A 57,671-nucleotide genomic window follows, 5' to 3' on the forward strand; every position below is an offset into this window, starting at 1 on the left:
TCCACACCATCAAGAAAACGGGTAATTAAAGGTTTCTTAGGTGCGTTTTGATTTATTGAAGCAGATGAACTCATCTGTTCCCTCCTTGTCATGATTCCTATGCATTTGTGACAGAAATGTCAAAAGCGCGCGCAGAGTACTCGACAAAAAAGGTAAATTAAAAAGCAAAAATGTTACAAAATTTATCCAAACTAATAACTTCTAACCTAAAAATAAAAAATAACCAGATGATCATGAGCATGAATAACCATCTGGTTAGATAAAAATCTTGCTATTAGCGCTGAACAGCTTTAAAGCGAGGATTTGATTTGCAGATCACATACAAACGGCCACGGCGTTTGACGATTTGACAATCTGGGTGACGATTTTTAGCGCTTTTTAGCGAGCTGAGCACTTTCATTTGGACTCCTTAGCAAACTGACCGAAACGACGAGTGAAGTTCGCAACGCGACCTTCTTTTTGTACCACACGTTGTTTACCGGTATAGAACGGGTGAGATTCTGACGAAACCTCGATGGTAATGTAGGGGTAAGTTTTGCCTTCCCACTCAATGGTGCGATCGGTTTGCAAAGTAGAACCAACCACAAAATAGTGATCAACCGTGGTATCGTGGAACACCACTTTACGGTAATCGGGATGAATGCCTGCTTTCATCTTAAACTCAAAACCTCAAATTGTTATGTTATAACATTTTAATTAATAATTATTCTCAAGGTGATTTGCAAGCGATTTTTACGTCTAGCTATGCTATTTTTTTCCTCAACATCGCGTGAATATCGATAAAAAACATGTATCCCATTGAACCTATTGCAATAATTGAAAGCCCATACCAAGAAAAATTTGCCGTACCTCGTCAACCACGTTTGGTGCCAAGCGCGACCGCAAGAGTCAAATTGCTCGGTGAGTGCAACTGCGCTGAATCCATTCGTGGCATAGAGCAATTTAGTCATGTGTGGCTGCTGTTTCTGTTCGACCAAAACCTCGCCGCAGGTTGGAAACCGACCGTACGTCCACCTCGTCTTGGTGGTAATGAACGAGTGGGTGTTTTCGCGTCACGAGCAACTTTTCGCCCTAATGGGATTGGCATGTCAGCGGTCGAGTTAAAAGGGGTAAGCAAAGAAGGAGATCAATATTATTTAGAGCTCGGAAGCGTCGACTTGGTCAATGGCACACCGATCATTGATATCAAACCTTATATCCCCTACTCCGACTCCATTACCGACGCGCAAGGTGGTTATGCCGAGCAAGAGCCACAACGCATGGCGGTTACCTTCAGTGATGCAGCGCGGCAAATGCTCCAGGCACATCCTGAAGGTAAGATTCGCCAAGCGGTACTCTGTGAAGTGTTAGCGCAAGATCCGCGCCCGGCTTACAAAAAACATCGCGCTGACGATAAGTTATATGCGGTGAATTTGTACGATTGGAACGTGAAATTTACGGTTAACACTGAAGCAATCGTTGTCAACGCAATTGAACCCTTTTGACAAAACCATTTGGCTGATATTATTAGCGCCCAAATTCGCTTTAGATCCCCAAACCACTTCAAGTGGCAGATAGATGACAAGTGAGTGAATCACCATAAGCATAGAGAGACTGTGTGATTGGGCTGCACCCACTTAGCCAACACGCCTGCCGCTTGCAGTAAGAAGGGAATGACGTCACTCCTGTTAAAGCGATCCTTTAAACTTTGATGAAACGGATACCATAGAATGCGTACCAGTAACTATCTTCTTTCCACTCTGAAGGAGACTCCAAACGACGCAGAAGTTGTGAGCCATAAGCTCATGCTCCGTGCAGGTATGATCCGTAAGCTGGCTTCAGGTCTCTATACTTGGCTGCCTACTGGTCTGCGTGTACTGCGTAAAGTCGAAAACATCGTTCGCCAAGAGATCGATAATGCCGGTGCAATCGAAACCTTGATGCCGGTGGTGCAGCCGTTTGAATTGTGGGAAGAGACTGGTCGCTCTGAAAAAATGGGCCCAGAGCTACTGCGCTTTACTGACCGCCATGAGCGTCCGTTTGTTTTAAGCCCAACTGCAGAAGAAGTGATCACGGCGCTGGTGCGTAATGAGGTGAGCTCTTACAAGCAGTTGCCACTGAACTTGTATCAAATTCAAACCAAATTCCGTGATGAACGCCGTCCACGTTTTGGTGTGATGCGTGCCCGTGAATTCTGCATGATGGATGCGTACAGCTTTGATATCGACAAAGCGGGCCTAGAAAAATCCTACGAAGCCATGCACGTTGCGTATTGCAAAGCGTTTGACCGTATGGGCCTCGATTACCGCCCAGTGCTAGCCGATACTGGTGCTATCGGTGGTAACGGCTCACACGAATTCCACGTACTGGCGGAAAGTGGCGAAGATCTGATCGCCTTCTCAACTGAATCGGATTACGCAGCCAACATCGAAAAAGCGGAAGCGGTTGCACCGGCGATTGAGCGCCCAGCGCCGACGCAAGCGATGACCTTGGTTGATACCCCTAACGCAAAAACCATCGCAGAATTGGTTGAGCAGCACGGTCTGCCTATCGAAAAAACGGTGAAAACCTTATTTGTCAAAGCCTCAGATGAAATTGATGCGCCTATCGTTGCGCTGATCATCCGTGGTGACCATGAACTGAACGAAATCAAAGCCGAGAAACTGGCCGAAGTCGCTTCGCCGCTGGAAATGGCCAGTGAAGAAGAGATTCGCGCGCTGATCGGTGCAGGCCCTGGCTCATTAGGCCCTGTCGGCCTGAAACTGCCATTTATTGTTGACCGCACCGTTGCTGTGATGAACGATTTCGGCGCTGGCGCGAACATCGATGGCAAACACTACTTCGGTATCAACTGGGGTCGTGATGTTGAACTGGGTAAAGTCGAAGATCTGCGTAATGTGGTTGAAGGCGATCCAAGCCCATGTGGCAAAGGCACACTGATGCTCAAGCGCGGGATCGAAGTAGGTCACATCTTCCAATTGGGTACCAACTACTCTGAAAAGATGAACTGTGGCGTACTCGATTCAAACGGTAAAAACGTCATTCTTGAGATGGGTTGCTACGGTATCGGCGTCTCTCGCGTCGTCGCGGCAGCCATCGAACAAAACCATGACGATTACGGCATTATCTGGCCTGATGCGATTGCACCTTTCCAAGTGGCTATTGTGCCGATGAACATGCACAAATCTGAGCGTGTTCAGCAAGCCGCTGAAAAATTGTATGCAGAATTGACAGCTGCAGGCATCGAAGTGCTGTTTGATGATCGTAAAGAGCGTCCGGGCGTCATGTTCTCAGATATGGAACTGATCGGCGTGCCACACACCATCATCATTGGTGATCGCAGCATGGATGAAGGTCACTTCGAATACAAAAATCGTCGTAGTGGTGAAAAAGAAGCGGTGGCGATGGCATCCATCATCGACTTTATCCAAGCCAAACTGGCCTAATTTTCGGTCACATTCACTTACAAAGGCTGCCATCGAGCAGCCTTTTTATTACCAGTTTTCCCCAAACGACTTGGATTTGCAGGTAGGCGGCAAGTGAGTTCATCCCATGAGCATAGAGAGGCTATGTGATTGGGGTGAACGAACGCGGCCAACACCGCTGCAACTTCAAGAAGGAAGGGGATATTAATATTAGATTCATTTTTCATCATCTACACTGAGTCAAAACCAGAGGAGATAGCCCATGGATCTAAAATCATTACTTAACCAAGCACTAAGTTCCGATCTAGTGAAAAAAGGCAGTGAACAGCTTAAAAACCTAGGTCAAGATAAAAGCCAGCTCGGTGCTTTGGGGGCTGGCGCGTTAGGTGGCGGCTTATTGGGCATGCTGCTTGGCTCAAAGAAAAGTGCCAAATGGGGCAAAAGCGCGCTAAAAGTCGGCGGTGCTGCTGCACTTAGCGCACTGGCGTATAAGGTCTACAACGATTGGAACGCCAAACAAAATGGTCAATCCGCACCGACTCCGTTTGATGAAAGCAATCCTCGTCATGAGCTGATCATTTTAAAAGCCATGATTGCCGCCGCGAAAGCCGATGGGCATGTGGATGAGCAAGAGATGGCGCGTATCCAACAAGCGATTGAAGAGCTAGGCGCAGATAATCAAGTGCAACAATTGGTAGAACAAGAGCTGCGCAAACCATTGGATCCTGCTGAAATCGCTCGCTTTGCGCAGAACCCAGCTCAAGCCTCTGAGCTGTATCTGGCGTCATTGCTGATTGCCGATGAACAGAACTTTATGGAAAAAGCTTATCTCAATGAACTGGCTAAACAACTAGGCTTGGATGCTCAATTGGTCGCGCAACTGAACTTACAAGTCTCTGGTCAATAATTCACCACTCATGAGGCTTCATTGAGCCAGCGCAAGTAGTAGGTTTGGTATTTCTCTGCTCTCAAGGTATATTGAGAGCAGTTATCATTTGAGGACACCCTGATGAAAGTTTATGACTGTTGCGAACTGGTACGCGAGCTTTACGCGCAAATTGGTAGTGGTGATCAAGGCTATATTCCGCAAGCCATCAGCTGCGCTGTACGTGCATTAAACGAGATTGCGGCTGATACCGCCCTGCCACTGGCGGCACGAGAAAAAGCGGCGTTTGCGGCAGCGAATTTACTGATTTCCGATTTTGAGGATTAATCACCATGAATCTCGCGAATTTTGCCACTATGGATCCGATCATGCTGATGAGCATCATTAACATGAAACTGCGTGACGACTTTGGTGGCGATTTGGATAAATTGGTTAACTATTTCGATATTGATCGCAGCGCGTTAGAAGCTAAGCTAGCGAGCGCTGGTTTTGAATTTTTACCGCAAGTCGGCCAATTCCGCTAAATCAACGGTTATCGCAAAGCGCCCTTTCAAATCGGGGCTGACAAAACGAAAAAAGCGCAGAAGTTCTCTGCGCTTTTTGTTGTGCTTAAGCTTAAATCAATTAGCCAAAATATTTACGAGCATTCTGGAACATACGCATCCAAGCGCCGTTCTCACCCCAGTTATCAGGGTGCCACGAGTTGGCGACGGTACGGAATACACGCTCAGGGTGCGGCATCATAATCGTCACACGGCCATCTTGAGTGGTTAAGCCAGTAATCGCATTCGGTGAACCGTTCGGGTTGCTTGGGTAAGCTTGGGTTGGCTGACCAAAGTTATCCACGAAACGAATCGCTACGGTGCCAGATTGCTCAATTGCCGCCAAATGCAGAGCATCACGCACTTCGACACGACCTTCACCATGAGAAACTGCAATCGGCATTCTTGAGCCCGCCATCTCGCTAAAGAACAGCGATGGCGATTTTTGCACTTCGACTAAGCTAAAGCGCGCTTCAAAACGATCCGACTCGTTACGCACAAAACGTGGCCACAGCTCTGCGCCCGGGATCAAATCACGCAGGTTAGACAGCATTTGACAGCCGTTACACACCCCAAGTGAGAAAGTATCTTTACGTTGGAAGAACTGTTCAAACTGCTCACGTGCTTGGGCGTTAAACAGAATCGATTTCGCCCAACCTTCTCCCGCCCCCAGAACGTCACCGTAAGAGAAGCCGCCGCAAGCCACCAGACCTTGGTAAGCATCGAGCACGGTTTGTCCGGTCAGAATGTCGCTCATATGCACATCAATCGCCTCAAAACCAGCACGGTCAAACGCTGCCGCCATCTCAACATGTGAGTTAACGCCTTGCTCACGCAAAATCGCCATTTTCGGACGCACACCTTTGGCGATGTACGGCGCAGCAACGTCGGCTTGCACATCGTAAGTTAACTTCGCATTCAAGCCCGGGTCGCGGTTATCTTGTTTGGCCGCAAACTCTTGATCGGCACACGCCGAGTTATCGCGTAGCGCTTGCATCTTATGGGTCATTTCCGCCCAGATGGTGCGCAGTTCAGTACGAGAGCGCTCAATCAAGACTTCCTCACCACAAGTGATCAGCAAGCGATCCGACGCTTCTACTTCACCAATCACTTGAGCACACGCTTCTAAGCCATGGGCGGCAAGCGTTGCCAGAACAGCATTCAGCTCATCATTTTTCACCTGAACCACAGCGCCAAGCTCTTCATTGAACAGTGCCGCCAGTGCATCATCACCCAAGGTTTCAATATTGGCTTTAATACCACAGTGACCCGCGAAAGCCATTTCTGCCAACGTCACCAATAAACCGCCGTCACCTTTGTCGTGGTAAGCCACCAGCTTGTCGTTACGCACCAGCGTTTGTACTGCATCAAAAAAGCCTTTGAGCTGCGCCGCGTTATCCACATCAGCCGGCTTATCACCCAACTGTTTGTACACTTGCGCTAATGCGGTTGCGCCAAGACGATTTTGACCATTACCCAAGTCAATCAAAATTAAGCTTGTCTCACCAAGGTCAGTACGCAGTTGTGGAGTCACAGTCTTGCGAATGTCTTCCACACGTGCGAAAGCAGTGATGATGAGTGACAGCGGCGAAGTCACTTCTTTCTGCTCGCCATTTTCCTGCCACTTGGTTTTCATCGACATCGAGTCTTTACCGACTGGGATAGTGATACCCAGTGCTGGACAAAGCTCTTCACCGACCGCTTTCACCGCTTCATACAGACCTGCATCTTCACCCGGATGACCCGCTGGAGACATCCAGTTCGCCGAAAGTTTGATGCGTTTCAGCTCGCCAATATCGGTTGCGGCTATGTTGGTAATAGCTTCACCGACCGCTAAACGTGCAGAGGCACCGAAGTCCAGCAGCGCAACTGGGGTACGCTCCCCCATCGACATGACTTCGCCGTGGTAAGAATCAAAACTCGCGGCCGTTACCGCGCAGTTTGCGACGGGAACTTGCCATGGACCGACCATTTGATCCCGCGCGACTAAGCCAGTCACTGAGCGGTCACCAATGGTGATCAGGAACGTTTTTTCTGCGACTGCCGGTAAACGCAGTACGCGATCCACCGCTTCATTAAGCTCAATGCCTGAACGCTCCAAGGCTGGGCTAACCACTTTCAGCGTGCTCGCTTCACGATGCATTTTCGGCGGCTTACCCAACAGAATATCCATTGGCATATCAATCGGCGTGTTAGCAAAGTGGCTGTCTTCCAGCGTCAAATGGCGCTCTTCGGTCGCTTCACCTACCACAGCATAAGGTGCGCGTTCACGCTGACAGATGGCATCAAACAGCGGCATATCTTCCGCAGCAACCGCCAGCACATAACGCTCTTGTGATTCATTACACCAGATTTCCAATGGGCTCATGCCCGGCTCATCATTCGGCACGTTGCGCAACTGGAATTTACCACCGCGATCGCCGTCATTCACCAGCTCAGGCAGAGCGTTAGAGATACCACCCGCGCCCACATCGTGGATAAAGGCGATTGGGTTTTTGTCACCGAGCTGCCAACAACGGTCAATCACTTCCTGACAGCGGCGCTCCATCTCAGGGTTTTCACGCTGCACAGAAGCAAAATCCAGATCTTCAGCAGACTGACCAGAAGCCATCGAAGAGGCTGCGCCGCCACCGAGGCCAATGTTCATCGCAGGGCCACCGAGCACGATCAGTTTGGCCCCCACAGGGATCTCTTTTTTCTGAATATGTTCGGCACGAATGTTGCCCATACCGCCGGCAATCATGATCGGCTTGTGATAACCACGCACCTCTTCACCGGCATGTGACGTCACTTTTTCTTCATAAGTGCGGAAATACCCAAGTAGGTTCGGGCGACCAAATTCGTTGTTGAACGCCGCGCCGCCAAGTGGCCCTTCCAGCATGATATCCAGCGCATTCACAATACGGCTTGGCTTACCAAAATCGCTTTCCCATGGCTGTTCAAAACCGGGAATACGCAAGTTCGAGGTAGTAAAGCCCACCAATCCCGCTTTAGGCTTGCCGCCAATACCGGTTGCGCCCTCATCACGAATTTCACCGCCAGAGCCAGTCGAAGCCCCCGGCCAAGGCGAAATCGCCGTTGGGTGGTTATGCGTTTCCACTTTCATCAGAATATGGGCATCTTCATGGTGATAAGTGTACTGACGGCTCTCGGGGTCGGGGAAGAAACGGCCAACGGTCGAGCCCGTCATTACTGCGGCATTATCTTTATAAGCCGAAAGCACATAATCCGGCGTCTGTTCAAAGGTGTTTTTGATCATTTTGAACAGCGATTTATCTTGTTTAATCCCATCAATGGTCCAATCGGCGTTGAAAATCTTGTGGCGGCAGTGCTCTGAGTTCGCCTGTGCAAACATCATCAGTTCAATGTCGTTAGGATTACGACCCAGTTTAGTGAAGCTCTCAACCAGATAATCAATTTCATCTTCAGCCAATGCCAAACCAAGGGAAACGTTTGCCTCTTCAAGCGCACGACGACCGCCTGCTAACACATCAACCTGACTCATAGGCGCCGGCTCTGCTACGCTGAACAGTTGCTGGGCATCGGTGAGTTCTGCGAACACGACTTCCATCATGCGATCGTGCAGCAGCGTCTTAAGTGTTGCGATTTGTGCTGCGGTCAGTGCCGTTTCTGCTTCAACATAATAAGCCGTACCGCGCTCAAGACGTTTGATACCATGCAGGCCACAGTTGTGTGCAATATCGGTGGCTTTTGAGGACCAAGGTGAGATGGTTCCGGGGCGCGGCGTCACCAACAGCAGTAAACCTTGCGGTTCATGCTCTTGAATGGTTGGACCATAAGTGAGCAGTTTTTCGAGCTTTTCCAACTCTTGCGGATTGAGCTCTGCCTTGAGATCGGCAAAGTGCATAAACTCGGCGTAAATACCAGTTACAGGCAGTTGCTGTTCACGACACGCGGTCAGGAGCTTGTTAACACGAAACTCTGAAAGAGCTGGGGAGCCACGCAAAATTCTCATGTGCTTAGGTCTCTATGTCCAATTGATTGAGGTGTAATTGGCATAAACTCTTTCGAATACAGCACATTAAACTCTATTTGTTGAATGTATGCCGATTTCACCTCTACTGATGGCTGCGCATTATAGAGGAATTCTTTTTGTGACGTAACACCAAAAGCAACCGTTTGCGTCATTTTTTTCGTTAATTTTGAGTTACGACCCATTTGCACAAATCTTCGAGCAAAATGACAGCTTACTCAGTGAGGACTTTGCCAAAACCAGCGCCTTTGATATAAAGGCATCTGTCTTGATGAGAGAAAACCCAAATTGATGACTCCTTTTGCCTATAAACTCCCCATTCGCGCACTCTGGCTAGGCTTATTAAGCCTGCTCTTAGTCGGTTGCCAAATCGATTCTGAGCCAAAAAGCGAGCTAGAAAAAATTCGTGAACGTGGTGTTTTACGCGTTGGTACGCTCAACAATCCCCTCTCCTACTACATCGGCCCTGATGGCCCAACGGGATTGGATTACGAGTTAGCCCGCGAATTTGCCAAAGAGCTTGGCGTAAAGCTGGAAATGAAGCCAGCATACCGCCTATCTAGCCTGTTTCCTGCCTTAAAAAACGGTGAAGTGGACATCATTGCCGCAGGCTTAAGCCAATCCGAAGAGCGACTCAAAGATTTTCGCGCAGGTCCTGCTTATTATTACGTATCGCAGCAAGTGGTCTATAAAAAAGGTGACTGGCGACCACGCAGCTTCAAACAGTTGGTCGAACGCCAGCAAACCTTATTAAAGGACAATCCTGAGCTCGCCTTTTTCAGCGTGGTGGATGACTCCCATTTTGAGCACACCTTACTAGCCAAACAGCAGAAATACCCCGATTTTCAATTTCATGTCGACAGCAATTCCGATGTGAATGACTTACTGAAAAAAGTCTCACAAGGAGAGTTACTGTTTACGATGGCCGACTCTGTTGAAGTGTCGCTTTCTCAACGCATCTATCCTGAACTGGCAGCGGCATTTGAATTAACCGAAGATCAGCCGATCTCATGGTTTATCCGCCGTTCCGACGATGAAAGTCTGTATGCCTTAATGATTGAATTTTTTGGTAATCTCAAGCAATCGGGCTATTTGGCGTCTTTGGAAGAAAAATACATCGGTCATATTGGTGCCTTTGATTATGTCGATACCCGCGCCTTTATTCGTGCGCTGGATACACGATTACCTCGATGGACGCCTCTCTTTCAAAAGTACTCGGCAGAGTTTGATTGGCGTTTAGTCGCCGCACTTGCGTATCAGGAGTCGCACTGGAATCCGTATGCCAAATCGCCCACGGGTGTCCGTGGTTTGATGATGTTGACACTACCAACCGCGCGCAGTGTGGGGGTAAGTGATCGCCTCGATCCAGAGCAGTCGATTCGTGGTGGGGTGGAATACTTGCGACGTATGATGGAGCGTGTTCCTGACTCAATTTCCGAACATGAAAAAATTTGGTTTGCCTTAGCCTCTTACAACATTGGCTACGGGCATATGATGGATGCGCGACGCTTAACCAAAAGCCAAGGCGCAGATCCTGACTCATGGGCGGATGTCAAAGATCGCCTGCCACAGCTGCAGCAGAAAAAATACTTCACCCAGACCCGCTATGGCTATGCACGTGGCGACGAAGCACGTAATTATGTGGAAAATATTCGCCGTTACTACCAAAGCATCATCGGCCATCTTGAGCAGCGTCAATTGGCGACAGGCGATGAAAGTATTGAAGATCTCACCGTGATTGCGCTTGATGAAGAATTTTTCAATGAAGAAGCAAACCGTGAAATCTTGGATGAAGAAGCGGAAGCACTCGAATCAGAGTCACTCGAAAACAGTGAATCGAGCGCCGAGCCATCTGCCAAACCATCCACTGAGAGCAAAAATTAGCCACTTGATTTTTGGGAAGAAAACACGTAAATCAATGTGTGAATTAAATCGCTTTCCTGTTGTCAGAAACAGGTAACATTCCAATGCAATAATAAAGCAGATCGATAAGCGATTTATTAGGTTCCCTGACGTTAAGTAGTCAGGGTTTTTATGTCAGTCAGTCGTAGGAGGGTGTTTTATGTTGAGACGTAAACGTCAATCAAAACTCCTGAACAAAACCGTATCCGCTAACCGCAGACGCCGTATGCTGGCCAATAGCAAGAAAAAAGTCTTGGCTCGTCACCGTGCGTTTGTTCAGTTAAGCAGCTAGATACCTCTCGAATGGCAAACATCTGTATCGATGTTTGCCAAAAAATCACAGTTTATTCTTTCTCTCAGCATCCTTTCGCTCTGCATCGCGTTTGGCTTTGATCTCTTTTCTTCGTCGCTGAAAAAACGCTTGTAACTGAGCTCGACATTCCTCTTCCAACAACCCTTTTTCAACCGTCGCGTAGTGATAAGCCGCTTGACTGCTAAATAGATCCATCACCGTTCCTGCCGCCCCCGCTTTCAAATCTGGCGCGCCATACACAATACGTTTTACTCGACTATGCAACAGGGCTCCTGCACACATTGGGCAAGGTTCCAGTGTCACATACAAGGTGGTATCGAGTAGTCGATAATTACTCAGTGCTTTGCCAGCTTTTCGAATCACTTCAATTTCTGCATGCGCAGTCGCATCATGGTTCGTAATCGAACCATTCCAGCCTTCCGCAATGATTTCGCCATCTCGAACTAATACCGCTCCAACAGGGACTTCTCCCTGCGCTTCGGCTTGGGCTGCTAACGCGATGGCTCGGCGCATAAATTGTTCATCTTGAGCAGAAAATAGCGACGCTGACAAAATCACACTCCACGGATTCTTGAAAACGGTGATTCTAGCGGAGATCGCGGACAAAACAAAAGCCAGCCTAAGAAAAAGCCCACTCGAAGGAGTGGGCTGACGATGTTTATCGGTTTAATCACTTACATGGTGTAAGTGTACGGAGCTTGAATACCCAGCGGGATACCCAGTGCCCAGTAAACCAGCAGGAACAGTGACCAACCAATCAGCATCGCGATTGAGTACGGCATCATCATCGAAGCCAAAGTGCCGATACCGGTTGATTTCACATAGCGTTGGCAATACACCACCACCAGTGGGAAGAACACCATCAATGGAGAAATAATGTTAGACACCGAATCCCCCACACGATATGCCGCTTGAGACAGTTCAGGAGAAATACCCACTGCCATCAACATTGGCACCAAAATAGGACCAATCAACGCCCACTTAGCTGATGCTGAACCGACTAATAAGTTGACCATCGCAGTGAGTAGAATCATGCCCACAATCGTGGCTTGACCCGGCAAATTCATCGCTTTTAGACCTTCTGCACCATACAGAGCCAACATAGTACCAATGTTAGATTGGCCAAAAGCAGACAAGAATTGCGCACAGAAAAACGACATCACAATGTACGCGCCCATGGTAGACATGGTGGCCGACATCGCTTTGATCACATCGTTACTGTTTTTGAAGGTTCCTGCGACACGGCCGTAGACAATCCCCGGGATAATAAACAGGATAAAAATCAGTGGCACAATTGATTTCATGATCGGCGCAGTGAAGGCGGTAATTTCACCGTCAGGCGAACGCAGCGCGGAATTTTCCGGCCACACAGCAGCCACTAATAGTGCGATACCCGCAACCATAGCCCAGCCTGCGTAACGGAAAGCTTTGGATTCAATCGCAGTGAAAGAGCCCAGATCGGGTGCTGATTCTGCATCCTCATCCACTTTCGTCGCCGCCAAACGTGGCTCAATCACTTTATCTGTCACATACCAACCAATCGCTACGATGATGATTGAGGAAAGGCCCGTGAAGTAAATGTTGGCTAATGGGTTAACTTGATAAGACTGATCCAACACTTGCGCTGCCGTTTGCGTAAAGCCCGCCAACAGCGGATCGATACCTGACGGAATAAAGTTTGCCGAGAAACCACCAGATACGCCAGCAAACGCGGCAGCAATACCTGCGAGCGGATGACGACCTGCTGCGTGGAAAATGATACCGCCCAGAGGAATCACCAACACATAACCAGCATCGGCTGCGGTGTGCGAAATAATCGCCACCAAAATCAGCATAGGTGTCAGCAGTTTCGCTGGCGTGACATTAAGCATTTTCTTTAGGCCAGTGGTGATAAAGCCTGAAGAGTCAGCCACGCCAACCCCGAGCATAGCGACAAGAACAATGCCCAATGGTGCAAAACTGGTAAATGTGGTCACCATATTGGCCAGAAAATGAGCCAGTGATTCGCCAGTCAGTAAGTTTTTGATTTCTAATGCTTCATTAGTACGAGGGTTAGGCAAATCAAAACTGACGTTAGAGAGTAGAGCGGAAGAAATCCAAACGATCACTAATGCCCAAAAGAAAAGAATCGCGGGATCTGGGATTTTATTCCCTGCCCGTTCAATAAAGTTGAGAAAGCGATCCATCCCACTTGGTTTGGCCGATGGCGCTTGATTAATAGCTTGGTTACTCATAGTAAATTCCGTAATGTGATGTTGCTGCGTGAGGCCTTGTTAGTGTGGCCTTCTGTGTCCGTTTCGAGTTTCCCTGTGAACCATTGAAATTGGTCACAATGAAACGGCGATTTGTCGTTTGGCATTGTATAGAAACGCCTAAACCAAAGCACAGCGTTCGTCCTTTTTTTACATATTTAGAGACATATTTTGCAAAAATAGAAAACCAAAGACACACACTCGAAACATTATCAATAACGAAGCATATACATTTAAGAAACCAATTTGCAAAACATGAGTTTGCACTTATCAGCGCCGACAAAAACAAAAGTGAAGAAAATGGATGGGAAAAGAGTAAAAGAAGTGAAAATCACAGCACAATAAAGCGAGAAAAATCGCGTGGCAAGAAGGACTCGTTCAATCAAATTCACTGTATTTAGAGATCATGGTTTTCAACTCTACCGACTGAGTTTCACCATGGCGATCCTTCCATGACGCTTGGATATGAATGGTTTTGAGAGCCCCCGACAAGGTTGCAGCGGGTACAGACCAAGACAAAGTATAGAAAGGATGTGAAACATCATTCCCAGAGACAATATCGGTCGCGAAATTTGCAGTTGGTATGGCAGGGTTAGCTGAAGAAGCGCCACGCGTACGAAACCATTCCAATTTTTGCTCAGCAAGATTTAACGCTTCAATACTGTGCATCGCGTAATCAGCGCGTTGCTCGATATAAGCTTGTAATTTCACCAAACCAAGCGCACCAACGCCAATCAGTACAAACGAGATCATCACTTCGATTAAGCTAAAACCACATTGCTTATTGCGCATTCCAGCTTCCTTCTTGCCATTGAATATTATTTAAATTAGAGGTTGGCCTCTTTCTTGAGTCAAATGTCAAATTCATTGAACCCGCAATAGAAACACCTAAGCCATCACTATCGAATCCATATCCACCAACTGCGTAAAAAGAGCCAGCATCGACATAGACTGTTTCACCTCTCGTGATGTACTGTTCTGCGGCTTGTAATGTTGTGGGTACTTTTGAGGAGTGAGTACCCTGCACGACAGTATTATAAAACAAACTATCCCAGTAATTATTTATACTATCAGAATTAAATTTTGTTTTACTTTTATCAACCAAATGAAATATAGCACCTTGGAAGGTAGTTGAGCCAAAATTGGCAAATATTCCATCTTGAATCACTAATATATAATTTACTTCGTTACCTGATGAGTCTTTCGATGGTAAAGATAACACACCATCGATGACGCAATCTCCTGTTAACCAAAGCTTGTCGACATTTTTAAATGCATTTTCAATAATTGTTTTGCAATTCTTAGCATTAGTAATATCTATCCTTCCCGCATCAGGAAAGGATGCTTTTACTTTTGCAATATTCTCTGGTGTTTTTTTGTAACCAAAAAATGAATTAAAAGGATCAACTTCCGAATCGTAAACAAAATCATCTTTAAATTCTGAATTAGATGTTTCAGCCTTATCCGTTTTTGTAATTGATGTACCTTTTGCTACCGTAATATCTGTTATTGTATTACTTGTGCAATCTCCAGCTGGCGAACCTGAGTATAAAGTATTAGCAGGGATTGATTGTGTTTTATATTTACTATCAGATGATGGTGCATCAATGGTATAGCTATACTTGTACGTCATTGACACGCACTCATATTTGCCGTTTGTATCAGGTCCACCATTCGCATCTGGACTGACAGTAAGTTGTCCAAAAGTAGTGAGTCTTGATGTGGTCTGTATCGCGCCTTTTCCGCCATTTGCAAGCATAGTTAAATTTTTATTCAGCTTCGTCCATCCTGTTTCAGAATGGATGCGATAAATTCTACCGCCTAAATCAGATAAATTTAGTCGATTAAGGTTGAGCGTATTCTTGCACAGTGTATTTAGGCTAGTATGGTTAACAGGTGTAACCAGAGCTATTCTCGACGCATCTTCTTTCACATAAGCAAATAAACACTCCAAGCCCCCCTCAGCTAACCAATGCTCTTGCCTCGCTTTAACCTCATTCTGCGCCCGCTTAATTTGGTAAAACAGATTTTTATAGGAACCTAAAGTCACTACCAGAGCGACAGAGAGTAATATCGACGTGATTAATAAAGTTACTACTCCTTGTTGATATTGTCGCATCATTGCCAATTCCTTTGTTGAACCTGTAATGACATGGCATGAGAAATCGAGGGATCATTTTTTAACTTAGCCATCATTGATATAGAAATAAATGCACTTTCAACTGAAGCACCAAACAATTGCGATTGTGCAATACCAAACTGAGTCACTTCAATTTGACTAGGGTCAAAAAGATCGAAACATCCACTAGCAGCTGAAATAACAGTTTGAGGTGATGTAGAATCTTTTTGGCAGTATTTCAGCATGCCATCATCAAATTTATATACTGTACTACTTGCTGATGCAGCGGCTGATTGTCGATAGACGTAACCTAACCTATCCGGTTGTTGATAAATGATGCCTGTAGCACCAGATAGCCTCAGTGATTTGGTTCCCATATCATCAAACCCCGCACGCTGAATATCCTCTTTCATCTGTTGCATCACACTGCTCATTTGTTGCAAAAGCATAATTTCTTTACTGCGTTGCGCTGCCGCTTTTTGGTTCGACAGAAATACCGTGCCAACAATGGCTAAAGCCATCGCCCCCACTAGGGCAGCAATCATAAACTCAATCAGGGTATTACCTTGCTGGTTAGCACTCTTCAAAGCCATATTTTGCCTCGCTTACAGTGCATAGCTTGATACGACCTGCTCGATTATGAACGATAACTTTGATAGGACTCTTATCAGATTCGAATTGCTTAATCACTATGCTACCCGCTTCTTGTGGATTGCCCATCACATGATCGAATTTCAAACTGGTCAATGTGTTCGTACTCGACAACAACAAATTTCGATATCGGTTACCTTGCAACTCAGCGATTGTATTGTTTGACGTAATTGTCGAAACATCAGACACACTCGCGAGGATGAGCTTCCAATTTCCTGTCGATGAAGGAAAACCTTGAATATGAACCCATAAACTTTGATTGCGTAACACCGCCTCTGATTTGGCTTGAATCAAGAATCCTTGCAATTCATTGGCTAAATTCACCATTTTTGTTTGTTGGCTGACTTTGGAAAAATTGGGGGCAGCAAAAAGCAGTAGCGCAGTTAAAACAGCGACCGTGATAAGAAGCTCCAGCAAAGTAAAGCCGCGATGCATTTCCCAAAATCCTTTGCAAACCGTGAGAGGATGATGAATCAACTTGCATAGATGCTAACAGCTATCAAAAATGGCGTTGTTTTATAAAGAGAACTAATGGAAATGATTCGAAAAATTTTCTGCAAGCCAAGTGTGAGTCAGCAACAAGGTATGACATTGATCGAATTAATGATCGCGGTCGTGATCGTGGGAATTTTAGCGAGCATCGCTTACCCAGCCTATACCAACTATGTCAAAGAAGGTCATCGTAAACAGGCGATGGCTGATATGGCCAAAATTCAGCTCTATTTAGAAGAAAAGTACAACAACGGCTATACGGCTACAGGTATCGTCGATGCTCAAAAGGTATGTAATTCTTTTTGTAGCGTAGACAGTGATCGTTACAAGATTGTGGTCGAAACCGCAGCCACTAGCTATGCGATTACAGCCACTCCGCAATCTAGTAAAGGACAAAATAGTGATCAATGCGGCGGTAACACCTACACCTCTCTCACGTTGAATGAGAAAGGAGTGACATCACCAAGTGCTTGCTGGAAATGAAAAATCCGAATATCAAAGTAATAAATCATCATTGAATGATTTACCGAAATAAGAAAAGACCAGCAAGCTGGTCTTTTCTTATTGTTACTGATTAAATTTTGATTAACTGGTTAGGTCATCAAAAAACTTCTTCACACCATTAAAGAAGCCTTCGGCTTTCGGCTTGTGTTTCGTCGCCGCTTCGCCGCCACAAGACTCTTCAAACTCTTTCAGCAGCTCTTTCTGACGAGCACTCAAATTGACTGGGGTTTCGACCACAAGTTTAACAATCAGATCGCCTAATGCTGCAGAGCGAACGCCTTTCACACCTTTACCGCGCATGCGGAACATGCGACCCGTTTGGGTTTCCGCAGGCACTTTCAAGCTCACGCGACCATCGAGTGTCGGTACTTCCACTTCACCGCCCAGAGCCGCCATCGCGAAGCTCACTGGCACTTCACAATACAAGTTATTGCCATCACGCTCGAAAATGTGGTGCTCTTTGACATGTACTTGTACGTACAAATCCCCTGCTGGCGCGCCCATTTCTCCGGCTTCACCTTCACCGGCAAGACGAATGCGATCGCCGGTATCCACACCCGCTGGAATTTTCACATTGAGTGTTTTGGTCTTTTGCTTACGACCTTGGCCATGACAGACGTTACAAGGATCTTTGATGATCTTGCCTTTACCATGACAGGTTGGACAGGTTTGCTGCACCGCAAAGAAGCCCTGACGCATCTGAACTTGGCCATGGCCGTGACAGGTTCCACAAGTTTGTGCCGAAGTGCCTTTTTTCGCACCCGAGCCATCGCAAGCGTCACAGTGTACTAATGTCGGTACTTCAATCTCTTTCGAGCAGCCACGAACCGCCTCTTCAAGGCTCAGTTCCATGTTGTAACGTAGATCGGAGCCACGCTGTGCTCTTGGACCGCCGCCACGGCGACCACCACCGAAAATGTCACCAAACACGTCACCGAAAATATCGCCAAAATCAGCACCGCCACCGCCGAAGCCACCGCCACCAAAACCACCCGCGCCTTGCTCAAATGCCGCATGGCCGTATTGGTCATAAGCAGCTTTCTTCTGCGCATCGGTCAGAATTTCATACGCTTCTTTGACTTCTTTAAACTTTTCCGCCGCACCAGCATCTCCCGAGTTGCGGTCCGGGTGGTATTTCATCGCAAGGCGTTTGTATGCCTTTTTAATATCACGCTCGGAGGCGTCACGGCCTACGCCTAATACTTCGTAAAAATCACGTTTTGACATGTTCTCAGTCACCAATTTATTACTGCCAACGGCTATGCCGCTCGGTGGGTATCGATATAGATAAGGGGGATCCCGTTGCCTTTATCTGTAGCGACACGCTTCAAACAGACGGGCGTAAGAGTTTCCTCAAACGCCCGCTGCTTCAAAGTTCAATAAGAACTCAGCAAACCGCACGCATCATATCGTGCGGAATGACTTCATTACTTCTTATCGTCGTTAACTTCTTCAAACTCAGCGTCCACTACGTCATCTTCTTTAGCTGAAGATTGACCCGCGTTTGCACCTTGTGCTTGAGCTTGTTGCTGTGCGATTTCCATCAGCTTCTGTGCCGCCGCCATCAGTGCTTGCACTTTGTCATCGATTTCCGCTTTGTCTTCGCCTTTTTTCGCTGTTTCTAGCTCGTTGATCGCCGTTTCGATCTTCGCTTTCTCATCCGCTGGCAGTGCTTCGCCTGCTTCTGTGATTTGTTTGCGAGTTGCGTGGATCATCTGGTCTGCTTGGTTACGTGCCGTCGCTAACTCTTCGAACTTTTTGTCCGCTTCTTTGTTCGCTTCTGCTTCTTGAACCATTTTTTCGATTTCAGCATCGCTCAGACCGCCAGAAGCTTGGATAGTGATCTTCTGCTCTTTACCAGTCTGTTTGTCTTTTGCTGAAACGTGCAGGATACCGTCCGCATCCAAGTCGAAGATAACTTCGATTTGTGGCATACCACGTGGCGCAGGGTTGATGCCCTCTAGGTTAAATTGACCCAGAGATTTGTTGTACATCGCTTGCTTACGCTCACCTTGTAGTACGTGGATGGTTACTGCGCTTTGGTTATCTTCCGCCGTAGAGAACACTTGGTTCGCTTTGGTTGGGATAGTGGTGTTTTTCTCGATGAGTTTGGTCATCACACCGCCCATGGTTTCGATACCCAGAGACAGAGGCGTTACGTCTAGCAGCAGAACATCTTTTACTTCACCCGCCAGAACACCACCTTGAACCGCAGCACCTACCGCTACCGCTTCATCTGGGTTCACGTCTTTACGTGGCTCTTTACCAAAGAATTCAGCTACTTTCTTCTGAACCATTGGCATACGAGTTTGACCACCGACTAGGATAACGTCAGTAATGTCGTTCACAGACAGATCAGCATCCGCCAGAGCAACTTTCAGTGGTTCCAGAGAACGTTGAACCAGATCTTCAACCAGCGCTTCCAGTTTCGCACGAGTCACTTTGATGTTCATGTGCTTAGGACCAGTCGCATCTGCCGTGATGTATGGCAGGTTAACGTCAGTTTGCTGCGCAGAAGAAAGTTCGATTTTCGCTTTCTCAGCCGCTTCTTTCAGACGTTGCATTGCCAGCGGGTCGTTACGCAGGTCGATGCCTTGGTCTTTTTTGAACTCGTCAACCAAGTAGTTGATCATGCGGTTGTCAAAGTCTTCACCACCTAGGTGAGTGTCACCGTTGGTAGACAGAACTTCGAAGGTTTTCTCGCCTTCAACTTCATCGATCTCAATGATAGAGATATCGAATGTACCACCACCAAGGTCATACACCGCGATAGTGCGATCGCCGCCTTGCTTGTCTAGGCCGTAAGCCAGAGCTGCTGCGGTTGGTTCGTTGATGATACGTTTCACTTCTAAACCTGCGATACGGCCAGCATCTTTGGTTGCTTGACGCTGAGCATCGTTAAAGTAAGCAGGTACAGTGATAACTGCTGCAGTAACGGGTTCACCGAGGAAATCTTCCGCGGTTTTCTTCATTTTCTTCAGCACTTCAGCAGACACTTGAGGAGCCGCCATTTTTTGGCCTTTCGCTTCAACCCAAGCATCACCGTTGTCAGCCTTAACGATTTTGTAAGGCATGATTTTGATATCGCGCTGAACTTCTTCGTCTTCAAAACGACGACCGATCAGACGCTTGATTGCAAATAGCGTGTTTTGTGGGTTAGTGACTGCTTGACGTTTCGCAGGTTGACCCACCAGAGTTTCACCGTCTGTGTATGCAATTACAGAAGGAGTAGTACGCTCACCCTCTGCGTTTTCAATTACGCGAGGCTTGTCGCCGTCCAGCACAGCAACACATGAGTTTGTAGTACCTAAGTCAATACCAATGATTTTACCCATCAGGCTATCTCCAAAAAAATTCTATGTTCGAGTTTGTATCCCCCTAATGTGGGGATGGAGAATCGGGTTTCAACCCCTACTCACAAACCAAAACGGGCTTGTTTGCTTCTCGTATGCCCCTTAAATAAGGTCTTCAAAAACCATTTCAAGGGTAAAAGTGAAAAAAATTCAGATTTATTGTGTTTTTGCGCATAAATCGGTTTTAGAACATAAAAAAGCGAAGCCAATCGGCTTCGCTTCTTCTGTCGCTCAGGGTCTAGGAATTACTTAGACACCATCACCATAGCAGGGCGTAATACACGACCATTCAGTTCATAGCCTTTTTGCATCACAAACATCACCGTGTTTGGCTCATGCTCAGCGCTTTCTTGAATCGACATGGCTTGGTGGAATTCAGGGTTAAACACTTCACCGTGCGGGTTAATCTCTTTCAAGCCGAACTTCGCAATCGTATCAACGAAAGTTTTGTGCGTCAGTTCTACACCTTCCAGCAGAGGTTTGATCGCTTCAACTTCACCATCGGCGGCTTGAATCGCACGCTCAAGGTTATCAATCACTGGCAGTAGCTCTTCAGCAAAGCGGCTCAGCGCAAATTTACGTGCTTTATCCACTTCCTGCTCGCTACGGCGACGCATGTTTTCGACTTCCGCACGGGCACGCAGTACGCTGTCTTGCTGCTCTTTCACGCGCTCTTCGCTCACAAGCAGCGCCGCTTCTAACTGAGCAATTTTCGCTTCTTTCTCATCGATTTCGTCAGCGGCTTGGTTCCAGTCGATATCGGCATCTGTTCCTACAACTTCAGCTTCAGTCTCAACCGCGTCTTGTTGCAGCTGCTCGTCTTTGTTCTTGATCTCTTCGTTGCTCATGATATCTCCAAAATTCACTTCATACTGGTCAGGAGAAATCGTCTAATCGTCGATTTCCCAACACAAAAATTCGCATAAAAGCACAACTTGCCCTTATTATGGGGACGATGAATTCTGATTCAAGCCTAAATCGGTTGGAAACCTTATGAAAAAGCCGTTCAACGTTCTTGCCATCATTGGAAAACCGCGCGATCAACAAGCCATTCAAACTCATAAAGAGATTTACCACTGGCTAAGATCGCTCGGATATACCGTGTTTATCGATGATCGTTTACGGGAAATTCTGACCGATTTACCCACCGAACATTTTGCAAGCCTGATTGAACTGGGCAAAAAAGCCGATTTGGCGATTGTGGTCGGTGGCGATGGCAACATGCTTGGTGCTGCGCGCGTGTTGTCCCGCTTTGATATCAGTGTGATCGGGGTTAATCGTGGCAATTTAGGCTTTTTGACAGATTTAAACCCAGAAGATTTCCAACAGCGCTTACAAGAAGTGTTGGATGGTCACTATTTGCAAGAAACTCGCTTTTTGCTTGAAGCGGAAATCCATCGCCACGGGCAAGTGAAAAGCCATAATGCCGCCTTGAATGAAGCCGTGCTTCATCCAGGAAAAATAGCGCATATGATTGAATTTGAAGTCTATATTGATGATAACTTCGCTTTCTCTCAGCGCTCCGATGGGTTAATTGTGTCCACCCCAACCGGCTCGACTGCTTATTCACTTTCCGGCGGAGGCCCGATCCTCTCGCCAAGCCTGAATGCCATTACTTTAGTGCCTATGTTTCCACATACCCTCTCCTGCCGCCCATTAGTGGTGGGAGGAAATCAACGCATTAAACTGGTGGTTTCCCCTGAAAATCGCGGCACTCAAGAAGTGAGCTGTGATGGACAAGTCTCATTACCTGTGTCGCCTGGTGATGAAATTCACATCTATCAAAGCCCTAATGTGCTGAAACTGATCCATCCTCAAGACTACAGTTACTACCACGTACTGCGCACTAAGCTTGGCTGGTCGAGCAAACTGTTTTGATTTCGTTCACAGATTTTGCTCATAGAACGTAAAAGTGACCAAAAAATTTTACCTGAGTGACTTTACTGTATAAAGAAACAGTATAAACTGTTTAAACATACAGTATTGGTTAATCATACAGGTGCAAACATGCTGGCTCACTTAAGTATCAATAACTTCGCTATCGTAAAGTCACTACAACTCGAATTATCAAAAGGAATGACCACCATCACCGGCGAAACCGGTGCCGGTAAATCCATTGCGATTGATGCTTTAGGTTTATGCCTTGGTGGTCGAGCCGAAGCCAGCATGGTGCGTCAAGGTGAAGATAAAACCGAAGTCAGCGCCGCCTTTCATCTGGATAACAATCTGCTCGCTAGCCGTTGGTTAGAAGATAATGAACTGCTTGAAGGCAAAGAGTGCATTTTGCGCCGAATCATCACCAAAGATGGGCGCTCTAAAGCCTTTATTAATGGCAGCCCAGTTCCGCTCTCTCAACTCAAAACATTGGGGCAACTGCTGATCAATGTGCATGGTCAACACGCACATCAGCAACTGATGAAACCGGAATATCAACTCAGCATGCTTGATCAATACTCAGGTCATGCCGACTTGCTCAAAGCCACGCGTCACGCCTACCAAAATTGGCGTCAAGCGAGTAATCAGCTCAAACAGCTGCACGAAAATAGCCAGCAGAATCAGGCACAATTACAACTTTTGGAATACCAAATCAAAGAGCTCAACGAATTGGCTCTCGGTGAGGATGAGTTTGTCGAGCTAGAACAAGAGCACAAACGCTTAGCTAATAGCGGAGATCTGGCACTTAATTGCCAACGTGCGATTGAACTGCTCAATGAAGGGGAAGAAGTAAACGCATTAGGTCTATTACAAAACGTTAGCCATACGCTGATCGATCTGGCTGAAATGGACAACAAGCTGACAACGCTCCCTTCTATGGTGGCAGAGGCACTGATTCAGCTTGAAGAAACTTACCATGAACTGCGCAACTATCTCGATTCTATTGATGTCGATCCAGAACGTATGTCATATGTTGAGGAACGCTATTCCAAAGTAATGTCTCTGGCCCGTAAGCACCATGTACTGCCAGAAGAGCTGTATCAGCATCATCAAGCGCTGCTACAGCAGATCGCTCAGTTGGATTGTTCTGATGAAAAAATGTCAGCACTGGCGAGTGAAGTGGAAGTGCTCTACCAAACTTTCGTTACTGCTGCGGACAAGCTGCATAAATCACGCACTCGCTACGCGAAAGAGCTAGATAAGCTGATAAGCCAAAGTATGCATGAACTCAGCATGGAAAAAGCCCAATTCAAAATTGAGGTAATGCAAGATAACGCGCACTCTTCACCATTAGGCTTTGATGCGGTGACGTTTTTAGTTTCGACTAACCCCGGACAACCACTGCAACCGATCGCCAAAGTCGCATCTGGTGGTGAACTATCACGTATGTCATTGGCGATCCAAGTGATCACTGCACAGAAAGTCGATACTCCAAGCCTGATTTTTGATGAAGTTGACGTGGGTATTTCAGGTCCAACCGCAGCGGTTGTCGGCAAACTATTACGCAAATTAGGTGAATCAACTCAGGTACTGTGTGTTACCCACTTACCTCAAGTCGCAGGTTGTGGACACCATCAGCTGTTTGTCGCCAAACAAACCAAAGCAGGCAAAACTGAAACTCAAATGCTCAAATTGGATCAGGAACAGCGCATTGCTGAACTCGCACGCTTGCTTGGAGGCAGCCAAATCACCGAATCAACACTCGCGAATGCTAAAGAGCTATTAATCGCAGCCTAATTTCATATCGCATCACTGGATTTTTTATTCAGCTTTGCAACCAAATTCAAAATTCACAGTCTCAATAGGCTCAGAGCACGATCGAGGTTTTTACATCTGCTCTGAGCTTGTTTATTATCAGCCAAGTTTTTAGCCCTGAGGGACAGAGAGTTTTAACAATGCAGTTTACTAAGTGGTTCATCGCCCTTCCCCTTGCCGTCACTGCCTTATCCGGCTGCTCTTTATTAGAGCGCTTGGTGTATCGAATCGATATCAATCAGGGTAACTATGTCGATCAACAATCGGTTGATCAGCTCAAGTTTGGCATGAGTAAAGAACAAGTTCGTTTTGTTCTCGGCTCACCTATGCTGGTTGAAAATGGCTACCCAGATACTTGGTATTACATTTACCACCACACCCAAGGCCATAACGATCCGGTACAAAAGAACCTGATCGTGAAATTTAACGATGGTGGCAAGCTAGTCAATGTCGCGGGAGATTTCCCTGCTGGCGATTCTTTCTTCGAAGGCGTCAACTAAGCGCACTTTGCTGATTAAAAAAGAAAAGGCTTTCACAAGCCTTTTCTTTTTTTGGTGTTGATTCTTCAGCCGTCACATTAACTTTGATTAGCAGCCGCTTTGGCTTGCTCCGCACGTTTACGGCGAATCTCTTTCGGGTCAGCCAATAATGGGCGATAAATCTCAATCCGATCTTTATCTCGCACCCTAGCATCCAACTTCACATTCCGGCTGAAAATGCCCACCTTATTGACCGTCAGATCAATCTCAGGATACATCTGCAAAATGCCTGAGGTACGGATGATCTCTTCCACCGTTGCCGATTGCTCAACCACCAGCTTGAGTACACGCTGCTCATGCGGTAGCGCATACACCACTTCAACATGAATCATTTCACTGCTCATCATCACTCTCCATACACCTGTTTTGCTCGGCGAGTAAACGCATTCACCATATTGCTGGTCAATTCATTAAAAATTTTGCCAAACGCCAACTCAATCATTTTGCTGGAAAACTCAAACTCCAAACGCAGCTCAACTTTACACGCGGCTTCATCTAACGGAGTGAAAAACCATCCACCGCGCAGCGTTTTAAAAGGCCCATCCACCAAGCTCATGGCAATCGACACCCCGGGCGTCAATTGATTCGAGGTGGTAAACGTCTTACTGATCCCCGCTTTTGAAACATCCACCGATGCCACCATATGTGCCTCACTCTGCTCCAGCACACGAGAACCCGAACAACCGGGCAAAAACTCAGGATAACGCGCCACATCATTGACCAAATGAAACATCTGCTCTGCACTAAACGAGACCAAGGCAGAACGACTCACTTGTTTCATTTTCACTCCTTACCACGACTCAAACAGCTTGGGAAAACGGATTGTACTTTCATCCCCCCAGCACCTCAAGCCATCAGGCTCGCACAACACAATACAGCGCTTGAGTCATCGCGCAGATAACCGTATGCTACGGCAAACAAAAGCGTTTCCTAACCGCTGACCAATCCGTATAATGCGCCCACTATGACAAAAAAGAAAACCAATACCAAAGCGGGTAGCAACACTATCGCGCTGAACAAAAAAGCTCGCCACGAATACTTCATCGAAGATGAATTTGAAGCCGGCATGGAGCTACAAGGCTGGGAAGTCAAATCACTTCGCCAAGGTAAAGCCAACATTGCAGAAAGCTACGTCTACATCAAAGATGGCGAAGCGTTCATTTCCGGTATGACCATCATTCCGTTGCAGCAAGCCTCTACTCACGTGGTAGCCAACCCTACCCGTATCCGCAAGCTGCTACTTTCACGCCGCGAGCTGGACAACCTGTTTGGCCGTATCAACCGTGAAGGGATGACACTAACCGCATTGTCACTCTACTGGTCTCGTTCGTGGGTCAAAATCAAAATTGGCGTTGCGAAAGGTAAAAAACTGCACGACAAACGTGAAGATCTGAAAGAAAAAGAGTGGCAACGCCAAAAAGATCGAGTGATGAAGAGCGCGTTGCGCTAATAGTAACCACTTGAAAAATGGGAGCTAGACAGAAGCACTTATTCTGGTACTATGCACCCGTTACCTCTGGGGCTGATTCAGGATTCGACGGGAATTTTGCAGTCTGAGGTGCATGCCGAGGTGCGGTAGGCCTCGTTAACAAACCGCAAAAAAATAGTCGCAAACGACGAAAACTACGCACTAGCAGCTTAATACCCTGCTCAGAGCCCTTCCTCCCTAGCTTCCGCTTGTAAGACGGGGAAATCAGGAAGGTCAAACCAAATCAAGCTGGCGTGGATTCCCCCACCTGAGGGATGAAGCGCGAGATCTAATTCAGGTTAGCCATTCGTTAGCGTGTCGGTTCGCAGGCGGTGGTGAAATTAAAGATCGACTAAGCATGTAGTACCAAAGATGAATGGTTTTCGGACGGGGGTTCAACTCCCCCCAGCTCCACCAATCACTAGTAACGGGACGTCTCAGGACGTCCCGTTTTCTTTTCTAAACTCTTGTCCTATTTGGCTTTAAGTGGTTCAGGGCGTCTCATCAAGATTCACTTTGTTCATTTAAGGCAACTGTTCATTTATTACGAACAACCTGCATCACTGAACAAACAATTAACGCCCCGCTCCCTATCGCAGCTTTACATAGCTAAAACAATCCATCCTGCTCATCAACAAATTTTGACTTACAACTCATGAGTAATAATTTACTCATAAATAGTATCCATACACATTAATGAGTAATTTTTTACTCACAACTTGAAAAAAAATGGCTTTAAGAGTAAAGTTTTACTCATTGATAAGTAGAGGTGTGGTCGATGGAAGAGCTAACCGTACAAGCTTTTATCAGAGGTGAATGGATAGATATTGGTATAATCTCATTCCCTAAAAGTAGCCAATATAATTTCCGAGTGACTGAACTCAACTACCTCAGCGACTATGCGCTAGAACATTACGATAAAGATGACTTTCACGCTGTTTCACTAAACCACCCTGTCTCATTCATCTTTGATGACATGGGTAAGCCTGGATGGTTAAAGTTTCTAGACGATATTATGCCTAGTGGCGCTAGTAGACGATACTGGGTCAAACACCTAGATATTGAAGATCTTAGTTCTGATGAACAAGACTATGTTTTGCTCAAATTTGGCACGATGTCGCCTATTGGTAACTTAAGAATAAAAGACTCCCTTCCTGAACGCTACGAAGTCGCAGACAACCTCTACTTCTCTGTTGATGATGTTAAAAATCGAGCTGGTGATTTCCTCGACTACGCACAGCAAAGAGGGGCAGCCGCAGGTGGTGCAACTGGGGCTGGAGGTGAAGCGCCAAAACTGATCCTCCGATGCGGTTTCGATCATGGATCTGGCAGCGAAAAAATATGGATTGATCCATACCAAGATGACAATAGCAACCACGACTTACATTACTTAGTAAAGTACCCTAGAGGCTCAAGAAGCACCATCGACTGTAATATTCTAAGAGCTGAGTTCTACTTCTACCACGAGCTAACTGAAATGGGAGTTGAAACGATCTCCACCGACGGTATGCGCTTGGAGGAAGGATTAAACTACCCTTCCTTATGGCTTCCTCGATTTGATGTTCAAATTATTGATCAACAAATAGAGAGATTTGGCATGGAATCAGTGTATTCCATTTTGAACAAAGGCGCTGGAGTCACTCTTGATCACGAAACAACAATCCGAACTCTCATAGAAAAAATTACTGAAAGTAATATGGTTAAACACCAAGGGTATAGGTTCGATACCCAAGCTTTCGTTATTGAATGGGTGAAGAGAGATCTACTCAACATCTTGTTTGGTAATAGTGATAACCATGGCAGAAATACTTCATTCTTAAAGGGTGATGGAGTCATAAAGCTTGCTCCCATTTACGATTTCGCACCAATGAAAGCCGATCCTGCAGGAATTCCAAGAACAACAAAATGGAAAGCCCCACTAGAGGTTGGCGGAACTTACGACTTTGTCGGCATTGCAGACACCTTATCTGATCTGGTGCCAAAGGAAATGTTATTAAAAGAGCTAGCAATTACTGCAAGTAAATGCGTAGGCCTAAAGCAGAGACTCGCTTTACGAGGAGTACCAGAACAAATCTTGGAGATGCCGGCCGTTGGACTTAATTATTTATCAGAAAAGCTCACTAAATGGGGGCTACTATGAAGCCAAGCAATAAAGAGTCCGTACAGGATACGGTAGCTCGTCTAAGAGCAAACCGAAATCAACAGCAGCCCAAGGTTGGGAAGAGTGCAACTCATTCGAGTAAAGAGCAAACACCACTCGATACTCCAACGAGATCGAAAGCCTCAAAAAACGTCAAAGCAGTAAGTGCAGCAGAGCGCAAAACCGAGGCAAACAAAATCATCAAACACTTATTGCTTGGAGAGCTAACACAGGGCCAAGCGCTGAAAAGTCTACGCATTAATATACTGGGACTCAAACAGGATGTATTCGCAAGACTTGTCGATGTCTCAAGAAAAACACTCTCAGACATAGAGAATGATCGGGGCAGCTACAATACAGAGATTCTCAACAAGGTATTCAAACCATTTAGCTTAAAAATCGGGCTGCTGCCTTCTTCTCCCGATGCGTTAAAATCGCTCTTAATGGATGGTGAGGATGGGTAAATTGCTCCGTATCAGCTCTATTTATTTAGATTGAATCGCTATAACAAGCCAGAATTTTTAAATGATTGAGGAATACATGGACGCGGGTTCAGTTCCTTTTGGGCTCCTAATTTATGTTTCCTAAACATGCCGTGACAGACAAAACCGCTATCCGCTCCGGAAGTCAAAAACGCTGAGGTAAAGCGAATTAACTTGTAGACGCTCAAGAATTGAAACCACCGATGCTCCCTACTATTTAAACCATGATGTCATCTTCTAACTCACCCCGACTTGCCCAAGGCCGCTTGAGCTTACGAGGAGAGCATCTTGAACCAACAAGTCGTACATCCTCGATTTCACAAAGTAGCTCACAGTTACATTGCAACTCATTGAGCAATGAGGATGAGGAAGTTACACTCTGCATCCAATTCAGGAGGAGCTCACGCCAATGTCTGTAGAATTTTACAATCAAAATGCACAGCAGTTTTTCTCTTCCACTGTCGAAGTCGATTCCACTTCCCTACTTGACCAGTTTGTACCTTACTTACCTCAAGGTGGATTAGTGTTAGATGCAGGATGCGGCTCAGGACGAGATAGTAAACGATTTCTAGATATGGGCTATCAGATCGATGCTTTTGATGCCAGTGCACCTTTAGCGGCTTTGGCTGAAGAACTACTCAATCAATCTGTCACTGTGACTACCTTCGAGAACTTTACCTCTAGTAAACGCTATGACGGAATTTGGGCTTGTGCTTCCCTACTGCATGTCACGAGAGAATCGTTACCGGAGACGTTTGCTCACTTAGCAAAAATGCTCAAGTGTGGCGGTGCTTTTTACTGCTCATTTAAATATGGTCAGGACGAGGTAGAGAGAGATGGGCGTCGCTTCACCAACTGTAATGAAGTCCTTTTAAATCAATTGCTCACCTCTTCACCGCTAGCCATCGACAAGCTTTGGGTGACACAAGATCTCAGAGCAGGGCGTGAACATGAACAATGGCTCAATGCCATATTAATTAAGCGTTAAGTGATGAGTGATAGACAAAGTTTTCTGTATTCAGGTCATAAGCTCTCTTCTGGTGGTGCAAACGATCCGCTCCTACCAAGACTTGTCCAAGCCATTAATCACGCGACTGAAATTGAAATTTCAGTCTCATTCATTCAGCCATCCGGTCTGGATTTACTGTTTGATCCTCTGTTTGATGCTGTGCAAAGTGGTGCTCAGGTAAAACTCCTAACATCAGATTATCTCTCGATTACTCATCCTGTTGCGCTGCGACGCCTAATGTTGCTAACAGAACGCGGCGCTCAGTGTCGTGTATTTGAATGTGGTCAGCACAGCTTTCATATGAAATCGTACATTTTTGTCCGATGTGAACAGGGAGAAATACTTGAAGGTTGCGCTTGGATTGGTTCCAACAACATCAGCAAAACAGCGTTATTAGACAGCCATGAATGGGCTCTACGTCACGACTTTGAACCACCTGAAACCAGTGCTGCTGCCCTTGAGTTTCTCCATATTCGTCAACAGTTTGCTTCCATTTTCAACCACACAAATAGTAAAGATTTAACGCATACTTGGATTGATCATTACCTTGAACGCTATCAACAAGCGAAAAAGCAGCACGGCATGCCCATACTGGCCGATAGCCAAGATGAACAGTCAGAACCGCCAGCGCCGAATGCAGTTCAAGTAGAGGCGTTAACCGCATTGAACGCCACTCGAGCCCAAGGATTTTCTCGTGGATTAGTCGTGCTAGCTACGGGCATGGGCAAAACGTGGTTAGCAGCATTTGATTCTCTACAAACTCAGTCGACAAAAGTCTTGTTCGTTGCGCATAGAGAAGAAATTCTTCTGCAAGCGGAAAAAACCTTCTGTCAGCTTATTCCCAATGCAAAAACGGGTCTCTACAACGGTGTAACGCAAAATACACAAGCGATGCTGCTGTTTGCTTCCGTGGCAACCATAGGTAAACAAAATCACCTGCAACGCTTTGCAGCGGATCACTTTGATTACATTGTGGTGGATGAATTTCATCACGCGGCAGCGAGAAGTTACCGAAACTTACTCACCTATTTTAAGCCTAAATTTCTCCTCGGCCTAACCGCAACACCGGAACGTTCAGATCAAGCGGATATTCTCTCGCTTTGCGACAGTAATTTAGTCTTTGAACGTAACCTTGTTCATGGAATTGATGAGAAAATTCTGGTTCCTTTTGACTATCACGGTATCTACGACCAAGCCGTGAACTACCAAGAAATCCCATGGCGTAACGGTAAATTCGACCCAGACTCACTCGATAATGCCCTAGCAACTCAACGCCGTGCCGAACACGTTTACCAGCATTGGCACCAGAAAAAACAAACCCGCACACTGGCTTTTTGTGTTTCTAAAAAACACGCAGACTTCATGGCCGAGTTTTGTCTGAGTAAAGGCATAAAAGCGATTGCGGTTTACAGTGATTCAAAGGTTCGACGTAACCAAGCCTTACAGTGGCTAGATTCAGGAAAAATAGACATCCTTTTCTCCGTCGATCTTTTTAATGAAGGTACCGATCTGCCCGCTATTGATACCATTTTGATGCTCCGTCCAACGGAGTCTAAAATTCTCTTTTTACAGCAGTTGGGACGGGGATTGCGTCGAAGCATTGAAACTCAAAAAAGTAAACTGGTTGTTATTGATTTTATTGGTAATCATGACTCGTTCTTAAATCGTCCAACCACACTCTACAATGTGAGTCATTTAAAAGACGCCTTAGCCAAACACCAACAACAAGCATTACCTGACGGATGCCATGTCACTTTTGATATCACTTTGCTCAACTTTTGGCAGCAATTAACCCGGAAAATGCGTTTCTCAGTGCAAGATGAGTATCAGCAACTTGCACACCAGCTCGCACATAGACCAACTGCTAGTGAGTTTTTCTATCATGGAATTGAAATGAGTAAAGTGCGTAAACAAGCGCAAAGCTGGTTTCATTTGGTTGCGAGCCAAGAAAATGATCCCGAGTTGGCTGAGATTGTTACACGCTATGGTGATTTTCTTCTGCATGGCATTGAAAGCACCAGCATGAGTAAATCTTTCAAAGCAATTCTACTTGAGGCCTTACTCGAACTGGATGGATTAAGAACTCCGCCGACCTTAGCTGCATTGGCTGAATGCAGTTACACTGTTCTCGCACGCAGACCAGACATCATGGCTGAAGACTTAACTGAAAATGCCAAACAATTTAAAGCAGCAGATAAAGATTGGCTTAACTATTGGCGGAACAACCCAATTAAGGCCTTTACGAACAAAGCAACGAAACAGGCCACTTGGTTTGCCATCGATAGCCAACAACGCTTTATCGCTAACTTTGATATCCGAGAGCAAGATCTAGAACGGTTACACGATTGTATACAAGAATTGGTTGATCTGCGTTTGGCAGAATATGCTCAGCGGCCACAGCAAAAACAGCCATCGAATCAGCCGGAAATTGAACACTCACCTTCAGCCCAAGTGCTCGAGTTTGCCAAACAAAGTGATCCGCAAGGGACGATGCTGCCTTTTTACCCTGAACTTAAAATTGCTTGCGGCCATTTTAAACGCGGCTCTAATGAAGCGGTTCAATATCACTGTGTTGCCGATGGCTATGGCAAGTTAGACCCTACTCGCCATTTTGTTGCCCCCGCGGCGGGAAACTCTATGAATGGTGGCAAAAATCCTATTCAAGATGGTGACTTATTATTGCTTGAGTGGGTGACACCAAGCAGTGCTGGCTCTATATCAAACCTCACCATGGCTATAGAAACTCAAGATGAAACGGGGGATAACCAGTACTTACTGCGGGTCGTACGTAAAATCGCACCGAACCAGTATGAACTACAAGCACAAAATCCAAGTTATCCAAATATGCCAGCAACCGATGCAATGAAAACGTTCGCACGATTAAAAGCAGTGATAAAAAATAATAGTCAGCAATCACAGACTCGATTACGATGAATAAGGCATAATTCAAATATATAAATTTTAAATAACAATATGTAAATAAAAAGGCTAGGTAGTTATGATAGTAAAAGAAAAAACACATATTAAAACTAGTAATTTCAAACAAGACTTAGGCAATCAAGTAGAAAATGATGTCGCATTCTATTTGAGACGTCATTTCTCCGAAAATGAGAGTATCTTCATTTATAATGATTTACGCATTGAGCATAAAGGTGAAATCGCACAAATAGACCACCTTGTTGTTTATAAAAAAGGGTTTATCATTATTGAATCAAAATCCATCAAGGGTACTGTTCAAATTAACAAGCAGCTAGAATGGCAAAGAACGGTTCGTGGGAAATGGGTCGGCATGCCATCTCCTATCACCCAAGCAGAAATGCAAACCAAACTATTGAAAGCATTATTAAATGATAATGCAGAACAGTTACTAGAAAAGATATTAATGCTTCAAGGCTATTTTGGCGGCCGATGTTGGGACACTCTGTGCGCGGCTTCGAATGATGCAATCATCGATAGAGACAACATCCCATCAAAAATATCACCAATGATTATTAAATCAGAACAAATTGCTAATCGAGTGGAAGAAATAATAGCTAGTAGATCGAGTATCTTAAAGCCAAATCCAACATTTAGTGATAATGAGCTTAAAAATATTAAAAACTTCTTAATTGAAGTACACAAGAACCCGTTAATCGAAGATAAAAAATTCACTAACAAGATCAATAAACCAGATAACATTACACATCAAACAGAAACAAAAATAAACATCTCAAATCCTTGGTTTATATGTAAGGAGTGTTCAAGTAATAACACCTCACCAAAATATGGGAAATTTGGATATTATGTCACCTGTAAAGATTGTAATAAGAACACATCAATGAACGTAGCTTGCATAAAATGTGGGAATAGAAAAACCCATGTATCAAAAGATAAAAACACTTATACTGTAAGTTGCGAGTGTGGTCATAAAGTAGAGTATGAATATCAATCATTAGAAAAAACAGCATAGTGTATATTTCATGATTGATATAAAATAGTGCCCTGCTTAATCAACAGGGCATGGCGTATTATGTTGATATTATTTAGTGTGGTTCATACTAGAAAGCCAACAAAAAAATATTAACAAAGAAAGAAAACCAGCACAGACACTAATTATTAGATAGATATACTTGGAAATAAATGTATTCTCTCTTGCGTTTTGAGGTTCATTTAATGGAACACGCAAAACAACTTTCTCTCCTAGTTTCTTACCAACAATACGATGTAAAGTAGCATCGTAAGTTACTAATAATGATTGAGTGTAAACCTGACCATTCCAAGTATATTCAACCTGAGGATTGAGAAATTTTTTCTTTCTAAAATGCTCCTCGATATTTCTATTGTATTTAACAGTTACTTCAAATCCGACCACGACACCGGTTGTGGTTCCATATTGGTTATTGCGCTCTTTTATGAATTGTTTAATTGCACCCATTCCAGAGAGCGCAAGAGCTATTACAAACCATCCACCAATAATGAATCCACCTTGTTGTTCAAAAGTCAAAGCTGAAATGATGGCAGTAGGAATTGAGAGTAAAAAGAGGAAAAACCCATGTGCTCTATTCATATTCAATCATCCAGAAAAATATAATGCCAAACTTAATATTTATTTTGTTTATACCCTTCCTACTTGAAGCTGCAGCGGTGTTGGCTACGCTCGTTCACTCCAATCACATAGTTTGCCTATGCTCATGGGGATTCACTTACTTGCCGCCTACCTGCACTCCAAGTTGTTTGGGTATAATAGCAACCAGAAGAGAACCACTAAACCTGCTTTGGATAGTGTTTTTTCAATAAGTTATGCATATTTCGCTTACGTTTGTAGACTTCTGCCAGAGCGGTGATTTCGAGATAAAAATCGGCCAACACGGTGGGATTTTTGGCTAATAAACGCTCGATACGTTGTAGATGGTGAATCGCATTTTGATAACCTTGGTTGCTGGTTTGTTCAATTGAAGCGCGCGCCACGCGAAGGTAGTACTGCAACGAGAGCTGAGCTTGGTTGGCAATAATGTGATCGGCCAACCTGAGTAGTACCTGACTTTCGGTGGTTCGATTGGCCACCCAATCACAAGCTTTTTGCCACGCTTGCTGCTCGATATAAAATTCGACCACATCACTACTGTTGCGGCTGATAAATCCTCGTGCATCAGCGGGTTGATAGCAGGCGATCAAGCTCTGTTCGATACGCGCTAAAAACTCCGCATCTTCAATTTGGTGTGTGGCTTTGAACGCGCTCAACTTTTGGTAGCTATCAAAAGAGGGATTCTCAGTGAAAAGTCGGTTCGCCAACTGCCACGCTTGGGTCATTTGCCCCAAACTGAGGTAGAGGTTGACCTGCAGTTGCTCGCACTGCTGCTTTTCATAAGGGGTCGCGTGCTTTTTGGCTTTAGCTAACCAGAATTCCGCTTGATGTGGCTCTTGGTGCTCAAGGTAGAGCTGCACTATGTCCAGAAAATCGTCGCAGCGCCACGCGATTTTTTGCTTAATGGCGATAACTTCATGCCAATCCGTTGCCATGGCCAGTAGTGGTGCGGCCCACGTTTTGAGATCCCACGCGTTTTCACGGTTTAGTGGTGTGTTCTCAATGGCTTTGCGACACAAGTGTAAAAATGTTGGGTTGCTGCGCCAAACGATCGCGAAGTCGGTTTCAATTGAGGGATACACATCAAACTCATGGTGGGTCATGCGCTCAAACATCCACTGCGCTTTCTCTTCCTCACTCCACTCCAATCGGTTCAAAATCATCGGCATCTGAACATTGATCAGCGCTTCGACTCCAAAACGTTCACCGTTGGAGTCATCAATCTGCTCTAACACGCTGTTCAAACGAGTGACTGTGTGCTGGATCAGTTTCCACTGCTGATCGGTTGCAAGTTGCATCGCAACATCAAATACCCAGTCGAGCTGCTCTTCGGCCTGTGCAAAGTAATCGCTCACGTCCCCCCAATCCCAAAGCTGTTTACGAGGGAGCGCTTGGGTAATTTTTTTCTTCAGCTCGTTATAACTGAGGCTCTGATCTTTGGGTTGTTCTTTCGCCAGTAAGGCTTGCCAAACCGACTTATCTCGCTCGAGATAATCAAGTAACATCTCGAGCCTCGCCTCTTCGCTTAATGTGCTTAGATAACGGCGGATCTGCTCACGTTCACCGTCTTCATTCTGTGATTGCTGATCGAGTAAGCAGAGGGCAACAGCCACGGCGTGCTTGCATACGGCTTGATGGCCCGCCGCAGGGCAAGTGCAGCGGCTAGAGGAAGCTTGACCGCCAGTAAGTTGTACGCGATAAAGTTGAGAGCCTTTCACTTCTGCGTTGACGGTATGCCCAGTGATGGTGAGCTTGCGTACCGAGCCACTTTTCGCGAGTTGTGCACCTTTCAGTAGTGAGCTCTGTTCACACTGTTCAAACAGCGCTGAAATATCTAAAAACGAGGAGTGGCTAGGCATGGGCAGTTCCATTTCAAAGTTGGTGGCTTTCTGGAGTAGAGATAGCTCAAGATGAATTGCACTTTGCCTATCGAATCCCGATGGTTCAAGTCACTCTATGCAATTTTTAGCTTTACTGCCCAACACCTGCTTACAATTAACCCAACTAGCCGCTACTAAGGAGCTTGAGTCAAACCGCTTCATTCGTATACTGGGCGCTCAATCACTAGGAAGTTGTTTGTATGAAATCCAACCAAAGCTTACTCAGTAATGTTCTGATCAACATTGTTATTCCAGTGGTGATTTTGAGCAAAATGAGCGGTGAAGATAACCTTGGCCCAACGTGGGCATTGGTGGCCGCGTTAGCCTTTCCCCTGCTGTTTGGGGTTTACAGCTTTATTCAAGAGCGCAAAGTCAATTTTTACTCGGCGCTCGGCATGATTAGCGTGTTGCTCACCGGTGGCATTGGCTTGCTGCAACTCGACCCTGCTTATATAGCCATTAAAGAAGCGGCGATTCCGGGGCTGATTTTTGTGATTCTGCTGGTCAGTAATCTGATTGGTTATCCGCTAGTGCGTAAAATGCTGCTCAATGAAGATATTGTCGACCACGACAAGCTGCACAGCGCGTTAAGCACGCCAGAGAAGAAGGCGGAGTTTGAGCGTCGGGTGAATGTCAGCTCTTATCTGATTGCGTTCTCGTTTTTTGTTTCAGCCGTGCTCAACTATGGCTTGGCGAAGTGGATTGTGAAAAGCCCTGCGGGTACGGAAGCGTTTAACGAAGAGATAGGTAAAATGACGGCGCTGAGCTTTCCGGTGATTTCACTGCCGGTGACGATTTTGATGATGGGCGCGCTGTTCTATCTGTTTAGAAGCCTGTCTAGCATCACAGGTCATAAGATGGAAGATTTTCTGCGCAGCAAGTAATCGCTTCGCTTTAATCCATTAAGATCAAAAAAGGGCTCAACTGAGCCCTTTGGTTTTATTGCAAGTCTTACTCGCCTGCGAATCTCGCCATCATGTCACGTGCGACCGCTTCTGCGACTTTGATGCCGTCAATCCCTGCTGACAAAATACCGCCCGCATAACCGGCACCTTCACCGGCTGGGTAGAAGCCTTTGAGGTTGATGCTTTGGAAATCTTTGCCACGCTTGATGCACACCGGAGATGACGTACGCGTTTCTACGCCAGTCAGCAAACCATCTTCCGAGGCAAAGCCTTTGATTTGACGATCAAACGCAGGAATCGCTTCACGAATCGCTTCTACCGCAAAGGCAGGCAGCGCTTTGGAAAGGTCGGTAAGCTTGATGCCCGGCGTGAAAGAAGGCTGTACATCGCCCAGTTCACTTGGGTTACGGCCTTTCAGGAAATCACCGATTTTCTGCGCGGGCGCATCGTAAGTTTCGCCGCCCAGTTTATAAGCGTTAGCTTCCAGTTCACGTTGCAGACGAATGCCCGCCAGCGGATCGCCTGGGTAATCTTGCTCTGGCGAAATGCCCACCACAATCGCGCTGTTGGCGTTACGCTCAGCACGCGAATATTGGCTCATGCCGTTGGTGACAACGCGCCCTTCTTCAGACGTTGCTGCCACCACTGTGCCACCCGGACACATACAGAAGCTGTACACGGTGCGGCCATTTTTACAATGGTGTACCAGTTTGTAGTCTGCCGCGCCCAAAATCGGGTGCCCCGCACTGGGTCCAAAGCGCGCTTCATCAATCATGGATTGCTTGTGTTCAATACGAAAACCGACCGAGAAAGGCTTGGCTTCCATGTACACACCACGCGCATGCAGCATCTCAAAGGTATCACGCGCACTGTGGCCGACCGCGAGCACCACGTGACGAGATTGGATCTCTTCGCCGTTGGAGAGTGTCACGCCGGTGATTTGGCCATCTTGCATGTGGATATCGTCAACGCGGGTGCTAAAACGAATTTCGCCACCCAGTTCGATGATTTTCGCGCGCATTTTTTCAATCATGGTCACCAGTTTAAAGGTACCGATGTGCGGCTTACTCACATATAAAATCTCTTCTGGCGCGCCTGCTTCAACAAACTCGGTGATCACTTTACGGCCATAGAAGTTGGGATCTTTGACTTGGCTGTACAACTTACCATCGGAAAACGTACCGGCACCACCTTCACCAAACTGCACGTTAGATTCGGTATTCAGAGTACGCTTACGCCAAAAGCCGAAGGTATCTTTGGTACGCTCACGCACCTCTTTGCCGCGCTCAACAATGATCGGGTTAAAACCCATTTGCGCCAGCACTAAACCGGCAAACAAGCCACAAGGGCCAAAACCGATCACCAGTGGGCGCTCAGGTAGGTTCTCTGGTGCTTTGGCGACAAATTTGTAGGACATATCCGGCGTTGGGCGCACATGCTGATCTTTGCTAAATTTGGCGAGCAGTTTTTCTGGGTTCGCCACTTCCACATCAACGGTGTAAATCAGTTGGATATCGCTTTTTTTACGAGCATCGTAGCCACGTCTAAACAGAGTGAAAGAGAGGACTTGCTGAGCAGGAATTTTCAACTTGGCAGCAATGGCATCAAGCAGCGCGCCTTCCTCATGGTTGAGAGGCAGCTTAAGTTCAGTTAAACGTATCATGGGATGTCTCGTGGGTCATGGGTGTCTTAGCCTCACCACTGGCGTGGCGGCTCACAATGGCGCGCATTTTACGAGAATTCGCGTTCTCTGTCATATTAAAAGCTTTGTCATAATAAAAGCTCAGATCAGGCTGGAAATAGCCACCATCGAAACAGCTTGGGTTGAATTTTAGCGGCGGCGCAGTATCATCGCCGTTCTTGATTTTTGCGTACACTTTGTGTGTGCGAAACGGCTAACTAGATAGAGCGAATTGTCATGGCTTTTGTCGTCACCGATAACTGTATCCAATGTAAATACACCGACTGTGTGGCGGTATGCCCCGCGGATGCGTTCCATGAAGGGCCGAACTTTATGGTGATCAACCCGATTGAGTGCATCGACTGTGGGCTGTGTGTGCCGGAATGTACCGCGCAAGCCATTTTTCAGGAAGATGAATTGGTGGGTGATCAACGGATTTTTATCGAACTCAACGCTGAGTTGGCGGAGCATTGGCCAAATCTGACCGAAGTGAAGCCGGCGATGGAAGACGCCGCAAAGTGGGATGGCGTGCCAAACAAACTGGATATGTTGGAGAAGTAAACCCCAACCGCGAGCTTGAGCGCAATCCCTTAAGACCGAAATGCCTTAAGATCGAAATGCCTTAAGACCACAGCGCCTTAAGACATAAAGCTTAGAGATGAAAAAAGCGTCGGACAGTCCGACGCTTTTTGGTTTTAGGTATATTCGTTTTAGGTAAATGGATTAACTATGCTGACGGCGGATATTGTCGAGAATGATCCCCGTTGCCATCGCCACATTGAGTGACTCTGCACCGCCAAAGGCCGGAATGGTGATTTTATCCGTCACATACTGCGCCGCTTGCTCGCGAATACCGTGAGATTCACTGCCCATCAGCAAAATGCCTTCGGCTTGAAAAGCGGTTTGATGCACGCTCACCCCTTCCAAAAATGCACCGTACACTGGCAAATTCGCCTTGGCTAAGTAGTCGGGTAAATCCACTTGGCTAACTTGCACGCGGCCAAAGCTGCCCATCGTTGCACTGATGGTTTTCGGGTTATACGGGTCGGCGCAATCTTGGCTGGCGATGATGTGCGAAATACCATACCAATCCGCGACACGAATAATGGTGCCCAAGTTACCGGGGTCGGAAACGCCATCCAACGCAATCATCAACCCTTGTGCTTTAGGCACCTCGATGTGTGGGATCGCCACCACCGCAATCGCGGCGTTGTTGCTCACCAAGGTGCTGACTTTGGTTAAATCATCCAAGGTCGCTTCAATACATTCGAAACGCGCTAAGGCTTGTGCGTGCTCGGCGAGAAACTCGGCGGTCGCAAAAATGTGTTGTACGTTCAGCGTGCTGTTGGTCAGCTCTAGGACGTTTTTCTCGCCCTGAACCAGAAATAAGCCGTGCGCTTTGCGCTGTTTCTTCTGCCCTAAAGCGCGAATCAATTTGAGTTGGGTTTTCGAAATCATGGTGCTGTCCGAGATAAATGCCGGCGAATTATAGTGCAAAGCCCCTACGAGCTAAAGGGGCGCGTAGGGGAAGCCATCAAACCAACACAATGGCAGCTTTCGATTGCCAAGCGCTAGGCTTGAGCAAACTCTCCTAACGCTTGTAATGCCTGCTGCGCTTTCTCTTTTTGCACGAAAATATGGTCGTGGTAATAACCTGCAATCACATTGGCGCTAATGCCATGCTCAGCAAGCTTAGTGGCAAACGCGGCGGTTAACCCGACGGCTTCCAAACTGGAATGCACGGTTAAGGTGATCAAACTAAACAACGCGCTGCTCTCCAGCCCTGCTTGCTGCGCCTTTTCAGCCTCCAACACTAACGTCAACCCTTCTGGCTCACGAAAAGTGGCGATAGGCTCTAAAGATAAATAGTCACTCAGTGCCCCATCGACTGTACAGAACACGTAATCTCCCGCCATCAGCTCTGGCGACATGGATTGCAACAACAATTCTAAGCTTTTGATTCCTGACATTTTTCCTCACTTACCCTCTAGGTCTTTTGCTTGGCAGGCAGGATAGAAAAGCTCGTATCATAAGTATATGGAATATTTTTAATCCGTAATCAGTTCTACTAATAATTGTGGCATTAAGCCCTTTATACCCAAACTACTTGGAGTTGCAGGTAGGCGGCAAGTGAGTTCATCCCCATGAGCATAGATAAACGACGTGATTGGGGTGAACGAACGTAGCCAACACCGCTGCAGCTTCAAATAGGAAGGGGATATTCAGACAATCATAACTGCGTGATTTAAGAAAAATGCAATAAAAAGCCCTGCTATCGAGGCAGGGCAGTATGAAAAATGGAATAACCGGTAAGCTTAGTGACGCACTTTAAATAACTGCACCAATTCGTAAATAAGCCAAGTGGCGGCCAATAAATCGGCGCTGCCGCCGGGGCTTAAGTGTTTTTCAATCAGCGCGCTATCGAGCGCGGTGAGGGCTTGTTCGATTTCTTGATATAAAAAGCCACCTTTGGCGAGCAGTTGCTGCGCTTGTTCTTGCACAAAATGCAGCCCTGTTAATCCCCCTCGTGAAACAAGATTGCTGTCGTTATTATTGGCCATCAACACCAATAAGGTATGCCACAAGGCTTGCTCGGTGCTGGCTCCTTTGGTTAAACAGGCTTGGTAGGCAGGCAGCGCATGTTGCATCACCATCGCAAGGCCTGAAGCGGCTTCACCGCGTGCGCCAGTCAAACCGTACTGGCGATAAATGCGCTCACCTGCGGTTTCGGGTTCACAATCACGCTTGGCTTTTAGCTCATCGATAACCAAAAACTGACACGCTTGGCGAATGGTTTCGCCAATATGCTGCGCATCGATTTTGAGTTGATTGGCTTTAAGCCACCCCACCGAGCCGCAAATAAGCCCCAAGATGAAAATCATCCCTTTGTGGGTATTCACCCCTTGTGTGGCCACAAACATAGCTTGCTCAGCTTCTATGCCTATCTGGCGTAAGGCGCTCAGTAGCTGAGCTGCCGGATTTCCCGCACTCTCCCAACCAGCACTGACAAAAGAGTGCAGATAAGGCGCGATCGCCTCGGCGCTGGCGATAAAAGTGTTGAGATCCATATCGCGGTGCGCGCCATTATTGGCGGTATCCACCAAACCCGGTTTAGGGGTGAGATGCACTTCCAACATCATGGCATGGTAGGCCAGATGCCCCACTAAGCGGGGCAAGCTGAAGGTCTTTGAACCTGAAGAGGAAGACGCTTGGCTAGGCAGCTCAAGCAGCAGATCAAGCGCAGCAGGAATAGTCATGCGTCATCTCCTCAATTTTTGCCAACAAAGCTTCGACACTGTGCCGCCGTGAGCGAGCACAGATCACCGCATCGCGTTCACACAGCAGGCAGCGCCGTCTTGGCAACTGCGCACCTTGGCGCGAAATAATATGTCCATCGACATCAATCACATCCAGATCCATCAGTCGCCCCAGCGGGTGCTCGCGTTCAATCTTCATCATGGCTTTTTTCAACATGCTGGCCGATGGAGCCTGAATCACCACAAAGGCTTCCGGCCCGGTTTTTTCCACCAGCAACTGACAAGCCACTTGCCGCCAACCCGTTTGCTGACACAGTGCTTGAATGGCACGCATACCTGCATCCATCACGGTTTGGCTGGCAGCGTTGAGCTTAACCGCGCCCGGCATGTTAACCGTGAAAGAAACCAGAGGCAGTGAATGGCGTTTTAGCCACTCACCTTGTTGCCGAACCCGCACTTCTTTACGCAGAAGGAGCTGGTCCAGACTGACTGAAAGATCCGGATGGTGACTCATAGGCTTTTTACCTGCTTGATAACATCAATGATCGAACCGTCACGGTAGTGAACAAAGGCAACGGTTTTGTCTTCAAATTGCAACGGCTGGGGTTTGCCCGTCAGCAACTCGGCACGCTGTTGCAACGCTTCAATCTCGACAACGGGCAGTTGCGCCTCGATGAAACGTGCTTTCAGTTCGGGACGATTCGGGTTTACCGCGATACCTTGATCCGTCACCAACACATCAATGGTGGATCCTGGGGTGATGACGTTAGTGACCTTCTCGACCACGGTCGGAATGCGGCCTCGCACCAAAGGCGCCACAATAATCGATAAGTTTGCCGCGGCCGCCGTGTCGCAGTGGCCGCCGGATGCACCGCGAATTACCCCATCAGAGCCGGTGATCACGTTAACGTTAAACTGGGTATCAATCTCCAGCGCACTCAAGATAACCACATCCAGCCTATCCACCGCCGCCCCTTTCGAGCTTGGGTTGGCGTATTCGTTAGCAGAGATTTCGAGATGATGCGGATTGCGCGCTAACGAGCCCGCCGCCACCGAATCGAAACACTGCACATCGAGCAAGTAATCAATCAGTCCCTGTTCATGCATGTCGACCATAGTCGCAGTAATACCACCGAGAGCGAAAGAAGCGCGAATGTCTTGGCGCAGCATCTTCTCTTTCAAAAAGCGCGCAACCGCGAGCGATGCACCGCCCGAACCAGTCTGCATCGAAAAACCATCATAGAAATAGCCTGAATGCTCAATGACTTCCGCAGCGCGCTTGGCAATCAACAGCTCGCGTGGGTTGGTGGTCATGCGCGTGGCATCCCCACCGATTTTGCTTGGGTCGCCCACTTCCGCCACTTGCACCACCGCATCAACACGATCTTGAGTAATCGATGCAGGGAAATTCGGGAAACCGACGATCGCTTCGGTCAGCATCACCACTTTTTCAGCGTGTTCGGCATCAACTTTGGCATAGCCGAGTGAGCCACAATTGGACTTGCCTTTAAAGCCGTTAGCGTTGCCAAACTCATCGCAACAAGGTACGCCAATAAACGCCATGTCGATGTACAGCTCACCACTTTGGATCAAATGCACACGACCACCGTGCGAGTGAATATGCACGGGCTCATCAAGCAGGCCGTTAGAAATGCTGTCGGCTAGCGCTCCGCGGATCCCTGAGGTGTAAATCTTGCTCACCACGCCGTTTTTGATGTGTTCAATCAAAGGCGAATGACAAGAGGTGAGCGAGCTTGAGGCGAGCGTGAGGTTTTTAATCCCCAGTTCAGCAATCACCTCCATCACCAGATTGACAGTTTTATCGCCGCCACGAAACGCATGGTGGAAAGAGAGGGTCATGCCATCTTTTAAACCAAGATCGACAATCGCTTCGCGGATCGAACTTTTCACCTTACGGTTTTTCTTGGCAGGCTCATCCAGCAGATGCGGCGTGATCGCGTGCGCTTGGGTGTAAGGCGTCAACGCGTAGCGTTCCACTTCCAGCACAGACATAGGGTTATTTAATGTATTGATACTCATGAGATGACCTTTAGTGTTTGATGCCGGATTCAGCACGTTGCAGTGTCCAACGTGCGCGTTCGATGATGGGGCCATCGACCATTTTGCCGTTAAGGGAAACCACGCCCAGCCCTTTCGCCGCGGCTTCTTCGGCGGCTTCGATGACTGCGATGGCGTGATCGACCTCTTTTTGGGTTGGGGCAAACACGTTGTGCAGCAGGTCAATCTGGCGCGGGTTAATCAGTGATTTGCCATCAAAGCCAAGCTGTTTGATGTGCTCTGCTTCACGCAAAAATCCCTCTTCGTTGTTGGCATCGGAATAGACGGTATCAAACGCCATGATCCCGGCAGCACGCGCCGCTTGCAGAATGGAGCAGCGTGCAAACAGCAGCTCAATCCCTTCCGCTGAACGCTGCGTGCGCAGATCGCGCACATAGTCTTCCGCGCCGAGCGCAATCCCAATCAGGCGGCGTGAGCTAAAGGCAATCTCAACCGCGTTGTTGATGCCTTGCGCGCTTTCAATCGCGGCCAACATACGCGTGCTACCCACTTCACGTCCGCATTCACGCTCGATCTGCTCGATGACTTTTTCCATCTCAATCACATCGTTGGCGTTATCGGTTTTCGGCAGACGCACCACTTTGGCTCCGCCGCGCACCACGGCATTAAGGTCTTTGATGCCGAATTCAGAATCGAGCGGATTGACCCGTACCACGGTTTCCATCTCTTGATACATAGGGTGTTGCAGCGCATGGAACACTAACATCCGCGCGGTGTCTTTTTCACGCAACGCGACCGAGTCTTCCAGATCGAACATGATCGAATCCGGTTGATAGATAAAGGTATTGCTGAGCATGGCCGCATTCGCGCCCGGCACAAATAACATACTGCGACGAAGTTTGGTCATGATAGTTGGCTCCACTCAATGTTCTGAACATCACAAGCGCGCATCACCGCCGCCTGTACGCGCGCGCGGATCACACAATCCAGCGCACCTTTGTCTTCGATGGTGACCAGCGCATCGCGTACTTGCATCGCATCGAGGGTGTGCAGCACGACCTGACGAATCGCATGACCAAATTGCTGCTCGACGGTACTGTCTAACACCAGTTCAATACCGCCATCGTTATTGGGTTCAATCCGAACCTGAAGATCACTGGATTCCAGTGTTCCCGCAAAGGCGGGATGGGCAATTTTCATGGGTACAACCTTGTTAATGAGTTATTGGATAAAACAGTGTCAGCACCGCGCTCATACCGCTAACCGTTGCGGTGCGGTCTGTAGCGAATGTTCCGCATAGTGCTGGCAAAGGTAGGAATAGGTCGTTTTCGGCACGAGATCGGCAATCGCGGCAACGCCAAATTGTTTGAGCAAGTAACGCACGCGCGATGCGGAGATCGGCTGTGAGGCTTGCTGACTACGCTCAATTTCAACGACTTGGATCGACGCACTGACATCGTGCGCTTCTTCTAGCCAGCGGCGCATGGCTTGGTTGTAGTGACGCGTCACCGTACAAATCGGCTCACTGCCGACAAAGCGGTGCGTAATGCCAAGGGCAGGCGCGATCGAATGGCGGAAAATACTTAAATCCAGCGCGGTATGGGATTGATTGACCACTTGCTGATCTTTAATAAAATAACTGGGAAAGGTCGCGCGTGAAATAATATAATCTGAGCCGGAATGAATAGTTAAATTCAACAAATGTTTACTACCCGCCTTAATCATGGCCATGCGATCAGCGTAAGAAAAATCTTTATTCTCTGCTTTTACAACAAATAAATGCACCCAGTCACATTGTTCACAGGCTTGTTCAATTAAATATTGATGACCTAAGGTAAATGGATTGGCATTCATCACGATACTACCAATTTTACGGCCAGACATTTTTAATAACTGCAACTGTTTGCAATAAACAGAAAGGCGATTAGGGCTGTTTTCTAATAAAGCAATATGCGGTTCGACTTTATCAACCAAGAAAAAACCACACTGTCTAAATAAATCAATATTGGCTGGCTTAGTAAATAGAAAGAGTGAAAAACGCCCCATTTCATAAGCGAAGTTGGTTAATTCGGTCATCAGTTTGAGCGCAAAACCAGTGCCTTGCAGCGCAGGAGAAACCGCGATGGACTTCAACACATGCCCTGCAACTCCACCGCAAGCGATGATTTGGTTTGTGCCATAAGCTACCACAAAATGCTCGACATCGTCATCCACGGTCAACTGATGCTGGCAGAGAAACTCTTTGATCTGTAAGAGCTTGGATCGATTCTTGGTTGAAACTCGCGAGAAGGTATAAATATCCACCATGGTCGGCTTCCTCACCTATTTTTTCTGGCTTTATTATCTAAATTCAGCCGAAAAGGTTTAATGAGGGTAATCACTTTATTTCCCGCCGTTAACGCTCTTTATGGTTTTAATGAATTTAATTCCTATCTCTTTGATTTTTAGTTTTATTTTAAATTTAAACCATAAAAACCATTGAGATTTTTAAAGCCACTGGTTTGGATGACTATTTTCACAATTATCACTGACTATTTTATTTAATGTAGTAATGGTCTTAATAACCTCATTGGACATGGAATTATGAACGAGAAAACCCTACATTTAGATAAAAAGTCCGCAGTCGTAGGTGGATTGAATCTAAGCCAAACGAAAATATTTGGCACTCCACTCCCTTTATTTTTATTTTTACTGATCACTGTATTAGCCGCTCATTTTACTGACACTTTACCTAGCGGTCTGGTGGGTGGTTTTGCGTTTATGTTTGTCATCGGCGCAATATTTGGCGAAGTTGGCAAACGTCTACCGATTTTTAATAAATACATCGGTGGTGCGCCGGTAATGATTTTCTTGGTTGCCGCTTGGTTCGTGCATATGGGCTGGCTCAGTGATCGCGAAATCAAAACAGTGACCGAAGTGATGGATAAGAGCAAATTCTTGGATCTGTTCATCGCAGTGCTGATCACCGGCTCAATTCTGGCGGTCAACCGTAAACTGCTGATCCGCTCTTTGGCAGGCTACATTCCAACTATTCTCGCCGCGGTAGCGGGCGCTGCGGTGTTCGGTATCGCTATCGGCCTCGTATTTGGTATCACGCCTGATCGCATCATGATGCTGTACGTGCTACCGATTATGGGCGGTGGTAATGGTGCTGGCGCTATCCCACTTTCTGAAATTTATGAGTCGGTCACGGGTGGCTCGAAAGAGCAATACTACTCGGTTGCTATCGCGATCCTGACTATCGCCAACATTGTCGCCATCGTCGCCGCGGCAGTCATCAACATCATTGGTGAAAAGATCCCATCCTTAACCGGCAATGGCGAACTAGTACGCAGCTCGAAACTGGATGTGAGCGAAGAAGCAAAAAACCTGACAGTGACTCACCGTGAAATCGCCATCGGTTTAATGCTGGCCGCTTGTGTGTACACCTTCTCTTATGCGCTATCGAAAGAGATTTTGCCCGGTTTTGGTTCGATTCAAATCCACACCTTTGCTTACATGGTGGTGATCATCGCCATCCTTAACGCGGCGGGTTTGTGCAGTGATGAGATCAAAGAAGGCGCGAAACGTCTATCGAATTTCTTCTCAAAACAGATGCTGTGGTTACTGATGGTCGGCGTTGGTATTGCTTACACCGATCTGGCTGAAATCATCAACGCGCTAACTTTTGCCAACGTGATCATTGCTACGGTGATTGTGCTTGGTGCGATTATCGGTGCCGCTTTAGGTGGCTGGGCGATGGGTTTCTACCCTGTTGAAGCTTCGATTACGGCAGGGCTATGTATGGCAAACCGCGGCGGCTCGGGCGACCTTGAAGTGCTTGCCGCCTCTAACCGTATGAGCTTGCTCTCTTACGCACAAATCTCTTCACGTCTGGGTGGCGGCATTGTGCTGGTCATCGCCAGCGTCGTATTCGGAATGTTTGTTTAACCCTTTAACCCTTGCTCCTTGGGATTATTTGGCGCGCTTAGCGCGCCTTTTTTTCTCTCCGTTTTCAACCCTGTTTTTACCACTGGAAGTGACCATGCAATCAACCTCACTGTTCCTCGAAGGGATTAATTTGCTGACGCTGGGGATGGGCTTTGTGTTCATCTTTCTGATTTTCTTGGTGTATGCCACGCGTGCGATGTCGCAATTGATTGTGCGTTTTGCCCCGCCGGAAGTGCCAGCCAAAACCACCAATAAAAAAGCCTCTGCCAACAAGGCCAAAGCCACCCCAAATCAAAACCAAGGTGAATTGCTCGCGGTGCTCACGGCCGCTGTCCATCACCATAAAACACAACAAAAACTATCTTAAGTGAAGGAGAAACCACAGATGACTCAGGCGATCAAACGCGTTGGTGTTACGGATGTCGTATTGCGCGATGCGCACCAATCTCTTTTTGCCACCCGTTTACGAATTGACGACATGCTGCCGATTGCGCAGCAGTTAGATCAGATCGGCTATTGGTCTTTGGAATGTTGGGGAGGCGCGACCTTTGACAGCTGCATCCGCTTTTTAGGCGAAGACCCATGGCAACGTCTACGTTTACTCAAACAAGCCATGCCCAATACGCCACTGCAAATGCTGCTGCGCGGGCAAAACCTGCTTGGCTACCGCCACTATGCCGATGATGTAGTGGATACTTTTGTGGAGCGTGCGGTGAAAAACGGCATGGATGTATTTCGTGTCTTCGATGCGATGAACGATGTACGCAACATGCAACAGGCGCTGCAAGCAGTGAAAAAGATGGGCGCGCATGCGCAAGGCACGCTCTGCTACACCACCAGCCCAGTACACAATTTACAAACTTGGGTCGATGTGGCGCAGCAACTGGCGGAGCTCGGCGTCGACTCAATAGCCCTGAAAGATATGGCCGGCATTTTGACCCCATATGCCGCTGAAGAGCTGGTGTCTACCCTGAAAAAACAAGTGGATGTCGAGCTGCATCTGCACTGCCACTCCACCGCTGGCCTTGCCGATATGACTCTGCTTAAAGCGATTGAAGCAGGCGTGGATCGAGTGGATACCGCAATTTCCAGCATGAGTGGCACTTATGGTCATCCTGCGACCGAATCACTGGTCGCTACCTTGCAAGGCACAGGCTACGACACCGGATTGGATATCGCCAAACTCGAACAGATTGCAGCTTACTTCCGTGATGTACGCAAAAAATACCACGCCTTTGAAGGCATGATGAAAGGCAGCGATGCGCGCATTTTGGTGGCTCAGGTGCCCGGCGGCATGCTAACCAACATGGAAAGCCAGCTCAAACAACAAAACGCATTAGATAAACTCGATTTAGTGCTCGAAGAGATCCCACGGGTACGTGAAGAACTCGGCTTTTTGCCTCTGGTCACCCCTACCTCACAAATTGTCGGTACACAAGCGGTGATCAACGTGGTGCTGGGTGAGCGTTACAAAACCATCACCAAGGAAACCAGCGGTGTGCTGAAAGGAGAATACGGCAAAACGCCAGCACCGGTTAACACCGAGCTGCAAGCTCGCGTGTTGGCGGGCGCAGAAGCCATTACTTGTCGCCCTGCGGATTTGATTGCCGCCGAAATGCCAACCTTGCAAGACCGCGTATTGCAGCAAGCTAAAGAGCAGCACATCACCCTCGCCGAGAATGCGATTGATGATGTACTGACCATTGCGCTGTTTGATCAGGTAGGCTGGAAGTTTTTAGCCAACCGCCATAACCCAGAAGCCTTTGAACCTGCGCCGCAAGCGATAAGTTCAGCCTGCACACCGAAAGCGCCAACAGAAAAAAGCAAAGTACAGCCAGTGGAAAGTCACGGTGTGTACACCATTACGGTGAACAACCAAAGCTATGTGGTGAAGGTGGATGAAGGCGGTGACCTGACGCATGTTGCGCCGACGGCATCAACCAACCACGCACCAGTCCCGAGTGCCGCAGAAGGTGAAAACCTCGCCGCGCCGCTCTCTGGCAACATTTGGAAAATTCATGCCTCAGCCGGTGATGAAGTGGCCGAAGGTGATGTCTTGCTGATTTTAGAAGCCATGAAGATGGAAACCGAAATTCGCGCGCCACGTGCTGGGGTGATCAGTGCCATTGAAGTCAATGAAGGCGATGCCGTACAAGTCGGCGATGCTTTGTTGGTATTGGCGTAATCAGAGGCGGAAAGTATGGAAAATATTTTAGCCATGGTGCGTGATTTTGGCCTGTTCCACCTTCAGTGGGGACAGGGCATCATGATCCTTGTTGGGTTAGTGCTGCTCTATCTTGCCATCGTCAAACGTTTCGAGCCTTTGCTGCTGGTACCCATAGGTTTTGGAGGAATCCTCTCAAATCTGCCCGATGCCGGGCTTGCCATGTCAGCCATCGAAAATGCCGTGTATGCGGCCAAACCGGAAGTGATGACGGCGTTTTCAGAAGTGCTGCAGCTCAGCTCCTACATGCCTGCCGACATCAAGCAAGCCTTGAGCAGCGCAACGCCATTGCAGATGACCACCTTGCACCTGCTTGCTGAGCAGTACCAATACAGTGATGGCATGCTGTATCTGTTTTACAGCATTGCGATTGCCTCTGGCGCTGGCCCATTAATCATCTTTATGGGCGTAGGCGCGATGACCGATTTTGGTCCTCTGCTCGCCAACCCTAAAACCCTGCTGCTCGGCGCGGCGGCTCAGTTTGGTATTTTCACCACCGTATTGGGCGCATTGGCATTAAGCAGTTTAGGGGTGATGGACTTTAGCGTGGCGCAAGCGGCGGCGATTGGCATCATCGGCGGTGCTGATGGCCCAACAGCGATTTACGTATCGAGCATGCTCGCACCTGAATTATTGGGGGCGATTGCCGTCGCCGCTTACTCTTATATGGCGTTAGTGCCTATGATTCAGCCGCCGATCATGCGTGTGCTGACCACACAAGAAGAGCGCAAAATTCAGATGCAGCAGCTGCGTCAGGTGCACAAGCTGGAGAAAATCGGCTTTCCGCTCCTACTGCTGATCTTGATTGCTCTCTTACTGCCTTCGGCAACGCCACTGCTCGGCATGTTCTGCTTTGGTAACTTGATGCGCGAATGTGGCGTGGTGGAGCGTTTATCCGACACGGCGCAAAACGCCCTCATCAACATAGTGACCATTTTCCTTGGCTTGTCCGTCGGCTCCAAGCTGATGGCTGATAAGTTCCTGCAGCCTCAAACCATCGGCATTTTGGTGCTCGGTATTGTAGCGTTTTGTGTCGGCACCGCAGCTGGGGTGTTGATGGCGAAACTGATGAACCGTTTCACCACCACCAAACTCAATCCGCTGATTGGCTCAGCTGGAGTTTCGGCTGTACCGATGGCGGCACGCGTTTCCAACAAGGTTGGGCTTGAAGCCAATGCGCAGAACTTTTTGCTGATGCATGCCATGGGTCCCAACGTCGCGGGGGTGATTGGTTCTGCGGTCGCCGCTGGGGTAATGATCAAATATGTGATGGGCTAAACATAATTGGTTGGGGTTTCTTAGACCCCAATCAATAAGCCTCATTTATAGCAAGGATAGACTCGCCGGCATGAACATATCCCTCACGCAATTTTTACACACCAAGGTCTGCCAGACGCTTTCGTTTCAACAGAGGGTCGGCGCTCTGTTGGTGGCTATGGTGGTGATCCAGCTTTCGCTGGTGGCTGGCTTTTTTCATCAAACCTTAAGTGAAACCTTACAAGATCAGATCAGCACCAAAGCGCTAATCCAAGCGCGCGAAATTGCGACCGACCCCAATCTCATCGTGCTGATCCAACAAAATCGGCTTGCTGAAGTGCAGGCCAAAATCGATCGTTTACAACGCATCTCGGATGCCAATTTTATTGTGATTGGTGATGCCAATGGCATTCGCATCGCGCATCCGGATGAGCAAAAAATCGGTTTACCGATGCAAGGCGGTGACAGCCGTCGTGCATTAAAAGAGGGCGAATATTACACCTCAACCCAAAAAGGCAGCCTAGGCTGGGCCATTCGTGGCAAAGCCGCGATTGTCGCCCCTTCGGGAGAGATCCTCGGCGTGGTTTCTGTTGGCTACCTGCTGGATAACATCAGCAGTTGGCTGCGGGTTTACTCCTACCCAGTGATTTTCACTGTGCTGCTTTTAATGCTGCTTTCTGCGCTCGGCGCTTGGATCTTTACCCGCCATATCAAACAGCAGATGTTCAATATGGAGCCGGAAGAGATCGCCATGAACCTCAACCTACAGCAGTCGATTTTGCAAAGTGTGTATGAAGGTATCGTCGCGATCAGCTTGAAAGGGGAAATCCTGTCCGTCAATGCTAAGGCACTGAATATTTTGGGTATTGCCCATCAGCCAAATCATTTGATTGGGCGTAATGTTCAAGAGTTCATCACTCCAACCTGCTTTTTTATGGGCGCAAGCCCGTTTGGCAAGTTGGCGCAGCAAAACCGTGTCAGCCAGCAAGATGAACTGATCAGCTGTAATGGTGAAACCTTGGTCGCGAATCGGGTACCGATCAATTCTGGGCAGCAACAAATCGGCTGGGTGGTCAGCTTTCGTCGCCGCAATGATTTCAACACACTCACCTCGCAGCTCACTCAGATCCGTCAACATAACGATAATCTGCGCGTGATGAGTCACGAGTTTGCCAACCGCCTCTCAACCATCGGCGGCTTAATTCAAATCGGTGCGTACGACGAAGCAGTGAAAACCATTCGCCGCGAAACGGCAGAGCAGCAACAGCTGATCGATTTCATCGCCCAAACTTTTCACCCGAAAGTAATCGCGGGGTTACTGCTGGGGAAATACAGCCGCGCCAAAGAGTTAGGGCTGTGTTTGGAGTTCGATCCGCTATCGCATCTGCACCAAGAGCCGCAGTGCATGACTTCAGATGAACTGGCGGCGGTACTTGGCAATCTGCTGGATAACGCGTTTGAAGCCACGCTAAAAAATCCACACAGCAATAAAACCATTTCTCTGCTGCTGACCGATAACGGTGCGGAGTTGGTGATTGAAGTGGCGGACAACGGCATCGGGATCTCGGCCGACATCGCGCAAACTTTGTTTCTCAAGGGAGTGAGTAGCAAAAACCAAGAAGGACACGGTATCGGACTTTACCTTGTCCATCAATTTGTCACTCAGGCTCATGGATCGATTCTTATCGACAGTGCGGAGCCGCAAGGGACTATTTTTTCTATTTTTATTCCCAATAGACCCAAAACGCTTGCGGCGGAAAACCTTCCAGCGCTTGCCGAACGGGCATAAGAAGAGTTTGATTATGATGGAATTAATCGACGTATTGATCGTAGAGGATGAAACGAGTATTGCTGACGTGCACAGCTTTTATCTCAAACAAACCGCCCGCTTTCGCCCAGTCGGCGTGGCACAAAGTATCAACGAAGCGCGCAATATGGTGCGCATTCTCAAACCTAAACTGATTTTCTTGGATAACTACCTGCCCGACGGGCGTGGCATTGAGTTTTTGAAAGAGCTAACCCATCAACCGCAAGCGCCGGATGTCATTTTTATCACCGCCGCTTCGGATATGGAGACCGTGCGCGAAGCCGTACGCTGCGGGGTTTTTGATTACCTGTTAAAACCGATCGCCTACGATCGAGTACAAAACTCGCTGGAACGGTATCTGAAATACATCAGCTCGCTGCGCGCCAATGACAGTGTGAATCAACGACACGTCGATGAGCTATTTAATTTTCAAGCCAAAACCGAGCAGCTTGATGGGTTGCCGAAAGGGATAGATGAGCTGACCTTAATCAAAATCCAAGAGATTTATCACCATGAACCGCAAGCGGCCTACACCGCAGAATTGTTAGGACAAGCGATTGGGATCAGCAAAACCACGGCCAGACGTTATTTGGAATATTGTGTGGCCAGTGGTTTTCTGGAAGCCTGTATTCAGCATGGTCGGGTGGGCCGTCCCGAACGACTTTATCAAAAGCGCTAACCCACTCAGCATGCCGAATGCATCAGGCATGAGTTACAAAGTGTAGTGAAAGGGGATCACTTCGGTGCTCTCCCCTATTTCCAACATTCCTTCTAAGTTGTTGCTGTGACACTGACAAAGTGGGATCACAAATACCCCTTCTTCATCTTTATCGCATTTCACTAGCATAGCCTGAGAAGATGGCGTTAAGCAGTTAATCTCAGCGCAAAACGCCTGATTATCACGGCTAAAGTGCTGCCAATAGGCCAACCAATTTTCTCGCGCTTGGGCAGAAGCCAAATCTCTAGAAACTTTTCTTACTAACATCGCATCACCACTGTGGCTATTGAGTCGCCCTATTACAATGGATTTCGACTCCGCTAAGCATGAAGCGATTCAAAGTTCGCCGTAGCGATAAAAATCTTATTGGTTTTTATGTGGTTATCTTCAATTCCGATTTAATCAACTCGTTGAGTTACCGCCTAAGAGGACTCATTGTGTATAACGGAAAATGGTGCGATTTAAACCTAACGGCTCACCGAGCCAGCGGATGCGGTCGTCTTGATGGTCATAAGCATCATCGCCCGATACCGGATGGATCAGTACACTTAGCGCGCCGCGATTTTCCTCTAACCATTCCAGTAAACCGTGTTGGTTATCGCGAAAATGCATTTCAAACATCGGCTTAACATGCGGGCCAACACGACGCGGAACTAAACCAAATAACGCGATCACATCACGGCGTTCACGGGCAATTTGTTGGCGAAAGCGCTCCGCGACAATCGCTTGGTCTGGGTCAAAATAAACATGGGCATGGAACATAATAACTCCTTAGGAGAGAACAACAGGACGAGGTCAGCATAGCGCTACACTAAACACAATATCAGCAGTCGAATTTGCACAATAAGGTCGATTTCTTCGAACGAGAGTGCAAAACACACCGCCCCTATAGCCTAGAATCGCGATCGGTTTAGCTAACCTGCGCCGGAATTTGCTTTTGCAACCACTGGCAAAAAACTTGCGTCGCGTCAGTGGCTTGGTGAGTAATCAAAAAGTAGCCAGCCTTGGCTTGAATGGGAGCAAACGGGGTAACCAAACGCCCTGTATCGAGTTCGTTTGAAAGTAAGGCAGTACGCGCCATTGCAATCCCCACTCCGGCCTCTGCAGCTGACATCGCCATATCCGTGCGGTTGAAGTAGTGATCACGCCGCTCAGGCAAGGTAATTCCCATCTGGTGAGCCCAGTAGTGCCACTCTTGGTCGCGTGCCGCATTCGCCCACGGCATCGCATCATGCAGTAGCACGACCTGCTGCCAATTTTCTGCGTTTGCCCAATCCTCCTGTAACCAAGAATGGGCTGCGAGATAGTTCGTGCTCATCACGGGCAATAACCACTCCTCCATCAATAACTGCGCATCTCGCCGTGGATAAGGTAACGCGCCATAATCAATCGCCAGATCGTAATCACGCCGCTCACTATCGACCAACGCGCCTTCCGCGAACGTCTGAATCTGAATCTCAGGATGACGACGATAAAAGTCCTCTAGCCGCGGAACCAACCATTTAAACGCAAATGATGGCGTCAGTTTCAGCCGGATCTCTTTTCGCTCCGTTGATGGCACTAAACTGTGAATTGTCTGCTCAATATCTTGATAGCTACGTTGCACCGTTGTCAGTAAGATTCGTCCTGCCTCAGTTAAACGCACCCCGCGAGAGTGCCGTTCAAATAAGCTAAAACCCAACTGCGCTTCTAACTGCAACATTTGTTGGCTGATCGCCCCCGTGGTGAGATGGAGAGCCGCAGCAGCTAAACTAAAGCTGGTGTATTGAGCTACCTGCATAAAAGTATGCAGACTGGCAACTTGCTGGCTTTTTAACATGGACTTGCTTTTAGTTTTACTAAAGGGTGGTGATAATTTTTATCGATTGTTAATGAAAAGTAAACCTCCGAAACTGAGCCGAAAATGAAGCAAGGAGTCAATGATGGAAGTTTTGGTTTTAGGCAGTGGTGTGGTCGGATTAACCAGCGCTTGGTATCTTGCGCAGGCAGGCCATGATGTCACCGTCGTTGATCGCCAACCACGTAGCGCCGAAGAAACCAGCTTTGCGAACGCAGGGCAAATCTCCTATGGCTACTCTTCCCCTTGGGCTGCGCCGGGCATTCCGCAAAAAGCGCTAAAATGGATGCTGGAAGAACATGCACCACTCAAAATCCAACCCTCGCTTGATCCTGCATTACTGAGCTGGATGGGCAAAATGCTGCTCAACTGCCAGTTGTCGCGCTACCAAGTTAACAAATCGCGGATGTTGGCGATTGCCAACTATAGCCGCGAGTGTTTAAAAGCGCTCAATCAAACCTATTCGCTCGATTACCAAGGCCGCCAACGCGGTACTTTGCAGGTATTTCGTGATCAAAAGCAGTTAACCGCGATTGAAAAAGACATGCAGCTTCTGGCGCAAAGTGGCGTACGTTTTGAATTGCTGAATGTCGCCCAGTGTCTGACTCATGAACCGGGGCTCGCCCCTGTGCAGGAAAAACTGGTGGGCGGCCTATGGCTGCCGGATGACGAAACGGGCGATTGTTACTTGTTTTGCCAACAGTTAACCGAACTGGCCAAGCAACAGGGTGTACGTTTTCATTTTGACTGCCACATTCAGCAACTGGTTTGTGAGGGCAAAAAGATCATCGGTGTCCAAACCGATTTAGGCTTGCTCAAAGCGGATGCTTATGTGGTCGCACTGGGCAGTTATTCGACCTCATTGCTTAAACCGCTGGGGATTGAAATTCCTGTCTACCCAGTAAAAGGATACTCGTTAACCTTACCGATTATTGATGAAAAATTTGCGCCGCAATCGACCGTGATGGATGAAACCTATAAGGTTGCGCTGACTCGCTTTTCCGATCGGATCCGCGTGGCGGGAACGGCAGAGTTAGCGGGTTTTGATCCAGCGATTCCAGAAGCACGTAAAGCGACGATTGAGATGGTCGCGCGTGATTTGTTTCCGCACGGTGGCGATTTTGCAAAAGGGCAATTCTGGACCGGTTTTCGCCCCATGACCCCCGATGGCACACCAATCATCGGTGCCACTCCCTATACCAATCTCTATACCAATACTGGACATGGCACACTGGGATGGACCATGGCTTGCGGCTCCGCCAGTATTCTGGCCGATGTGCTCACCCATGGCGAAAGCCCGCTCAGCCGTTTGGGGCTAGATCTGTTCCGTTATCCGAAAGCATCTTAAATGCGCGGCTTTTTGGCTTTGCCTGCAGGAGCATGGCAGAGTCATCTCTCACAATCCGCACGCCATCCGCAGTGTAAAACTCCAATAAGCTGACTAAATTATGGTCATTTCTTATTTATTTTTATCCTACTTAACCAAAGCATAAAATTTTTATCTAGCACATATCACCCACCAGATTGACCAAAAATTCACCACACCCTCCAATACTCAGCCCGTTGTACAACGAATAAACAGTTTTTGTGTTCAGCGTCACGCATCCATTCTTTGCCAGATAAAAGAATTAACATTTGAGTTACAAAAAGATTAATATATCGAACACACAACAGACACAATAAACACAACAACTCATTTACAGGGAAACTACTTATGCAGTCATTTGTTGATTTTCTGAATGGAATCATCTGGAGTCCGGCGCTGATTTATCTCTGCCTCGGCGCTGGCTTGTTTTATTCCGTTCTGACTCGTTTTGTACAGGTTCGTCACTTCTTCGAAATGTGGCGCCTA

General features: G+C 47.4%; 58 protein-coding genes and 1 other RNA gene (2 of these 59 cut by a window edge). 29 read left to right on the forward strand and 30 right to left on the reverse strand.

Going from position 1 to position 57,671, the window contains the following annotated elements:
• The 3 genes from F0316_RS09675 to F0316_RS09685 form a co-directional block, all read right to left on the reverse strand.
• Positions 1–74, reverse strand: partial view of an AbgT family transporter gene (locus tag F0316_RS09675; RefSeq protein ID WP_142741014.1) — the beginning only. The gene continues 1,513 nt to the left of window position 1, outside the view; 74 of the gene's 1,587 nt are visible here — the first part of the coding sequence; its start codon is at positions 72–74; its stop codon lies off the left edge, out of view.
• A 200-nt stretch (positions 75–274) separates the two neighbouring features.
• The gene (gene ykgO, locus F0316_RS09680; RefSeq protein WP_000866542.1) at positions 275–400 is read right to left on the reverse strand and encodes a type B 50S ribosomal protein L36; all 126 of its coding nucleotides are present in this window, start codon (positions 398–400) and stop codon (positions 275–277) included.
• Complete coding sequence (locus tag F0316_RS09685) at positions 397–654, reverse strand: type B 50S ribosomal protein L31 (RefSeq protein WP_000643440.1); 258 nt, start codon at positions 652–654, stop codon at positions 397–399. The genes ykgO and F0316_RS09685 overlap by 4 nt, the downstream gene beginning before the upstream one ends.
• 134 nt (positions 655–788) lie before the next feature.
• On the opposite strand from F0316_RS09685, the gene tsaA reads away from it, so the two are divergent.
• The 5 genes from tsaA (at position 789) to F0316_RS09710 (ending at position 4,814) form a co-directional block, all read left to right on the forward strand.
• On the forward strand, positions 789–1,484 hold the full coding sequence (gene tsaA, locus F0316_RS09690) for a tRNA (N6-threonylcarbamoyladenosine(37)-N6)-methyltransferase TrmO (protein WP_089071736.1): 696 nt from the start codon (positions 789–791) through the stop codon (positions 1,482–1,484).
• A 225-nt stretch (positions 1,485–1,709) separates the two neighbouring features.
• A complete protein-coding gene (locus F0316_RS09695) occupies positions 1,710–3,425 on the forward strand; it encodes a proline--tRNA ligase (RefSeq protein ID WP_001260666.1) in 1,716 nt (571 codons plus the stop codon).
• Positions 3,426–3,666: 241 nt separating this feature from the next.
• On the forward strand, positions 3,667–4,311 hold the full coding sequence (locus tag F0316_RS09700) for a tellurite resistance TerB family protein (protein WP_149560446.1): 645 nt from the start codon (positions 3,667–3,669) through the stop codon (positions 4,309–4,311).
• Positions 4,312–4,413: 102 nt separating this feature from the next.
• A complete protein-coding gene (locus F0316_RS09705; protein ID WP_000870111.1) occupies positions 4,414–4,617 on the forward strand; it encodes a YaeP family protein in 204 nt (67 codons plus the stop codon).
• 5 nt (positions 4,618–4,622) lie between these two features.
• A complete protein-coding gene (locus F0316_RS09710) occupies positions 4,623–4,814 on the forward strand; it encodes a DUF4250 domain-containing protein (RefSeq protein ID WP_001046693.1) in 192 nt (63 codons plus the stop codon).
• A 100-nt stretch (positions 4,815–4,914) separates the two neighbouring features.
• Here the strand turns inward: F0316_RS09710 and purL are convergent, their stop codons facing one another.
• Together purL and F0316_RS09720 are read right to left on the reverse strand one after the other, a co-directional pair.
• On the reverse strand, positions 4,915–8,808 hold the full coding sequence (gene purL, locus F0316_RS09715; protein WP_149560447.1) for a phosphoribosylformylglycinamidine synthase: 3,894 nt from the start codon (positions 8,806–8,808) through the stop codon (positions 4,915–4,917).
• On the reverse strand, positions 8,805–9,011 hold the full coding sequence (locus F0316_RS09720; protein WP_000533381.1) for a hypothetical protein: 207 nt from the start codon (positions 9,009–9,011) through the stop codon (positions 8,805–8,807). Before F0316_RS09720 ends, purL begins: the two co-directional genes overlap by 4 nt.
• A 106-nt stretch (positions 9,012–9,117) precedes the next feature.
• Between F0316_RS09720 and mltF the strand changes: the two genes are divergently transcribed.
• Together mltF and F0316_RS20320 are read left to right on the forward strand one after the other, a co-directional pair.
• Positions 9,118–10,710, forward strand: coding sequence for a membrane-bound lytic murein transglycosylase MltF (gene mltF / locus F0316_RS09725; RefSeq protein ID WP_000187388.1), 1,593 nt, complete (start codon positions 9,118–9,120; stop codon positions 10,708–10,710).
• A 178-nt stretch (positions 10,711–10,888) separates the two neighbouring features.
• The gene (locus tag F0316_RS20320) at positions 10,889–11,020 is read left to right on the forward strand and encodes a hypothetical protein (RefSeq protein WP_000946180.1); all 132 of its coding nucleotides are present in this window, start codon (positions 10,889–10,891) and stop codon (positions 11,018–11,020) included.
• A gap of 45 nt (positions 11,021–11,065) precedes the next feature.
• Here F0316_RS20320 and tadA read toward each other — a convergent pair whose 3' ends face one another.
• The 6 genes from tadA to F0316_RS09760 form a co-directional block, all read right to left on the reverse strand.
• On the reverse strand, positions 11,066–11,593 hold the full coding sequence (gene tadA, locus F0316_RS09730; protein ID WP_001934843.1) for a tRNA adenosine(34) deaminase TadA: 528 nt from the start codon (positions 11,591–11,593) through the stop codon (positions 11,066–11,068).
• Between the two features lie 122 nt (positions 11,594–11,715).
• Positions 11,716–13,275 carry an AbgT family transporter gene (locus tag F0316_RS09735; protein ID WP_000070411.1) on the reverse strand — a complete coding sequence of 520 codons (1,560 nt, stop codon included), beginning with the start codon at positions 13,273–13,275 and terminating at the stop codon, positions 11,716–11,718.
• 396 nt (positions 13,276–13,671) lie between these two features.
• Positions 13,672–14,085 carry a type IV pilus modification PilV family protein gene (locus tag F0316_RS09745; RefSeq protein ID WP_001244854.1) on the reverse strand — a complete coding sequence of 138 codons (414 nt, stop codon included), beginning with the start codon at positions 14,083–14,085 and terminating at the stop codon, positions 13,672–13,674.
• Positions 14,075–15,415, reverse strand: coding sequence for a hypothetical protein (locus F0316_RS09750; RefSeq protein WP_149560448.1), 1,341 nt, complete (start codon positions 15,413–15,415; stop codon positions 14,075–14,077). The genes F0316_RS09745 and F0316_RS09750 overlap by 11 nt, the downstream gene beginning before the upstream one ends.
• The gene (locus F0316_RS09755; RefSeq protein WP_001185551.1) at positions 15,412–16,005 is read right to left on the reverse strand and encodes a prepilin-type N-terminal cleavage/methylation domain-containing protein; all 594 of its coding nucleotides are present in this window, start codon (positions 16,003–16,005) and stop codon (positions 15,412–15,414) included. Before F0316_RS09755 ends, F0316_RS09750 begins: the two co-directional genes overlap by 4 nt.
• Entirely contained in the window at positions 15,986–16,498 is a 513-nt protein-coding gene (locus tag F0316_RS09760; RefSeq protein ID WP_172626008.1) for a GspH/FimT family pseudopilin, read from the reverse strand. The genes F0316_RS09755 and F0316_RS09760 overlap by 20 nt, the downstream gene beginning before the upstream one ends.
• 96 nt (positions 16,499–16,594) lie before the next feature.
• Here F0316_RS09760 and F0316_RS09765 point away from each other — a divergent pair, with 96 nt between their 5' ends.
• Positions 16,595–17,038, forward strand: coding sequence for a type IV pilin protein (locus F0316_RS09765; protein ID WP_149560450.1), 444 nt, complete (start codon positions 16,595–16,597; stop codon positions 17,036–17,038).
• 102 nt (positions 17,039–17,140) lie between these two features.
• On the opposite strand, the gene dnaJ is transcribed toward F0316_RS09765, so the two are convergent.
• Positions 17,141–18,286 carry a molecular chaperone DnaJ gene (gene dnaJ / locus F0316_RS09770; RefSeq protein WP_000043912.1) on the reverse strand — a complete coding sequence of 382 codons (1,146 nt, stop codon included), beginning with the start codon at positions 18,284–18,286 and terminating at the stop codon, positions 17,141–17,143.
• Between the two features lie 200 nt (positions 18,287–18,486).
• The gene (gene dnaK, locus F0316_RS09775) at positions 18,487–20,394 is read right to left on the reverse strand and encodes a molecular chaperone DnaK (RefSeq protein WP_149560451.1); all 1,908 of its coding nucleotides are present in this window, start codon (positions 20,392–20,394) and stop codon (positions 18,487–18,489) included.
• Between the two features lie 157 nt (positions 20,395–20,551).
• Between dnaK and F0316_RS19865 the strand changes: the two genes are divergently transcribed.
• Complete coding sequence (locus F0316_RS19865) at positions 20,552–20,665, forward strand: hypothetical protein (protein ID WP_001889140.1); 114 nt, start codon at positions 20,552–20,554, stop codon at positions 20,663–20,665.
• Here the strand turns inward: F0316_RS19865 and grpE are convergent.
• Positions 20,658–21,260: a nucleotide exchange factor GrpE gene (gene grpE, locus F0316_RS09780; protein WP_000064038.1), complete on the reverse strand. Its 603-nt coding sequence runs from the start codon at positions 21,258–21,260 to the stop codon at positions 20,658–20,660. The two genes, F0316_RS19865 and grpE, sit on opposite strands and share 8 nt — an antisense overlap.
• 145 nt (positions 21,261–21,405) lie before the next feature.
• Here grpE and nadK point away from each other — a divergent pair, with 145 nt between their 5' ends.
• From nadK to bamE, 3 genes are all read left to right on the forward strand, one after another.
• The gene (gene nadK, locus F0316_RS09785; protein WP_000742830.1) at positions 21,406–22,290 is read left to right on the forward strand and encodes an NAD(+) kinase; all 885 of its coding nucleotides are present in this window, start codon (positions 21,406–21,408) and stop codon (positions 22,288–22,290) included.
• A 129-nt stretch (positions 22,291–22,419) separates the two neighbouring features.
• The gene (gene recN / locus F0316_RS09790) at positions 22,420–24,084 is read left to right on the forward strand and encodes a DNA repair protein RecN (protein ID WP_149560452.1); all 1,665 of its coding nucleotides are present in this window, start codon (positions 22,420–22,422) and stop codon (positions 24,082–24,084) included.
• Positions 24,085–24,242: 158 nt separating this feature from the next.
• Positions 24,243–24,602, forward strand: coding sequence for an outer membrane protein assembly factor BamE (gene bamE, locus F0316_RS09795; protein ID WP_001160912.1), 360 nt, complete (start codon positions 24,243–24,245; stop codon positions 24,600–24,602).
• A 77-nt stretch (positions 24,603–24,679) separates the two neighbouring features.
• Here the strand turns inward: bamE and F0316_RS09800 are convergent, their stop codons facing one another.
• Both F0316_RS09800 and F0316_RS09805 read right to left on the reverse strand, forming a co-directional pair.
• Positions 24,680–24,985, reverse strand: coding sequence for an RnfH family protein (locus F0316_RS09800; RefSeq protein ID WP_001918351.1), 306 nt, complete (start codon positions 24,983–24,985; stop codon positions 24,680–24,682).
• A 2-nt stretch (positions 24,986–24,987) separates the two neighbouring features.
• Positions 24,988–25,422, reverse strand: coding sequence for an SRPBCC family protein (locus F0316_RS09805; RefSeq protein WP_000815880.1), 435 nt, complete (start codon positions 25,420–25,422; stop codon positions 24,988–24,990).
• Positions 25,423–25,605: 183 nt separating this feature from the next.
• On the opposite strand from F0316_RS09805, the gene smpB reads away from it, so the two are divergent.
• The 7 genes from smpB to F0316_RS09845 all read left to right on the forward strand — a co-directional run bounded on the left by smpB (position 25,606) and on the right by F0316_RS09845 (position 33,689).
• Positions 25,606–26,091 (forward strand): SsrA-binding protein SmpB, encoded by a 486-nt coding sequence (gene smpB, locus F0316_RS09810; RefSeq protein WP_000162689.1) that lies wholly within the window; start codon positions 25,606–25,608, stop codon positions 26,089–26,091.
• Between the two features lie 68 nt (positions 26,092–26,159).
• Positions 26,160–26,526: a transfer-messenger RNA gene (gene ssrA / locus F0316_RS09815) on the forward strand.
• A gap of 361 nt (positions 26,527–26,887) precedes the next feature.
• The gene (locus F0316_RS09825; RefSeq protein ID WP_172626009.1) at positions 26,888–28,249 is read left to right on the forward strand and encodes a type II toxin-antitoxin system HipA family toxin; all 1,362 of its coding nucleotides are present in this window, start codon (positions 26,888–26,890) and stop codon (positions 28,247–28,249) included.
• Positions 28,246–28,713: a helix-turn-helix transcriptional regulator gene (locus F0316_RS09830; RefSeq protein WP_000804848.1), complete on the forward strand. Its 468-nt coding sequence runs from the start codon at positions 28,246–28,248 to the stop codon at positions 28,711–28,713. Before F0316_RS09825 ends, F0316_RS09830 begins: the two co-directional genes overlap by 4 nt.
• Positions 28,714–29,140: 427 nt before the next feature.
• Positions 29,141–29,719, forward strand: coding sequence for a class I SAM-dependent methyltransferase (locus F0316_RS09835; RefSeq protein WP_000109982.1), 579 nt, complete (start codon positions 29,141–29,143; stop codon positions 29,717–29,719).
• A gap of 3 nt (positions 29,720–29,722) precedes the next feature.
• Complete coding sequence (locus F0316_RS09840; RefSeq protein WP_172626010.1) at positions 29,723–32,674, forward strand: DEAD/DEAH box helicase family protein; 2,952 nt, start codon at positions 29,723–29,725, stop codon at positions 32,672–32,674.
• Positions 32,675–32,738: 64 nt separating this feature from the next.
• Positions 32,739–33,689 (forward strand): nuclease-related domain-containing protein, encoded by a 951-nt coding sequence (locus tag F0316_RS09845; RefSeq protein WP_000635666.1) that lies wholly within the window; start codon positions 32,739–32,741, stop codon positions 33,687–33,689.
• Between the two features lie 69 nt (positions 33,690–33,758).
• Here the strand turns inward: F0316_RS09845 and F0316_RS09850 are convergent, their stop codons facing one another.
• The gene (locus F0316_RS09850; RefSeq protein ID WP_172626011.1) at positions 33,759–34,286 is read right to left on the reverse strand and encodes a hypothetical protein; all 528 of its coding nucleotides are present in this window, start codon (positions 34,284–34,286) and stop codon (positions 33,759–33,761) included.
• Positions 34,287–34,483: 197 nt separating this feature from the next.
• A complete protein-coding gene (locus F0316_RS09855; RefSeq protein ID WP_149560455.1) occupies positions 34,484–36,163 on the reverse strand; it encodes an SWIM zinc finger family protein in 1,680 nt (559 codons plus the stop codon).
• Between the two features lie 221 nt (positions 36,164–36,384).
• Between F0316_RS09855 and F0316_RS09865 the strand changes: the two genes are divergently transcribed.
• Positions 36,385–37,068 (forward strand): VC0807 family protein, encoded by a 684-nt coding sequence (locus F0316_RS09865; RefSeq protein ID WP_033930751.1) that lies wholly within the window; start codon positions 36,385–36,387, stop codon positions 37,066–37,068.
• Positions 37,069–37,135: 67 nt separating this feature from the next.
• Here the strand turns inward: F0316_RS09865 and F0316_RS09870 are convergent, their stop codons facing one another.
• The gene (locus F0316_RS09870) at positions 37,136–38,752 is read right to left on the reverse strand and encodes an NAD(P)/FAD-dependent oxidoreductase (protein WP_069503181.1); all 1,617 of its coding nucleotides are present in this window, start codon (positions 38,750–38,752) and stop codon (positions 37,136–37,138) included.
• Between the two features lie 255 nt (positions 38,753–39,007).
• Between F0316_RS09870 and fdxA the strand changes: the two genes are divergently transcribed.
• Entirely contained in the window at positions 39,008–39,331 is a 324-nt protein-coding gene (fdxA, locus tag F0316_RS09880) for a ferredoxin FdxA (RefSeq protein WP_000896327.1), read from the forward strand.
• Between the two features lie 162 nt (positions 39,332–39,493).
• Here fdxA and F0316_RS09885 read toward each other — a convergent pair whose 3' ends face one another.
• From F0316_RS09885 to citC, 8 genes are all read right to left on the reverse strand, one after another.
• A complete protein-coding gene (locus tag F0316_RS09885) occupies positions 39,494–40,228 on the reverse strand; it encodes an RNA methyltransferase (RefSeq protein WP_032478588.1) in 735 nt (244 codons plus the stop codon).
• 113 nt (positions 40,229–40,341) lie between these two features.
• Entirely contained in the window at positions 40,342–40,740 is a 399-nt protein-coding gene (locus F0316_RS09890; protein ID WP_000014297.1) for an ACT domain-containing protein, read from the reverse strand.
• Between the two features lie 345 nt (positions 40,741–41,085).
• A complete protein-coding gene (gene citG / locus F0316_RS09895) occupies positions 41,086–42,027 on the reverse strand; it encodes a triphosphoribosyl-dephospho-CoA synthase CitG (protein WP_148520429.1) in 942 nt (313 codons plus the stop codon).
• Positions 42,005–42,541, reverse strand: coding sequence for a citrate lyase holo-[acyl-carrier protein] synthase (citX, locus tag F0316_RS09900; protein WP_000018083.1), 537 nt, complete (start codon positions 42,539–42,541; stop codon positions 42,005–42,007). Before citX ends, citG begins: the two co-directional genes overlap by 23 nt.
• A complete protein-coding gene (citF, locus tag F0316_RS09905; RefSeq protein WP_002024799.1) occupies positions 42,538–44,067 on the reverse strand; it encodes a citrate lyase subunit alpha in 1,530 nt (509 codons plus the stop codon). Before citF ends, citX begins: the two co-directional genes overlap by 4 nt.
• A 10-nt stretch (positions 44,068–44,077) precedes the next feature.
• Complete coding sequence (gene citE, locus F0316_RS09910) at positions 44,078–44,953, reverse strand: citrate (pro-3S)-lyase subunit beta (RefSeq protein WP_000164137.1); 876 nt, start codon at positions 44,951–44,953, stop codon at positions 44,078–44,080.
• The gene (citD, locus tag F0316_RS09915; RefSeq protein WP_000684015.1) at positions 44,950–45,246 is read right to left on the reverse strand and encodes a citrate lyase acyl carrier protein; all 297 of its coding nucleotides are present in this window, start codon (positions 45,244–45,246) and stop codon (positions 44,950–44,952) included. Before citD ends, citE begins: the two co-directional genes overlap by 4 nt.
• Before the next feature lie 51 nt (positions 45,247–45,297).
• Positions 45,298–46,353 (reverse strand): [citrate (pro-3S)-lyase] ligase, encoded by a 1,056-nt coding sequence (gene citC / locus F0316_RS09920; protein WP_172626012.1) that lies wholly within the window; start codon positions 46,351–46,353, stop codon positions 45,298–45,300.
• 276 nt (positions 46,354–46,629) lie between these two features.
• Between citC and citS the strand changes: the two genes are divergently transcribed.
• From citS to F0316_RS09950, 6 genes are all read left to right on the forward strand, one after another.
• On the forward strand, positions 46,630–47,976 hold the full coding sequence (gene citS / locus F0316_RS09925; protein ID WP_001003392.1) for a citrate/sodium symporter CitS: 1,347 nt from the start codon (positions 46,630–46,632) through the stop codon (positions 47,974–47,976).
• On the forward strand, positions 47,969–48,343 hold the full coding sequence (locus tag F0316_RS09930; RefSeq protein ID WP_162813423.1) for an OadG family protein: 375 nt from the start codon (positions 47,969–47,971) through the stop codon (positions 48,341–48,343). The genes citS and F0316_RS09930 overlap by 8 nt, the downstream gene beginning before the upstream one ends.
• A gap of 18 nt (positions 48,344–48,361) precedes the next feature.
• The gene (gene oadA / locus F0316_RS09935; RefSeq protein ID WP_000189439.1) at positions 48,362–50,161 is read left to right on the forward strand and encodes a sodium-extruding oxaloacetate decarboxylase subunit alpha; all 1,800 of its coding nucleotides are present in this window, start codon (positions 48,362–48,364) and stop codon (positions 50,159–50,161) included.
• A gap of 15 nt (positions 50,162–50,176) precedes the next feature.
• On the forward strand, positions 50,177–51,478 hold the full coding sequence (locus tag F0316_RS09940; RefSeq protein ID WP_116672059.1) for a sodium ion-translocating decarboxylase subunit beta: 1,302 nt from the start codon (positions 50,177–50,179) through the stop codon (positions 51,476–51,478).
• Positions 51,479–51,548: 70 nt separating this feature from the next.
• Positions 51,549–53,246, forward strand: coding sequence for an ATP-binding protein (locus tag F0316_RS09945; RefSeq protein ID WP_080033572.1), 1,698 nt, complete (start codon positions 51,549–51,551; stop codon positions 53,244–53,246).
• A 13-nt stretch (positions 53,247–53,259) separates the two neighbouring features.
• A complete protein-coding gene (locus F0316_RS09950) occupies positions 53,260–53,943 on the forward strand; it encodes a response regulator (protein WP_000970288.1) in 684 nt (227 codons plus the stop codon).
• A 33-nt stretch (positions 53,944–53,976) separates the two neighbouring features.
• Here the strand turns inward: F0316_RS09950 and F0316_RS09955 are convergent, their stop codons facing one another.
• The 3 genes from F0316_RS09955 to F0316_RS09965 all read right to left on the reverse strand — a co-directional run bounded on the left by F0316_RS09955 (position 53,977) and on the right by F0316_RS09965 (position 55,801).
• Complete coding sequence (locus F0316_RS09955; protein ID WP_000961035.1) at positions 53,977–54,249, reverse strand: hypothetical protein; 273 nt, start codon at positions 54,247–54,249, stop codon at positions 53,977–53,979.
• Between the two features lie 165 nt (positions 54,250–54,414).
• Positions 54,415–54,744, reverse strand: coding sequence for a DOPA 4,5-dioxygenase family protein (locus F0316_RS09960; RefSeq protein WP_000468221.1), 330 nt, complete (start codon positions 54,742–54,744; stop codon positions 54,415–54,417).
• A gap of 148 nt (positions 54,745–54,892) precedes the next feature.
• Positions 54,893–55,801 (reverse strand): LysR substrate-binding domain-containing protein, encoded by a 909-nt coding sequence (locus F0316_RS09965; protein ID WP_044127527.1) that lies wholly within the window; start codon positions 55,799–55,801, stop codon positions 54,893–54,895.
• A 103-nt stretch (positions 55,802–55,904) separates the two neighbouring features.
• On the opposite strand from F0316_RS09965, the gene F0316_RS09970 reads away from it, so the two are divergent.
• Together F0316_RS09970 and F0316_RS09975 are read left to right on the forward strand one after the other, a co-directional pair.
• Complete coding sequence (locus F0316_RS09970; RefSeq protein ID WP_032478594.1) at positions 55,905–57,167, forward strand: D-amino acid dehydrogenase; 1,263 nt, start codon at positions 55,905–55,907, stop codon at positions 57,165–57,167.
• 366 nt (positions 57,168–57,533) lie between these two features.
• Positions 57,534–57,671, forward strand: the 5' end (the start) of a protein-coding gene (locus tag F0316_RS09975; protein ID WP_001190518.1) for an alanine/glycine:cation symporter family protein. The gene runs 1,413 nt beyond the window's last position; the window shows 138 of its 1,551 coding nt (coding positions 1–138); the start codon lies at positions 57,534–57,536; its stop codon lies off the right edge, out of view.

The sequence above is a fragment of the Vibrio cholerae genome, from assembly GCF_008369605.1.
GTDB lineage: Bacteria > Pseudomonadota > Gammaproteobacteria > Enterobacterales > Vibrionaceae > Vibrio > Vibrio cholerae.

Bases quoted from the DNA above. Each gene is read 5' to 3' on its own strand.
- citX (WP_000018083.1), bottom strand. From the start codon at position 42,541: ATGAGTCACCATCCGGATCTTTCAGTCAGTCTGGACCAGCTCCTTCTG.
- ykgO (WP_000866542.1), bottom strand. From the start codon at position 400: ATGAAAGTGCTCAGCTCGCTAAAAAGCGCTAAAAATCGTCACCCAGAT.
- F0316_RS09765 (WP_149560450.1), top strand. From the start codon at position 16,595: ATGGAAATGATTCGAAAAATTTTCTGCAAGCCAAGTGTGAGTCAGCAA.
- F0316_RS09940 (WP_116672059.1), top strand. From the start codon at position 50,177: ATGGAAAATATTTTAGCCATGGTGCGTGATTTTGGCCTGTTCCACCTT.
- F0316_RS09870 (WP_069503181.1), bottom strand. From the start codon at position 38,752: ATGATACGTTTAACTGAACTTAAGCTGCCTCTCAACCATGAGGAAGGC.
- F0316_RS09750 (WP_149560448.1), bottom strand. From the start codon at position 15,415: ATGATGCGACAATATCAACAAGGAGTAGTAACTTTATTAATCACGTCG.
- F0316_RS09805 (WP_000815880.1), bottom strand. From the start codon at position 25,422: ATGAAACAAGTGAGTCGTTCTGCCTTGGTCTCGTTTAGTGCAGAGCAG.
- F0316_RS09960 (WP_000468221.1), bottom strand. From the start codon at position 54,744: ATGTTCCATGCCCATGTTTATTTTGACCCAGACCAAGCGATTGTCGCG.
- F0316_RS09955 (WP_000961035.1), bottom strand. From the start codon at position 54,249: ATGTTAGTAAGAAAAGTTTCTAGAGATTTGGCTTCTGCCCAAGCGCGA.
- bamE (WP_001160912.1), top strand. From the start codon at position 24,243: ATGCAGTTTACTAAGTGGTTCATCGCCCTTCCCCTTGCCGTCACTGCC.
- F0316_RS20320 (WP_000946180.1), top strand. From the start codon at position 10,889: ATGTTGAGACGTAAACGTCAATCAAAACTCCTGAACAAAACCGTATCC.
- smpB (WP_000162689.1), top strand. From the start codon at position 25,606: ATGACAAAAAAGAAAACCAATACCAAAGCGGGTAGCAACACTATCGCG.
- citE (WP_000164137.1), bottom strand. From the start codon at position 44,953: ATGACCAAACTTCGTCGCAGTATGTTATTTGTGCCGGGCGCGAATGCG.
- F0316_RS09705 (WP_000870111.1), top strand. From the start codon at position 4,414: ATGAAAGTTTATGACTGTTGCGAACTGGTACGCGAGCTTTACGCGCAA.
- F0316_RS09700 (WP_149560446.1), top strand. From the start codon at position 3,667: ATGGATCTAAAATCATTACTTAACCAAGCACTAAGTTCCGATCTAGTG.
- F0316_RS09970 (WP_032478594.1), top strand. From the start codon at position 55,905: ATGGAAGTTTTGGTTTTAGGCAGTGGTGTGGTCGGATTAACCAGCGCT.
- F0316_RS09885 (WP_032478588.1), bottom strand. From the start codon at position 40,228: ATGATTTCGAAAACCCAACTCAAATTGATTCGCGCTTTAGGGCAGAAG.
- tsaA (WP_089071736.1), top strand. From the start codon at position 789: ATGTATCCCATTGAACCTATTGCAATAATTGAAAGCCCATACCAAGAA.
- purL (WP_149560447.1), bottom strand. From the start codon at position 8,808: ATGAGAATTTTGCGTGGCTCCCCAGCTCTTTCAGAGTTTCGTGTTAAC.
- grpE (WP_000064038.1), bottom strand. From the start codon at position 21,260: ATGAGCAACGAAGAGATCAAGAACAAAGACGAGCAGCTGCAACAAGAC.
- oadA (WP_000189439.1), top strand. From the start codon at position 48,362: ATGACTCAGGCGATCAAACGCGTTGGTGTTACGGATGTCGTATTGCGC.
- F0316_RS09760 (WP_172626008.1), bottom strand. From the start codon at position 16,498: ATGCATCGCGGCTTTACTTTGCTGGAGCTTCTTATCACGGTCGCTGTT.
- citC (WP_172626012.1), bottom strand. From the start codon at position 46,353: ATGGTGGATATTTATACCTTCTCGCGAGTTTCAACCAAGAATCGATCC.
- recN (WP_149560452.1), top strand. From the start codon at position 22,420: ATGCTGGCTCACTTAAGTATCAATAACTTCGCTATCGTAAAGTCACTA.
- F0316_RS09965 (WP_044127527.1), bottom strand. From the start codon at position 55,801: ATGTTAAAAAGCCAGCAAGTTGCCAGTCTGCATACTTTTATGCAGGTA.
- F0316_RS09710 (WP_001046693.1), top strand. From the start codon at position 4,623: ATGAATCTCGCGAATTTTGCCACTATGGATCCGATCATGCTGATGAGC.
- F0316_RS09840 (WP_172626010.1), top strand. From the start codon at position 29,723: ATGAGTGATAGACAAAGTTTTCTGTATTCAGGTCATAAGCTCTCTTCT.
- F0316_RS09800 (WP_001918351.1), bottom strand. From the start codon at position 24,985: ATGAGCAGTGAAATGATTCATGTTGAAGTGGTGTATGCGCTACCGCAT.
- F0316_RS09850 (WP_172626011.1), bottom strand. From the start codon at position 34,286: ATGAATAGAGCACATGGGTTTTTCCTCTTTTTACTCTCAATTCCTACT.
- F0316_RS09735 (WP_000070411.1), bottom strand. From the start codon at position 13,275: ATGAGTAACCAAGCTATTAATCAAGCGCCATCGGCCAAACCAAGTGGG.
- F0316_RS09685 (WP_000643440.1), bottom strand. From the start codon at position 654: ATGAAAGCAGGCATTCATCCCGATTACCGTAAAGTGGTGTTCCACGAT.
- fdxA (WP_000896327.1), top strand. From the start codon at position 39,008: ATGGCTTTTGTCGTCACCGATAACTGTATCCAATGTAAATACACCGAC.
- F0316_RS09835 (WP_000109982.1), top strand. From the start codon at position 29,141: ATGTCTGTAGAATTTTACAATCAAAATGCACAGCAGTTTTTCTCTTCC.
- dnaK (WP_149560451.1), bottom strand. From the start codon at position 20,394: ATGGGTAAAATCATTGGTATTGACTTAGGTACTACAAACTCATGTGTT.
- F0316_RS09825 (WP_172626009.1), top strand. From the start codon at position 26,888: ATGGAAGAGCTAACCGTACAAGCTTTTATCAGAGGTGAATGGATAGAT.
- F0316_RS09950 (WP_000970288.1), top strand. From the start codon at position 53,260: ATGATGGAATTAATCGACGTATTGATCGTAGAGGATGAAACGAGTATT.
- F0316_RS09890 (WP_000014297.1), bottom strand. From the start codon at position 40,740: ATGTCAGGAATCAAAAGCTTAGAATTGTTGTTGCAATCCATGTCGCCA.
- mltF (WP_000187388.1), top strand. From the start codon at position 9,118: ATGACTCCTTTTGCCTATAAACTCCCCATTCGCGCACTCTGGCTAGGC.
- F0316_RS09695 (WP_001260666.1), top strand. From the start codon at position 1,710: ATGCGTACCAGTAACTATCTTCTTTCCACTCTGAAGGAGACTCCAAAC.
- citS (WP_001003392.1), top strand. From the start codon at position 46,630: ATGAACGAGAAAACCCTACATTTAGATAAAAAGTCCGCAGTCGTAGGT.
- F0316_RS09945 (WP_080033572.1), top strand. From the start codon at position 51,549: ATGAACATATCCCTCACGCAATTTTTACACACCAAGGTCTGCCAGACG.
- citD (WP_000684015.1), bottom strand. From the start codon at position 45,246: ATGAAAATTGCCCATCCCGCCTTTGCGGGAACACTGGAATCCAGTGAT.
- F0316_RS09855 (WP_149560455.1), bottom strand. From the start codon at position 36,163: ATGCCTAGCCACTCCTCGTTTTTAGATATTTCAGCGCTGTTTGAACAG.
- F0316_RS09745 (WP_001244854.1), bottom strand. From the start codon at position 14,085: ATGCGCAATAAGCAATGTGGTTTTAGCTTAATCGAAGTGATGATCTCG.
- citF (WP_002024799.1), bottom strand. From the start codon at position 44,067: ATGAGTATCAATACATTAAATAACCCTATGTCTGTGCTGGAAGTGGAA.
- dnaJ (WP_000043912.1), bottom strand. From the start codon at position 18,286: ATGTCAAAACGTGATTTTTACGAAGTATTAGGCGTAGGCCGTGACGCC.
- nadK (WP_000742830.1), top strand. From the start codon at position 21,406: ATGAAAAAGCCGTTCAACGTTCTTGCCATCATTGGAAAACCGCGCGAT.
- F0316_RS09845 (WP_000635666.1), top strand. From the start codon at position 32,739: ATGATAGTAAAAGAAAAAACACATATTAAAACTAGTAATTTCAAACAA.
- citG (WP_148520429.1), bottom strand. From the start codon at position 42,027: ATGACTATTCCTGCTGCGCTTGATCTGCTGCTTGAGCTGCCTAGCCAA.
- F0316_RS09865 (WP_033930751.1), top strand. From the start codon at position 36,385: ATGAAATCCAACCAAAGCTTACTCAGTAATGTTCTGATCAACATTGTT.
- F0316_RS09755 (WP_001185551.1), bottom strand. From the start codon at position 16,005: ATGGCTTTGAAGAGTGCTAACCAGCAAGGTAATACCCTGATTGAGTTT.
- F0316_RS09830 (WP_000804848.1), top strand. From the start codon at position 28,246: ATGAAGCCAAGCAATAAAGAGTCCGTACAGGATACGGTAGCTCGTCTA.
- F0316_RS09720 (WP_000533381.1), bottom strand. From the start codon at position 9,011: ATGGGTCGTAACTCAAAATTAACGAAAAAAATGACGCAAACGGTTGCT.